Source organism: Ancylobacter sp. VNQ12 (assembly GCF_049445835.1).
Classification (GTDB): domain Bacteria; phylum Pseudomonadota; class Alphaproteobacteria; order Rhizobiales; family Xanthobacteraceae; genus Ancylobacter.
Window position 1 is genome coordinate 1 of the sequence record NZ_JBMSDU010000015.1, and the last position, 57671, is coordinate 57671.

At 66.8% G+C, this 57671-nt stretch carries 42 protein-coding genes (1 of these 42 running past the window's edge); 22 read left to right on the forward strand and 20 right to left on the reverse strand.

Features of this window, described 5'->3' with window-relative positions; genetic code table 11:
- Nucleotides 1-44: 44 nt before the first annotated feature.
- On the reverse strand, nt 45-944 hold the full coding sequence (locus tag ACO2RV_RS17875) for a LysR family transcriptional regulator (RefSeq protein WP_423295447.1): 900 nt from the start codon (nt 942-944) through the stop codon (nt 45-47).
- 164 nt (nt 945-1108) lie between these two features.
- Between ACO2RV_RS17875 and mmsB the strand changes: the two genes are divergently transcribed.
- The 12 genes from mmsB to ACO2RV_RS17935 all read left to right on the forward strand — a co-directional run bounded on the left by mmsB (nt 1109) and on the right by ACO2RV_RS17935 (nt 14093).
- A complete protein-coding gene (gene mmsB, locus ACO2RV_RS17880; RefSeq protein WP_423295449.1) occupies nt 1109-2014 on the forward strand; it encodes a 3-hydroxyisobutyrate dehydrogenase in 906 nt (301 codons plus the stop codon).
- Nucleotides 2015-2106: 92 nt separating this feature from the next.
- Nucleotides 2107-3315 carry an ABC transporter substrate-binding protein gene (locus ACO2RV_RS17885; protein WP_423295452.1) on the forward strand — a complete coding sequence of 403 codons (1209 nt, stop codon included), beginning with the start codon at nt 2107-2109 and terminating at the stop codon, nt 3313-3315.
- Nucleotides 3316-3426: 111 nt separating this feature from the next.
- Nucleotides 3427-3978, forward strand: a complete 552-nt coding sequence (locus ACO2RV_RS17890; protein WP_423295454.1) for an amino acid synthesis family protein — start codon at nt 3427-3429, stop codon at nt 3976-3978.
- 129 nt (nt 3979-4107) lie between these two features.
- Entirely contained in the window at nt 4108-4863 is a 756-nt protein-coding gene (locus tag ACO2RV_RS17895) for an ABC transporter ATP-binding protein (RefSeq protein WP_423295456.1), read from the forward strand.
- Nucleotides 4856-5575, forward strand: a complete 720-nt coding sequence (locus ACO2RV_RS17900; RefSeq protein ID WP_423295458.1) for an ABC transporter ATP-binding protein — start codon at nt 4856-4858, stop codon at nt 5573-5575. The genes ACO2RV_RS17895 and ACO2RV_RS17900 overlap by 8 nt, the downstream gene beginning before the upstream one ends.
- 3 nt (nt 5576-5578) lie before the next feature.
- Nucleotides 5579-6466, forward strand: a complete 888-nt coding sequence (locus ACO2RV_RS17905; RefSeq protein WP_423295460.1) for a branched-chain amino acid ABC transporter permease — start codon at nt 5579-5581, stop codon at nt 6464-6466.
- On the forward strand, nt 6463-7458 hold the full coding sequence (locus tag ACO2RV_RS17910) for a branched-chain amino acid ABC transporter permease (RefSeq protein ID WP_423295462.1): 996 nt from the start codon (nt 6463-6465) through the stop codon (nt 7456-7458). Before ACO2RV_RS17905 ends, ACO2RV_RS17910 begins: the two co-directional genes overlap by 4 nt.
- Before the next feature lie 564 nt (nt 7459-8022).
- Nucleotides 8023-8958 carry a glycosyltransferase family 2 protein gene (locus ACO2RV_RS17915; protein WP_423295464.1) on the forward strand — a complete coding sequence of 312 codons (936 nt, stop codon included), beginning with the start codon at nt 8023-8025 and terminating at the stop codon, nt 8956-8958.
- A 258-nt stretch (nt 8959-9216) separates the two neighbouring features.
- A complete protein-coding gene (locus ACO2RV_RS17920) occupies nt 9217-10617 on the forward strand; it encodes a hypothetical protein (protein ID WP_423295466.1) in 1401 nt (466 codons plus the stop codon).
- Between the two features lie 11 nt (nt 10618-10628).
- On the forward strand, nt 10629-11756 hold the full coding sequence (locus tag ACO2RV_RS17925) for a glycosyltransferase family 4 protein (protein ID WP_423295468.1): 1128 nt from the start codon (nt 10629-10631) through the stop codon (nt 11754-11756).
- Nucleotides 11753-12880, forward strand: a complete 1128-nt coding sequence (locus ACO2RV_RS17930; protein ID WP_423295470.1) for a glycosyltransferase family 4 protein — start codon at nt 11753-11755, stop codon at nt 12878-12880. The genes ACO2RV_RS17925 and ACO2RV_RS17930 overlap by 4 nt, the downstream gene beginning before the upstream one ends.
- 49 nt (nt 12881-12929) lie before the next feature.
- Nucleotides 12930-14093 (forward strand): glycosyltransferase, encoded by a 1164-nt coding sequence (locus ACO2RV_RS17935; RefSeq protein WP_423295472.1) that lies wholly within the window; start codon nt 12930-12932, stop codon nt 14091-14093.
- A gap of 14 nt (nt 14094-14107) precedes the next feature.
- Here ACO2RV_RS17935 and ACO2RV_RS17940 read toward each other — a convergent pair whose 3' ends face one another.
- From ACO2RV_RS17940 to ACO2RV_RS17955, 4 genes are all read right to left on the reverse strand, one after another.
- Nucleotides 14108-15424, reverse strand: a complete 1317-nt coding sequence (locus ACO2RV_RS17940) for a flippase (protein WP_423295474.1) — start codon at nt 15422-15424, stop codon at nt 14108-14110.
- Nucleotides 15424-16578 carry a glycosyltransferase gene (locus tag ACO2RV_RS17945; RefSeq protein WP_423295476.1) on the reverse strand — a complete coding sequence of 385 codons (1155 nt, stop codon included), beginning with the start codon at nt 16576-16578 and terminating at the stop codon, nt 15424-15426. The genes ACO2RV_RS17940 and ACO2RV_RS17945 overlap by 1 nt, the downstream gene beginning before the upstream one ends.
- A gap of 168 nt (nt 16579-16746) precedes the next feature.
- The gene (locus tag ACO2RV_RS17950; RefSeq protein ID WP_423295478.1) at nt 16747-18099 is read right to left on the reverse strand and encodes an MFS transporter; all 1353 of its coding nucleotides are present in this window, start codon (nt 18097-18099) and stop codon (nt 16747-16749) included.
- Between the two features lie 145 nt (nt 18100-18244).
- Nucleotides 18245-18388: a hypothetical protein gene (locus tag ACO2RV_RS17955; protein ID WP_423295480.1), complete on the reverse strand. Its 144-nt coding sequence runs from the start codon at nt 18386-18388 to the stop codon at nt 18245-18247.
- Between the two features lie 620 nt (nt 18389-19008).
- Between ACO2RV_RS17955 and oxlT the strand changes: the two genes are divergently transcribed.
- The gene (oxlT, locus tag ACO2RV_RS17960; protein ID WP_423295483.1) at nt 19009-20331 is read left to right on the forward strand and encodes an oxalate/formate MFS antiporter; all 1323 of its coding nucleotides are present in this window, start codon (nt 19009-19011) and stop codon (nt 20329-20331) included.
- 123 nt (nt 20332-20454) lie between these two features.
- Here the strand turns inward: oxlT and ACO2RV_RS17965 are convergent, their stop codons facing one another.
- The 3 genes from ACO2RV_RS17965 to ACO2RV_RS17975 all read right to left on the reverse strand — a co-directional run bounded on the left by ACO2RV_RS17965 (nt 20455) and on the right by ACO2RV_RS17975 (nt 23173).
- Complete coding sequence (locus tag ACO2RV_RS17965) at nt 20455-21246, reverse strand: carbon-nitrogen hydrolase family protein (protein WP_423295486.1); 792 nt, start codon at nt 21244-21246, stop codon at nt 20455-20457.
- On the reverse strand, nt 21246-22301 hold the full coding sequence (gene speB, locus ACO2RV_RS17970) for an agmatinase (protein ID WP_423295489.1): 1056 nt from the start codon (nt 22299-22301) through the stop codon (nt 21246-21248). Before speB ends, ACO2RV_RS17965 begins: the two co-directional genes overlap by 1 nt.
- A gap of 125 nt (nt 22302-22426) precedes the next feature.
- Nucleotides 22427-23173 (reverse strand): alpha/beta fold hydrolase, encoded by a 747-nt coding sequence (locus ACO2RV_RS17975; RefSeq protein ID WP_423295491.1) that lies wholly within the window; start codon nt 23171-23173, stop codon nt 22427-22429.
- 158 nt (nt 23174-23331) lie between these two features.
- On the opposite strand from ACO2RV_RS17975, the gene ACO2RV_RS17980 reads away from it, so the two are divergent.
- Nucleotides 23332-24720 (forward strand): ethanolamine ammonia-lyase subunit EutB, encoded by a 1389-nt coding sequence (locus ACO2RV_RS17980; RefSeq protein WP_423295493.1) that lies wholly within the window; start codon nt 23332-23334, stop codon nt 24718-24720.
- Complete coding sequence (gene eutC / locus ACO2RV_RS17985; protein WP_423295495.1) at nt 24717-25550, forward strand: ethanolamine ammonia-lyase subunit EutC; 834 nt, start codon at nt 24717-24719, stop codon at nt 25548-25550. The genes ACO2RV_RS17980 and eutC overlap by 4 nt, the downstream gene beginning before the upstream one ends.
- 252 nt (nt 25551-25802) lie before the next feature.
- On the opposite strand, the gene ACO2RV_RS17990 is transcribed toward eutC, so the two are convergent.
- A complete protein-coding gene (locus tag ACO2RV_RS17990) occupies nt 25803-26132 on the reverse strand; it encodes a hypothetical protein (RefSeq protein WP_423295497.1) in 330 nt (109 codons plus the stop codon).
- A 101-nt stretch (nt 26133-26233) separates the two neighbouring features.
- Entirely contained in the window at nt 26234-27127 is an 894-nt protein-coding gene (locus tag ACO2RV_RS17995; protein ID WP_423295499.1) for a LysR substrate-binding domain-containing protein, read from the reverse strand.
- A gap of 156 nt (nt 27128-27283) precedes the next feature.
- On the opposite strand from ACO2RV_RS17995, the gene ACO2RV_RS18000 reads away from it, so the two are divergent.
- Entirely contained in the window at nt 27284-27601 is a 318-nt protein-coding gene (locus ACO2RV_RS18000) for a DMT family transporter (RefSeq protein WP_423295501.1), read from the forward strand.
- 24 nt (nt 27602-27625) lie between these two features.
- On the opposite strand, the gene ACO2RV_RS18005 is transcribed toward ACO2RV_RS18000, so the two are convergent.
- The 3 genes from ACO2RV_RS18005 to ACO2RV_RS18015 all read right to left on the reverse strand — a co-directional run bounded on the left by ACO2RV_RS18005 (nt 27626) and on the right by ACO2RV_RS18015 (nt 31317).
- Complete coding sequence (locus ACO2RV_RS18005) at nt 27626-28012, reverse strand: hypothetical protein (RefSeq protein WP_423295504.1); 387 nt, start codon at nt 28010-28012, stop codon at nt 27626-27628.
- Nucleotides 28013-28190: 178 nt separating this feature from the next.
- Nucleotides 28191-30188 carry an acyltransferase family protein gene (locus ACO2RV_RS18010; protein WP_423295505.1) on the reverse strand — a complete coding sequence of 666 codons (1998 nt, stop codon included), beginning with the start codon at nt 30186-30188 and terminating at the stop codon, nt 28191-28193.
- Nucleotides 30189-30441: 253 nt separating this feature from the next.
- Nucleotides 30442-31317, reverse strand: a complete 876-nt coding sequence (locus ACO2RV_RS18015; RefSeq protein WP_423295506.1) for a LysR family transcriptional regulator — start codon at nt 31315-31317, stop codon at nt 30442-30444.
- 117 nt (nt 31318-31434) lie between these two features.
- On the opposite strand from ACO2RV_RS18015, the gene ACO2RV_RS18020 reads away from it, so the two are divergent.
- The 4 genes from ACO2RV_RS18020 to ACO2RV_RS18035 are packed head-to-tail and all read left to right on the forward strand — an operon-like array spanning nt 31435 to nt 36834.
- A complete protein-coding gene (locus ACO2RV_RS18020) occupies nt 31435-32394 on the forward strand; it encodes an extracellular solute-binding protein (protein WP_423295508.1) in 960 nt (319 codons plus the stop codon).
- The gene (locus tag ACO2RV_RS18025) at nt 32391-33491 is read left to right on the forward strand and encodes an ABC transporter ATP-binding protein (protein WP_423295510.1); all 1101 of its coding nucleotides are present in this window, start codon (nt 32391-32393) and stop codon (nt 33489-33491) included. The genes ACO2RV_RS18020 and ACO2RV_RS18025 overlap by 4 nt, the downstream gene beginning before the upstream one ends.
- On the forward strand, nt 33488-35599 hold the full coding sequence (locus ACO2RV_RS18030) for an ABC transporter permease (RefSeq protein ID WP_423295512.1): 2112 nt from the start codon (nt 33488-33490) through the stop codon (nt 35597-35599). The genes ACO2RV_RS18025 and ACO2RV_RS18030 overlap by 4 nt, the downstream gene beginning before the upstream one ends.
- Nucleotides 35596-36834, forward strand: coding sequence for an aminotransferase class III-fold pyridoxal phosphate-dependent enzyme (locus ACO2RV_RS18035; RefSeq protein WP_423295514.1), 1239 nt, complete (start codon nt 35596-35598; stop codon nt 36832-36834). The genes ACO2RV_RS18030 and ACO2RV_RS18035 overlap by 4 nt, the downstream gene beginning before the upstream one ends.
- Nucleotides 36835-36885: 51 nt before the next feature.
- Here the strand turns inward: ACO2RV_RS18035 and ACO2RV_RS18040 are convergent, their stop codons facing one another.
- The gene (locus tag ACO2RV_RS18040) at nt 36886-45954 is read right to left on the reverse strand and encodes an autotransporter-associated beta strand repeat-containing protein (RefSeq protein ID WP_423295516.1); all 9069 of its coding nucleotides are present in this window, start codon (nt 45952-45954) and stop codon (nt 36886-36888) included.
- A 589-nt stretch (nt 45955-46543) separates the two neighbouring features.
- On the opposite strand from ACO2RV_RS18040, the gene ACO2RV_RS18045 reads away from it, so the two are divergent.
- Both ACO2RV_RS18045 and ACO2RV_RS18050 read left to right on the forward strand, forming a co-directional pair.
- Nucleotides 46544-47488, forward strand: a complete 945-nt coding sequence (locus ACO2RV_RS18045) for an AraC family transcriptional regulator (protein WP_423295518.1) — start codon at nt 46544-46546, stop codon at nt 47486-47488.
- Between the two features lie 196 nt (nt 47489-47684).
- Nucleotides 47685-51608: an autotransporter domain-containing protein gene (locus ACO2RV_RS18050; RefSeq protein ID WP_423295520.1), complete on the forward strand. Its 3924-nt coding sequence runs from the start codon at nt 47685-47687 to the stop codon at nt 51606-51608.
- A gap of 55 nt (nt 51609-51663) precedes the next feature.
- Here the strand turns inward: ACO2RV_RS18050 and ACO2RV_RS18055 are convergent, their stop codons facing one another.
- The 6 genes from ACO2RV_RS18055 to ACO2RV_RS18080 all read right to left on the reverse strand — a co-directional run.
- Nucleotides 51664-52950: an NAD(P)/FAD-dependent oxidoreductase gene (locus tag ACO2RV_RS18055; RefSeq protein ID WP_423295522.1), complete on the reverse strand. Its 1287-nt coding sequence runs from the start codon at nt 52948-52950 to the stop codon at nt 51664-51666.
- A gap of 83 nt (nt 52951-53033) precedes the next feature.
- A complete protein-coding gene (locus ACO2RV_RS18060) occupies nt 53034-54464 on the reverse strand; it encodes an FAD-binding oxidoreductase (protein ID WP_423295524.1) in 1431 nt (476 codons plus the stop codon).
- Between the two features lie 90 nt (nt 54465-54554).
- Nucleotides 54555-55619 carry a polyamine ABC transporter substrate-binding protein gene (locus ACO2RV_RS18065; protein ID WP_423295526.1) on the reverse strand — a complete coding sequence of 355 codons (1065 nt, stop codon included), beginning with the start codon at nt 55617-55619 and terminating at the stop codon, nt 54555-54557.
- Nucleotides 55620-55658: 39 nt separating this feature from the next.
- On the reverse strand, nt 55659-56756 hold the full coding sequence (locus ACO2RV_RS18070; RefSeq protein WP_423295528.1) for an ABC transporter ATP-binding protein: 1098 nt from the start codon (nt 56754-56756) through the stop codon (nt 55659-55661).
- Complete coding sequence (locus ACO2RV_RS18075; RefSeq protein ID WP_423295531.1) at nt 56753-57559, reverse strand: ABC transporter permease; 807 nt, start codon at nt 57557-57559, stop codon at nt 56753-56755. Before ACO2RV_RS18075 ends, ACO2RV_RS18070 begins: the two co-directional genes overlap by 4 nt.
- Nucleotides 57556-57671 carry the 3' end of an ABC transporter permease gene (locus ACO2RV_RS18080; protein ID WP_423295533.1) on the reverse strand. Its footprint extends 742 nt past the window's final position, so the window shows 116 of its 858 coding nt (coding positions 743-858); its start codon lies beyond the right edge, outside the window; it ends in the stop codon at nt 57556-57558. The genes ACO2RV_RS18075 and ACO2RV_RS18080 overlap by 4 nt, the downstream gene beginning before the upstream one ends.

Consider the following 57671-nt stretch of genomic DNA (forward strand, 5'->3'; position numbering starts at 1 on the left):
TTACCGGCGAAGTTCCACCCCCGTGGCCCTGCCTGAGACAGGCGTCAAGCGTTGAAATGGCTACGGTGGGCCTGAAAGAGCCCGCTGATGAAATCCATCACGATGCGCACGCGCGCAATGTCGCGTTGCGATTCATGGACCACCAGCCACCAGCTACGTTGCAGCCGCACCGCAGCCGGCAACACGGAGACAAGATCTGGGAATTGCGAACCTAGGAAATGGGGCAGCACCGCCAGCCCCACACCCGCCCGCGCGGCATTCATCTGCGCGATGATACTGGAGCTCTGGAATGTCGCCCGTGCTCCGCGTACGGCTTCATCGAGATAGTCGAGCTCAGCAGTGAAAATCAGGTCGTCGATATAGTTGATGAACCGGTGGCGCTTCAGGTCGTTGGCCTCATGGATCGTTGGCGTCGAGGCGAGATAGGCGGGGCTCGCATAGAGACCCAGCGTGTAGTCGGTGAGCTTGCGGGTGGCGAGCCGCCCTTGAGTGGGCATCGTCAGCACGATCGCGAGATCGGCCTCATGCTTGGTCAGGTTGAACAAGCGCGGCATGGCGACGAGTTGCACCGTCAGGTTCGGGTAGGAGTCCAGCAGCGGCTTTAGCTGGCGAGCGAGGAAGAAGGCCCCCACGCCATCCGGCGCGCCGATGCGCACCGTGCCGCCGGCCGAAAGGTCTCGCCCGCCGATCTCTTCCTGCGCCAGCAGTATCTGGTTCTCGACAATCTCGGCGGCCTCCATCAGCCGCTCACCGGCAGCGGTCAGTGTGATACCGGACGGGCTGCGCTCAACGATCTTGGTGCGCGCAGCCTCCTCAAGTGCGGTGAGATGGCGGCCAACGGTCGAATGCTTGACGCCGAGCGCGACCGCCGCGCCAGACAGCGTGCCTGCCCGTGCCACGGCCAGCAAGGCACGCAGATGCTCCCAGTTCGGCGTCGTGCTCATCCTGCTGCACTCATCATGTTGCGCGTGGCGGGTGTCACGCGCTCGGCGTTAGGCTAGCGTGCTTATGCAATTATGCACAATAGGTGGCCGAAATTTGGGTATGTTTGTCCAGCAATCGAGAGGCTATCCCTAGGGCAACGAACATAAATCACAGGGGAAGCGTCGTGGCAGTCGTCGCCTTTATTGGCTTGGGCAATATGGGAGGGCCCATGGCCGCCAATGCCGTGAAAGCCGGACATATCGTTCGCGGATTTGACATTTCTGCCGAACGCCGCGCTCTTGCAGCCCGGCAGGGAATTGAGGCCTCGCAAGAGCTCGCTGAGGCGGCCCGAGATGCCGATATCGTGCTCTCCATGCTGAACGCCGGCCCGGCGGTCATCGACGTCTGGGCGCGAGCTCTCCCCGCCATGAAGCTAGGTGGCCTTATCATCGATTGCTCGACCATCGACGTTGAAAGCTCGCGCCGTGCCCATGCACAGGCCCGCGAGGCCGGCCGGCTATCACTCGATGCACCGGTCTCCGGCGGCGTCGAAGGCGCGACCGCAGGTACGCTGACTTTCATGGTCGGCGGCGACGAGGCCGCATTTGCGGCAGGACGCCCATTTCTCGAAGCACTTGGACGCCGCATCGTCCATTGCGGTGAGGCCGGCACCGGCGAGGCGGCGAAGATCTGCAACAACATGATCCTCGGCATCAGCATGATTGCGGTCAGCGAGGCCTTCCTGCTTGCGGACGGGCTCGGCTTGTCGCGGCAGGCGCTGTTCGATGTCGCCTCTAGCGCCTCGGGCCAGTGCTACGCGCTCACCACCCATTGTCCTGTCCCCGGTCCGGTGCCTACTTCGGCTGCCAGTCGCGGCTACAAGCCAGGTTTCGCCGCCGAACTGATGGCGAAAGACCTCAGGCTCTCTCAGGAATGCGCACGCTTCGCCGGGGCGACGACGCCCCTCGGCCATGCCGCCTCCGCACTTTATGAGCGCTTCATCGGCGAGGGCGGCCGCGGCGTCGACTATGCCGGCATCATTCGCTTCCTGTCCGATGCCGACGCGCCGCTGGCCCAGGCGGGGGAATAGCGCAAGAGCCTAGCCGAAACGGCGCACGCAACGACGCGCGCCGCACAAGACAAGAAAGCCTAACGAGGAAACGCCAAGCAGGAGGAATTAAGATGAGGCTCGTAACCGCGTGCGCGGTCGCCGCACTCGTGATCTGCGCCGCCGTTCCCGGCTCCGCGCAGGAGAAGACGCTGAAGATCGGCGTGTTGAACGACCAGTCCGGTCTCTACGCCGACATGGGGGGCCTGGGCTCGGTGGCCGCTGCCAAGCTGGCGGTGGAGGATTCCGGCCTTCTGGAGAAAGGCTGGAAGATCGAGGTAGTCGGCGCCGACCACCAGAACAAGCCGGATGTCGCCTCGAACGTTGCGCGCCGCTGGTTCGACGTCGACGGCGTCGACGTAATCACCGACGTGACCAATTCGGCTGTCGCGCTGGCGCTGAGCCAACTTGCCCGCGAGAAGAACAAGGTCGAGCTGGTCTCCGGAGCCGCCACCTCTGAACTGACCGGTAAGGCATGCTCGCCCAACACCATCCACTGGACCCACGATACTTGGGCACTGGCCAACGGCACCGGCAAGGCCATTGTCCAGACCGGCGGCGACACCTGGTTCTTCATGACCGCCGACTATGCCTTCGGTCATGCGCTGGAGCGCGACACCGAGGCGGTGGTGCTGAAGAGCGGCGGCAAGGTTCTGGGCAAGGTGCTGACCCCGCTGAACACGGCGGACTTCTCCTCCTTCCTGCTGCAGGCGCAGAGCTCCGGGGCCAAGATCGTCGGTCTCGCCAATTCCGGCGTCGACACCAGCAACTCGATCAAGCAGGCAGCCGAATTCGGCATCGTCGAGGGCGGGCAGAAGCTCGCCGGGCTGCTAGTCTACATTACCGACGTCCATGCTGCCGGCCTGCCGATCGCTCAGGGCCTGATCCTGGAATCGGCGTTTTACTGGGACCTCAATGACGGTTCGCGCGCCTTCTCCGAGCGCTTCGCCAAGGCGATGAACGGGCGCAAGCCGAGCATGGTGCAGGCCGGCGTCTACAGTTCCGTCGTGCACTACCTCAAGGCGGTGGAAGCGCTCGGCGACTCCAAGGACGGCGCGGCGGTGGTCGCCAAGATGAAGTCCATGTCCACCGAGGACATCGCCATGGGCAAGGGCCAGATCCGCGTTGACGGACGCAAGATCCACGACATGTATCTTTTCGAGGTCAAGAAGCCGGCCGACAGCAAGGGAGCGTGGGACTATTATACCCTGCGCACCACCATTCCGGCGGCGGAAGCCTTCCGCCCGCTCGACCAGGGCGGCTGTCCCCTCGTGGCTAACTGAACCGGCCTTACGCGTCGCCTGACCCTCGCAGTCCCCTGACCCTTCGCGGTCTCCTTGCGCCGGCACATTGTGTGTCGCCGGCGCCCTTTTCATCGCCATTACGGAGCTACCATGTCTGCCATGCAGGTGCGCAAAATCGTCGTGCAGGTCGAGGAAACCCATAGCGACGTCGGTCAGGCGGTCTCGCCGCCCTCGCGCAAGGTGACCATCGCCGCCGTCATCGCCAACCCGTTCGCGGGTCGGCATGTCGAGGAACTCGCGCCGCTCTACGACCTCGGCGCGGAAGTCTCGGCCCTGCTCGCGCAACGTGGCCTCGATGCTCTCGGCGTCGGCGCGGATGCCGTGCAGAACTACGGCAAGGCCGCGATCATCGGCACCGACGGAGAGATCGAGCACGCCGCGGCGCTGCTGCATCCGAGGTTCGGCGCCCCGGTACGCTCGGCCGTCGCTGGCAAGGACATCATTCCCTCCACCAAGAAGATTGGCGCGCCGGGTGCGGCGATCACCTTCCCGCTGACCGGCAAGACGTCGATCTGGGACTTCGACCAGATGGACGCCGCCGAAATCACCATCCCCGACGCGCCCCGCGCCGATGAAGCGGTGGTTATTCTCGCACTGGGGATTGGCGGTCGCCCGCTGCATCGGATCAAATTGCCGGGTTGAGAGAGCAGAGCCGGCAGCGGCGCCGCAAAACGCGGCCCGTGCCGGCAACTGCCCCGATTGACGGACGGGGCTGTTCGAAGGTTCGCAACAAGAACCGCGGGCAGCGCCGAACCTAGGAGGAAAACGCCAATGCACGAGGACTACATCCTCGCGACGGAAGGACTTTCGAAAAGCTTCGGCGGCTTCAACGCCGTGTCGGATGTGAATCTCAAGGTGCGGCGCGGCGCGATCCACGCGCTGATAGGGCCGAATGGAGCGGGCAAAACCACCTGCTTCAACCTGCTGACCAAGTTCCTGGTGCCGACCAGGGGTACCATTCACTACAATGGCCGCGACATCACCGGCGTGTCGTCGGCCGGCATCGCCCAGTTCGGTCTCGTCCGCTCGTTCCAGATCTCAGCCGTGTTCCCGCACCTGACCGTGCTGGAGAACGTGCGCGTCGCGCTGCAACGCCAGCGCGGCTTCTCTTTCGACTTCTGGCGCTCCGAGAAGGTGCTGCGCGGCTACGATGCGCGCGCGCTGGAACTGCTCGACGAGGTCGGGCTGGCCACGGACTCCGACCGCAATGCCAGCGACCTGTCCTATGGTCGCAAGCGCGCGCTGGAACTGGCGACCACGCTGGCGCTCGAACCCGACATGATGCTGCTCGACGAGCCGATGGCCGGGATGGGTCATGAGGACATCGACCGCATCAGCGCGCTGATCCGCAAGGCATCGGTGGGCCGTACCATCCTGATGGTGGAACACAACCTCTCCGTCGTCGCCAATCTGTGCGACCGCATCACCGTTCTGGCGCGCGGACGTATTCTCGCCGAAGGCGATTACGCGACCGTGTCCGACGATCCCCGCGTGATCGAAGCCTATATCGGAGCCGGCCATGCTTGAGCGCTCCCCCACCAAATCGCTGATGGCAGTCCGTCACCTCGAGGCGTGGTACGGCGAATCCCACATCCTGCACGGCATCAACCTCGATATTTCCGAGGGCGAGGTCATCACCCTGCTCGGACGCAATGGCGCGGGCAAGACAACGACGCTGCGCTCGATCATGGGCATGGTCGGACGCCGCACCGGATCGGTGCGCATCGCAGATACCGAGACCATCGGTTACGCTTCGAGGCAGGTCGCGAGGCTCGGCGTCGGCTATGTGCCGGAAGAGCGCGGCATCTATGCCAGCCTGACCGTGAAGGAAAACCTCAATCTGCCACCGCGCGTGCGCCCGGGTGGATTGAGCGATGAACAGATCTTCGAACTGTTCCCCAATATCCGAGAACGATTGACCAGCTACGGCTCCAAGCTCTCGGGCGGCGAACAGCAGATGCTGGCGCTGGCGCGCATCCTGCGCACCGGCGCGCGCTTCCTGCTGTGCGACGAACTTACCGAAGGCCTCGCCCCGGTAATCGTCCAGCAGATCGGCGCCACGCTCCGCACGCTGCGCGAGAGCGGCTTCACCATCCTGCTGGTGGAAAGCAATTTCCGCTTCGCACAGGGCATCGCCGACCGCCACTACATCGTGGAGCAGGGCCGCATCGTCGACCGAATCGAGAATGACGAGATGGACGCCAGCCTGCCAAAGCTCAACCGCTATCTGGGAGTGTGAGCCATGATCCCGTTCCTGGACATTCCCGTGCAGGCGCTGTTCGGCCAGTTGCTGCTTGGCCTGATCAACGGCTCGTTCTACGCGTTGCTGAGCCTCGGGCTCGCGGTCATCTTCGGCCTGCTCAACATCATCAACTTCACCCACGGCGCGCAGTACATGCTGGGTGCCTTCGTCGCCTGGATGCTGCTGAACTATCTCGGCATCGGCTACTGGTGGGCGCTGCTGCTCGCGCCCCTTATGGTCGGCGCCAGCGGCGTGGTGATCGAGCGCCTGCTCATCAGCCGGCTCTACAAGCTCGACCATATCTACGGGCTGCTGCTGACCTTCGGCATCGCCCTGATCATGCAGGGACTGCTGCGCAACCAGTACGGCGCCTCGGGCATGCCCTACGCCATACCGCCGGAACTGGCGGGCGGACAGCGGCTGAGCTTCATGTTCCTTCCCAACTACCGCGCCTGGGTGATCATCGCCTCCATCATCGTCTGCCTCGGCACTTGGCTACTGATCGAGCGCACCCGGCTTGGCGCCTATCTACGTGCGGCGACGGAGAATCCCAGCTTAACCCAGGCTTTCGGCATCAATGTGCCGCTGCTGGTTACGCTGACCTACGGCTTCGGCGTCGGCCTCGCAGCGCTCGCCGGAGTGCTGGCGGCGCCGATCTATTCGGTCAACCCCAACATGGGAGCCGACATCATCATCGTGGTGTTCGCGGTGGTGGTGATCGGCGGCATGGGCTCGATCCTCGGCGCCATCGCTTCGGGCTTCGCACTCGGCCTTATCGAGGGTTTGACCAAGGTATTCTATCCGGAGGCGTCGACCACCGTGATCTTCGTGATCATGGCCATCGTTCTCCTCGTTAAGCCCGCCGGACTGTTCGGGAGGACCGCATGACCATGGTACAGGACATCTCGCCGGCGCGGCTGGCCAAGTCTACCGCGCCACCCGTCCGCGCCGCAGACCAGACAGCGCTCTATGGCAGGCTCTTCATCGCTCTGACGGCGGTGCTGCTGGTGGCGCCGCTGGCGCTCTACCCGATGTTCCTCATGACGCTGCTGTGCTTCGCGCTGTTCGCCTGCGCGTTCAATCTTCTGCTCGGCTTTGGCGGTCTCCTCTCCTTCGGCCACGCCGCGTATTTCGGCATGGCGGCTTATGTCACAGGCCACGCCGCGAAGGTGTGGGGGCTGGGGCCTGAGTTGTCAGTACTGCTCGGCGCCCTGACCGGAGGCGGCCTCGGCCTCGTCTTCGGTGCGCTGGCGATCCGCCGGCAGGGCATCTACTTCTCAATGATCACGCTTGCGCTCGCACAGATGGTGTTCTTCTTCTGCCTGCAGGCGAAGTTCACACATGGCGAGGACGGCATCCAGGCGATTCCGCGCGGCCACCTGTTCGGGCTGATCGACCTCTCCAACGACCGTGTCCTTTACTACGTGGTGCTGGCGGTGTTCCTGGCCGGGCTGCTCGGCATCTTCCGCGTCATCCATTCGCCGTTTGGGCAGGTGCTGAAGGCGATCCGCGAGAACGAGCCACGAGCCATATCGCTGGGCTACAACACCCCGCGCTACAAACTCGCCGTGTTCGTGATTTCCAGCACCATCGCAGGTGTAGCAGGAGGCATGAAAGCGCTGGTGTTCCAGCTCGCCACGCTTACCGACGTCCACTGGACGATGTCAGGTGAAGTTGTGCTGATGACGCTGGTTGGCGGAATGGGCACGGTTTTCGGTCCCATCGTTGGTGCGGCGGTAATCGTCACCATGCAGAACTACCTAGCGCATTTGGGCGCCTGGGTGACGGTGGTGCAGGGTACGATCTTCGTCGCCTGCGTGCTGCTGTTCCGGGAAGGCATCGCGGGAGTTGTGGCGCGCCGCTTGCGCCGTCGGCTGTGAGCGGGCATCTGTTACGCGCTAAGCAAGGTCAACCGGGCATGCTTCAACGGCCTCGATCTGTCAGCCGATCCGAAAAGCTCATGCTGGACTTCTCCCGGTCCGGCAACGCCACTGACGATCCCTACATCGAGGCGTTCGATGGAGCCCTTCCGAAGAGAGTGCCTGAACTCCCGTTGATCTGATCCCAGAAAACTGGACCGTTTGAAGCCGGAGTTACTCCGCGCCAAAATCCCCCGGCGGGAGTGTGGCGGGCAATGAAGGCATCGAAGTTTTCGGACACGCAGAAGGCATTCATCCTGAAGCAGGGAGCGGACGGTGTATCGGTGGCGGAGGAGATGCCGTGCCTGCCGGATCATCGTGTTGTTCAAGGAAGACCGCGAGCGCATCACGATGGAGAGTGACCGGGCCGGCGCGGCGTCACTGTCGACGAATGCGGCATGACCCCGCCTGACGGTCGGCGGCGGGCAATGAGGTTGCGGCCATATGGAAACGCCGTTTCCATTAGGACCGGTCGCGTGTGTATGAGAGTGCTCGTCCGGTTTTCAGCTGTCGTGGTTGTCATTGATGTCGATGATTTCAGTCGTCGTTCCGACCTATCGGCGGGTGCCGGATCTCCTGCGATGCCTGGCTGCCCTTGATCGTCAACGCCGGCCGGCGGATCAGATCATCGTTGTCTGCAGGGACAATGACGTCGACAGCCATGCCGCGGTGTCGTCGCGCGGCGACGTCGGGATCGAACTCGCCACGGTTGCCAGGCCCGGTCAGGTCGCGGCCATGAACGCAGGCCTTGATGCCGCCAAGGGTGACATCATCGCGATCATTGACGATGACACGGCCCCTGCTGCGGACTGGCTGGAGCGGATCGAGCGGCACTATGCGGCCGACGCTGCCCTGGGAGGGCTCGGCGGGCGGGATGTCATACATGTCGGCGACACGACCATCCCGGCTTCGGAGAGGATAGTCGGCATCATCCAGTTCCAGGGGCGCATAATCGGCAATCATCATGTCGGTTATGGCGAGGCTCGGGAGGTGCACGTCCTGAAGGGCGCCAATATCAGCTTCCGGGCCGCCGCGCTGGCGGGCGCGCGCTTCGATGGCCGTCTGCTGGGTAGCGGCGCGCAGGTTTGCAATGAGGTGGGAATCTGCGCCGCCATCCGCCGCAAGGGCTGGCGGCTGCTCTATGACCCGGCAGTCCTTGTCGATCACTTTCCGGCCGTCCGGCACGATGAGGACGCACGCAACACCTTCTCCCCCGTCGCACAATACAATGCCGTGCATAATGAGACGCTGGCTTTGCTCGATGCTCTCCCGGCCTGGCGTCGGCCGGTCTTCCTCGCGTGGGCGTATGCGATGGGAACGCGCGCTTCGCCCGGCCTGCTGCAGGCCTTTCGACTGTCGGCGCTGGGCGAGCCGCACGCTATCGCGCGGTTGCGCGCCAGCCTCGAGGGGCGAGGGGCGGCTGTGAAGACGTGGTGGCGGGCGGTTGCCGGGGCCGAATGAAGCGCAAGGTGCCGCCGGCTGTGGTTCTATCCGCCTTCGACACACGGCGATTCGCGGGGGCGAGGGGGCTTGGCTATGATGTCGCTTTGGTCGGGAGTGTGATCGCTTGAGGGACGTTGGCGTTTTGATCGTGGCAGCTTCCGCGTTTCGGCAATGGCCGATCGATGGAGAATGCGGCGCGGTCATGGTCCGGAGGGCGGCAGACGACCTTGATCCCGACCTCGCCGGGCGATCCCGCGCCGCGCGGCGGACATAGCGATGAAGGCGGTCCGTTCATGGTTCCGATGGGAGATCTGGCTGCAGCTGGCGCTGGCTGCCGCGACCCTCGCTCTGGCGGCGGCAGGGGCGGGCGGCGTCCTCAATCTCGCCTTCCTGCCATTGGCGGCAGCGGTCGCGCTGATCCTGTATCTGCGTTCACCGACCCGCGACTACGTCTCATTCTGTCTTTGGATATGGATGCTCGCACCGCTGGTCCGCCGCCTGGCGGACTGGAGCAGCGGATTTAATCCGCTCAGCCTCATCATTGTGGCGCCGCTTGCCGTTTCCCTGCTCGCCATCGGGCGCGCCAACCGCAAATCCTTCTGGTCGTATGCGCCGTTCACGGCGATCATAATCGTGTATGCCTACGGCGCGCTGTTGGGAATATTCCAGGGGCAGCCTATTCCGGCCTTGTATACGTTGGCGACACTCGTATCACCGGTTATATTCGGTTGCTATATACTGACCTATGCGGATCGTTCTCGGGAAATTGCCGGAACGATGCTGAGGACATTTATATACGGCACCTTCGTATTGTCGCTCTATGCCATAGATCAGTATTTTAATCTGCGACCCTGGGATGCCTACTGGCTGACTGCGTCCGAGTTCAGCTCCGCCGGTCTCCCGATTCCCCAGATGTTCAGGCTTTTCAGTACGTTGAACTCGCCTGGGCATTTTGCCGTGTTGCTGCTCGTCGGGCTTCTCGCGATGTTCTCGTCGTCCTCGCGCCTGCGCTGGATCACGCCTCCTCTGGCGCTCGTATCCCTGGCGCTCACGCTCGTGCGCTCGGCCTGGGGTGGTCTCGCCATCGGCCTTCTGGTGCTGCTCGTCGTGGGGCAGGGGTTCCAGCGCCTGAGATATGTCTTGATCGGCCTGGTAGCCACAATCCTGGCTCTTCCCCTGCTGAGCTATGAGCCGATCTCGGAGGTGTTTTTCGGGCGTCTCGCCAGCATCGTGAACCTCGCGGAAGACAACAGCTACAATGCCCGATTGAGCTTCAGCGACACGATTCTGAGCCAGGTCGATTCACTGGTGTTGGGTAACGGTCTCGGGATTTCCGGCCTCGGTACGAAACTGGGCGGCGAGAACTCGGATGCGATGAGGGTGTTCGATAACGGCGTCCTGGACCTTTTCTACAATTTCGGCCTGATGGCCTTGATCATCGTATTTTCTCTGGCGGCGATGATCTACACCGCCATCAAGAATGGATCGTTTGATGACTATTCGCGCGTATCCGCGGCCATAGCGGTCGGTGTCTTGTCGCAGATCGTCTTTTCCAACGCGTTGGTCGGGTTTGGCGGTATGTGCATCTTCCCGTTCGTGGCCATCGTGGTCAGCTGGAAAGTCTCCGCTCCGCGACGGCAGACCGCGTTTCCGGTCCAGCGTGCCTTCGCGCGATAAGCTGCATCGACATGCGGATCATCATCGTCACGCACAAGCTCACCCGTACCGACGGGCAGGGGCGCGTGAACTATGAACTGGCGCGGCATGCCGCGATGTCCGGCCATGCCGTTCATCTGATCGCAGAAGAAGTCGCACCTGAACTGCGCGAGATGGAGGGCATCGACTACACGCTGGCGTCGCATGGGCCGTTGCGCATCGCCCTGTTGCGGAATTTCTGGTTCGGCCTTCACGCCGGCATCATATTGCGCAAGCTGCGCTCGGCCGGAGATGTGGTTCTCCTCAACGGCGCGATAGCGCTGGGATCGAGCGATATCAACGCGGTGCATTTCGTGCATCGCGGTTGGGGAGCGTCGCCGTTCTACGAGGCCGGGCGCGGATTGCGCGGCCTCTATCAGCGCTTCTACACGGGGTTGAATGTCGTTCTGGAGCGGCTCGCCTTCCGGGCATCGCGATATCTCGTCGCCGTGTCGTCGCAGGTCGCTGGTGAGCTGGTTGCCGCCGGGCAGCCGCCGGAGAAGATCGAGGTGATCGCCAACGGTGTCGATACGCTCGAATTCTCGCCCGGCACCGTGGCGCGTGCCGCTTATGGCCTGCCGGAGCGTTCCGTCGTAGCGCTGTTCGTCGGCGGGCTCGGCACGCCGCGCAAGAATCTGGATACGGTGCTTCGGGCGTTGGTCGAGGTTCCGGATCTGCATCTCGCCGTCGTGGGGGCGCATGAAGGCACGTCCTACCCGCGGCTCGCGCAACAACTCGGCGTGGATCGCCGGGTGCATTTCCTCGGATTCCGCCGCGATGTCGCTGCCATAATGCGGGCCAGTGACTTTTTCGTCTTCCCCTCGCGCTATGAGCCCTTCGGCCTCGTCGTGCTGGAAGCCATGGCGTCGGGCTTGCCGGTGGTGACGTGCCGGACGGCCGGCGCGGCCGAACTCGTGGGGGAGGGGTGCGGCGTGGTGGTTGCGGAGCCGAACGATGTCGGGGCCGTCGCGGACGCCATGCGCGTCGTGATGGCTGATCTGCGCACGAGCCGGACGATGCCGGCGCAGGCGCGCGAGGTCGCCGAGCAGCATGATTGGTCGAGGATGGCCGGCGACTATCTGAAACTGTGCGCGCGCGTCGCCGGGGAGCGCGGGATATGAGGACCATCCAGCTGGGACTGGAGTGGTTTTCCGAGCGCGCCGGCGGCCTGCCGCGCTATTTCTTCGATCTGTTGAACACCACGCCGCATCTGACGGACGCGCGCGGCATGGTGATCGGCTCGGCGAATGTCGCCGTGGAGACCGGCGGGCGCATTCGCAGCTATGCCGCAAGTTCCGACAGCTATCTGCGGAAATTTCGCGGCGCCCGGCGCACCTATGCTGAGTTGCTGAGAGAGGGCACGCCCGAGCTAACGGTCTCGCATTTCGCGCTTTCCACCCTGCCGGTGCTGGATCTGATCAAGGGGCCGTTGGCCGTCCACTTTCACGGCCCCTGGGCCGGCGAGAGCGCCGTAGAGGGCGATGCGGGCCTGCGCGTCCGCCTGAAGCGGACGATGGAGGTCGCGGTCTACCGGCGCGGCCGGCTGTTCATCGTGCTCTCGCAGGCATTCGCCGACGTGCTGCACGGGGCATACGGCGTCCCCCGCGAGCGCATTCGCATCATCCCCGGCGGTGTGGACTTCAAACGGTTCGACATCGCCGAGACGCGCGCCGAGGCGCGTGAGCGTCTCGGCTGGCCGACGGATCGGCCGATCCTGCTGGCGGTGCGCCGCCTCGTGCGCCGCATGGGGCTCGAATACCTCGTCGAGGCCATGACCGAGGTCGTCCGCCATCATCCCGATGCGCTGCTCATGATCGCCGGGCGCGGCCCCTTGCGCGACGAATTGCTCGCTCAGATCCACGCGCTCGGGCTCGAACGCAACGTCCGGCTGCTCGGATTTGTCTCCGACGAGGATCTGCCGCGAGCCTATCGCGCGGCGGACCTGAGCGTCGTTTCGACCCAGGCCCTTGAGGGATTTGGGCTCATTGCGCTGGAGTCGCTTGCGGCGGGAACGCCGGCGATCGTCACGCCCGTCGGTGGTCTGCCCGAGGTGACGGCGCCGCTGGCGCCCGGTCTCGTATTCGAGGGCAAGGGGCCGGAGGCGATGGCCGCCGGATTGCTGGACGCTCTCGGTGGCCGCGGCATTCCCGACGCCGCGGCCTGCCGGAGCTATGCCGCCACATTTGACTGGCCGATCATCGCCGCTCGTGTCACAGCAGCTTACCGGGAGGCCTTGTCATCCTGACGAGGTCGTGTCGCGCCGATGGTCGACCTACTCAAGATGACGAGATGAGATGTCCCCGTCACCATCGGTACTCTTCGTCGATCAGGCCGCGGAGATCGGCGGCGCCGAGCTCTCGCTGATCGATATCGTGCGCTGGCGGAAGGGTCCGCAGACGGTATGCCTGATGCAGCCCGGTCCCTTCGCCGAGCGACTGCGCGAGTTCTCGGTGCCGACGGTCCTCGTCGATGCTTCCGGCATTCTCAACGTCCGGCGCGACGACGGATTGGCGGCGGCCGCAGGGGCGATTCCCGCCCTGCTGAGGATCTTGCGCGGTTTTGCCAGCCATGCCCGCAGGCACGACGTCGTCTACGCCAACACGATGAAGGCAATCGTGCTGGCGGCGCTATCCTATCCGCTGCATCGGCGGCCGGTGATCTGGCATCTTCGCGATCTGCTGACCGCCGAGCATTTCAGCGCCGGCCTGCGGATGTGCTGTTCGCTGCTGCCGGCCTTCGCGATCCGCCGCGTCATCGCCAATTCGCAGGCGACGGCGGAAGCCTATCGCCGGATCGGCGGCCGCTCTCCCGTAGAGGTCGTCTATAATGGCATCGATCCCGCTGCCTTCGACGCGATCGACGCCGCCGAGGCGCGAGCGCGACTCTTGTCCGAGACCCGTCTGGCGGGAGATCGCCCCATCGTCGGCGTCTTCAGCCGGCTGGCCCGCTGGAAGGGCCAGCACGTGCTGGTCGAAGCGTTGAAGAGTGTTCCGGACCTGCAGGCCGTCATCGTAGGAGGCGCGCTGTTCGGCGAGGATGCCTATGAGGCGCAGCTGCGCTCGGACATCGCGGCCGCGGGGCTGGAGGACCGGGTTCGCCTGCTCGGGTTCCGCCGCGACGTTCCGGTCCTGATGAAGGGCGTGGACATCGTCGCGCACACCTCGACCGCCGCCGAGCCCTTCGGTCGCGTGATCATCGAAGGCATGCTGGCGGGAAAGCCCGTGGTCGCGATGCGCGCCGGCGGGGCGGTGGAGCTGATCCGCGACGGTGAAACCGGCGTGCTGGTGGCGCCCGGCGATGCCGGTGCGCTGGCCGAGGCGCTTCGGCAGTTCCTGGCCGATCCCGTCGAAGCCAGCCGCATGGCCGAGCAGGGGGCAAGCCATGCGCGCGAGACGTTCGGCGTTCGCGACTACGTTCTCAACATCGACAAGGCGATCAACGCGGCGTTGTCGCGGTAATCGTCGAGGTCGTCTCAGATCGTCCCTGTCGGGTCGGTTGGCTTTTTCCGCAGCCGCATCCAGCTGAAGCGGCGCCGCACCACCAGCAGCATGCTGGTGGTCACGACGAATTCGCTCGCCAGCGCCGCGAAGGCCGCGCCGAGTGCGCCGTGGAAATGGGTCAGCGGGAAGACGATGGTCGTTCCGACGACCGCCCCCAGCACGAGGCACCAGGTGAACTGACGCTTCATGTCGAACGGGATCATCAGCATGATGCCCGTCACATTGCTGATGCCGGTCAGCAGGATCAGCCACGCCAGCACGCGCAGCACCGGCACGGCGTCTTCAAATCCCGGCCCCAGCAATAGGGTGACCAGCAGCGGGGCCGCGAAGGTGAGCGCAAGCGTGAGCAGCAGCGCGAACCCGCCCTGCGCCAGCAGAAGCCGGCGCGCGAGATGCGAGGCCCGCTCCGGATCGGAGACGCCCAGCGCGCTCATGCGCGGGAAAAACACCATCGAGATCGGCGACAGAAGTCCGCGAACCGGGGTCTGGATTCGCGTCGCGGCGGCGTAGAGTCCGACCTGCGCCGGACCTGACATGACGCCGAGCACCACCATGATGGAACTGGTGTAGAGGGAGATGGCGACCGTCGACAGGAACAGGTGAAAACTCTCCCTGAAGGACAGCCACGACTGGGTGACGTCGAAGGACGGCCGTCCAAGGAGCCCGAGTTTCTGCAGTTCGATCCCATAGATGATCGCCACGAAAACGCCGCCCATGCCGCTGGCGATGACGGCGATGGCGACATCGTCGGGTTCTCTCACCAGCAGGTAGACGAGCGGCACCGCCGCGAGCCGGCCGATGATCGAGCCCTTGGCGAACTTGCCGAGCCGTTCGACACCCCGCAGCACCCATTCGAGATTGAACGGCAGGGTCACGAGATAGATCGTCGAGGCGAGGAGCACCGGGCGCAGCGACGCCGACACGAAGGTTGCGCCGACGACAATGGCGAGCATGCAGATCGCCGCGAGCGTCGCCTTGGCGAGAACGATGCTCCACAGGATGCGCCGCACCTCTGCGGGATCGTCCTTGTGGCGGGCAATGTCCCGCGTTCCCGAAAACCCGAAGCCCCAGTCGACGACCAGGCCGGCATAGCCGAGGATCGCTCCCGCCAGTCCGATCAGCCCGAAGCCCTCCACGCCCAGCACGCGCGCGAGATAGGGAAAGGTGAGCAGCGGAATGGCGTAGTTGGCGAGCTGCCAGATCGCGGCGGCAATCAGCCCCTTGCCTGACTGGGAGTGTAGGCGATGACGCAGCTGCGCCCAGGCGGAGGCCAATATCCGGGGCGCCATCACGTCGCCCCGCGCGCGCCGATTGCCTCACTGGTCAGGCGCTCAAGGTCCGCCAGCACGCGCTCGCGCGAAAAGTGCTGCTCGACATGACGCAAGGCATTGGCGCGGAGCCGCGCGCGCAACGCGGTGTCGGATAGCGCACGGCCGAGCTGTGCCGCCAGATGATCGGCATCGCCGGGCCGCGCGAGCAGCGCTGTCTCTTCGTCGACCGAGACGTCGGTCACGCCGGTCGGCAGATCGCTCGCCACCACGACGGCGCCGAGCAGCATCGCTTCGAGCTGCGAAAGACCGAACGCCTCGGTCTGACCCGTCGAGGGAAAGGCGAACACATCGATGGCCGCCAGCAGCCGGCACTTGTCGCCATGGCTGATCCCGCCGGGAAAATCGATGCGGTCGGCGACGCCGAGTTCGCGCGCGAGCGCCATGGTCGGCGCCCGGAAGGGACCGTCGCCGGCGATCACCGCCCGGACATCCGGCAGCTTCGCCAATGCGCGGACGAGCACGTCGAGGCCCTTGTAATAGGCATGCCGCCCGATGAAACCGATGAGCGGCGCTTCTCCGTAATTCTGCCGCCGCCAGTCCGCCGCCGCCGTCCGGAATGCGGCACCATCCGGGTAGTCCGTGCAATCGACGAAGAGGGGCAGGGTCACCACATTGGCATCCCGCGGAAGGTCCTGCGAAATCGCGTAGTTTCGCGGCGAGGTGACGGAGACCCACGCAGCCTTGCGTGCGAGATGCCGATAGGCGGGCGTGAGCAGCCGCCGCAGCGCCTGTCGTCCCACAATCTCCATATGGTGGAAGATCATGACCGGCGTGCGGAAGCCCTGTAGCGTCATCTTCGCCCACAGGATCGACGAAACGAACGGGTTGGGCGCGTGGAACTGCACCGCCGCGTAGTCGCCCGGCCGGATCCGCGTAAGCATGCCGAACGACAGGGGTTGGGAGAACAGCGTCAGCTGCGTGGCGACGCGGATGACGCGCACGCCGTCGATCTCGACGATACCGCTGTCCCTGTCATGCGCGCTGACGAGAACGTCGACATCGAAGCGCTGGGCCAGACGCTCCGCATATTGCCGCGTGACAAGCTCGATCCCGCCATTGAACGGCGCGTAGTATTTCCCGATCACGAGGATCTTTTCGCGCTTGGTGGCCATGGCTCGCGGCAGAGGCCTCCATGCCCCCTGGAAATCTGCAACGACGGGACGGATCGCACGCTGGCGAATCCGCGCCGGCGTGGAAGCTAAGGCCTAAAGGAACGCGGCGGAATCCGCGAGGATTTGTGTTGTCCGCCGGTGCGGTACCGAAGCGTGCCGGCGCGCCGTTCACGCCTCGATGTCGACGTCGCGCGTTTCCGCACCGAGGATGAGCGCGATCAGCGTCAGGCCGGCCATGGCGGAGAGATAGACGCCGACCCAGAACGGGCTGCCGCCGCCCCAGCTCCACAGCGCCACGGCGATGAACGGGGCCACCGCCGCGCCGAGGATCGAGGACACGTTGTAGGCGATGCCCGAGCCGGTGTAGCGCACATTGGCCGGGAAGAGCTCCGGCAGCAGCGCGCCCATCGGACCGAAGGTCATGCCCATCAGGCTGAAGCCGACGACCAGCCAGGCAACGACGCCGACCGTGCCGGCGGAGAGGAACGGCACCCAGACGAGACCGAACACGATGATCGCGCTGGTGACGCCGATCAGGGTGCGGCGGCGTCCCCAGCGGTCGGCCCAGGGGCCCGAGAGCATGGTGAAGATGCCGAAGAAGATGACGCCGAAGATCATCAGCAGCACGAAGGTGCGGTAGTCGTAGCCGAGGCCGGGCAGGGCGGCCGTGCTGGCGGCGCGGCCATAGCTCAGCGAGAAGGTGGTCATCAGGTAGAACAGCACATAGGTGGCCAGCATGTAGAAGGTGCCGAGCACCAGCTGGCGCGTATGGGTGCGGAACACCGAGACCAGCGGCACATTGTGCACCTTGCCGGCCTTGACGGTCTTCTCGAACGCCCTGCTCTCGACGAGGTTGAGCCGCACCCACAGGCCGACGATGACCATCACGATCGAAAACAGGAACGGAATGCGCCAACCCCAGCTGAGGAACGCTTCCGACGGGCGCGAGGGATCCTCGGAGGGCAACCAGGCGGCAATGATCAGGAACAGGCCGTTGGCGATGATGAAGCCGAGCGGCGCGCCGAGCTGCGGGAAGGTGCCGTAAAGCGCGCGCTTGCCGGGCGGGGCGTTCTCGGTGGCGACCAGCGCTGCACCGCTCCACTCGCCGCCGAGCGCAAAGCCCTGCGCCAGCCGCATCACCACCAGCAGCGCGGGGGCGAGCCAGCCCACCTGATGGAAGGTCGGCAGTGCGCCGATGAGAAAGGTGGCGATGCCCATGGTGAGCAGCGCGCCAACCAGGGTCGCCTTGCGCCCGCGCTTGTCGCCGAGATGGCCGAAGAAGACGGCGCCGAGCGGACGGGCCACCATGGCGGCGCCGAAGACGGCGAAGGAGGCGAGCAGGGCGGTGGTGTCGTTGCCGACCGGGAAGAACAGATGCGGGAACACCAGCACGGCGGCGGTGGCATAGACGTAGAAATCATAGAACTCGATGGTGGTGCCGATCAGGCTCGCGAGGATGACACGGGAGCGCGGATTGGCGACGGCAACGCCGACGGGCGCGGCGGCAAGCGTAGACGACATCGAATGAATGCTCCGAAGGCGGCGGGACGCGCCGAAGGGCGTCAGGCGACCGAATATTACTCTGGTCGCCCTTTTAGAGCATGATCCGCGTCGTTGCAGCCTGCCGGCCTAATACTTTAGGCCCGCCGCCCCGGAGTGCCAGGCGTCAGCCCGGCGGATCGACCTTGACGCCCTGCGGCCCGACTTCGATCTGCAGCGAGTTCTTGTCTCGCTCATAGGCCTGGTAGGCGAAGATGCCGGCGACGACGGCCAGCACCACGACCAGCGCGCCGAGAATGGTTCTGTTCATGATCAATCCCCTTTTCCGGCAACCCCGTTGCCGTCGCAGGCCGGCTATATCCGCCGGCTAGTGGTAATTGAACGCGGTCGACGGTGACTGGTTCCCGGCAAGAATGGATTGCCGGCTTACGAAACGGGAACTCAGCACCGTGCGGCGGTGGGGCGCCCGGGAGGCGGTGCGGCAAGAAGGTCCGTGACAAGGTTCGGGCACGCCGCTGCGGAAGTGGGACGGCGTGACTTCGGGCATGACTTTCGGCACCCCAACGTCCGCGTGAAATCAACTGTGACGTATTCCGTGTGTTGGAGGTTCCCGTACGTCGACTATACCTAGGTATGTTCGGCGGAGAATAGATGTCTCTAGGTAAACATACCGTGGTATAATGGATGTTGAATCTCGATGAATAGATGATATCTATCAATACACAGTTGATGGCGTATGTTGTCGTGGTTTGGTGCTTGACCGAACGTCATTGAATGACCCTCGGTAAAGTAATGTAGTCGAGCATGAGGGGTGCCTTGGCTCGACCGCACCATGCATCATCGACTTACTTTCAGTAGATGGGCGCGTGAGCGCCCCCGCCGAAGCGGTCGGAAAGAGCCGCGTGGTGGCAACAGGTCGAGGAAACCTCAATGCAAGCGAGCACTGCAACTCCGCAGACCGGTGCGCGCGCCTGGGAGCCCTGGTTCCAGCTGGCGTGCGGTATCGTCTGCATGGCGATGATCGCCAATCTTCAATATGGCTGGACGCTGTTCGTCGACCCGATCGACGCCAAGCACCAGTGGGGCCGTGCGGCCATCCAGCTGGCCTTCACCCTGTTCGTGCTCACCGAGACGTGGCTGGTGCCGATCGAGGCATGGTTCGTCGACCGCTACGGCCCGCGTGTCGTCATCCTGTTCGGCGGCGTGACCATCGCGCTGGCCTGGACGGTGAACTCCTACGCCACCTCGCTGCCGTTGCTCTATCTCGGCTCCGTGCTCGGCGGCATCGGCTCGGGTGCGGTCTATGGCACCTGCGTCGGCAACGCGCTGAAGTGGTTCCCCTATCGTCGCGGCCTTGCCGCTGGCGCGACCGCGGCGGGCTTCGGTGCCGGCGCGGCGCTGACCGTGGTCCCGATCGCGGCGATGATCGCCACGCGCGGCTATGAGGCGGCGTTCTTCTGGTTCGGCCTCGGGCAGGGCGCCATCGTCTGCCTGATGTCGATGTTCCTCTATGCGCCGAAGTTCAAGATCGCGGCGCCGAAGAAGGCCAGCAAGCTGCCGCAGAGCAAGGTCGACTTCAAGCCGGCGCAGACCATCTCGAAGCCGGTGTTCTGGCTGCTCTACCTGATGTTCGTCATGGTCGCCTCGGGCGGCCTGATGGCGGCGGCGCAGATCGGCCCCATCGCGCATGATCTCGGCGTGGCGGACGTGCCGGTGAACCTCATCGGCCTGCAGGCGGCGGCGCTGACGCTGGCCATCTCGCTCGACCGCATCTTCGACGGCTTCGGTCGCCCGCTGTTTGGCTATGTCTCCGACCGCATCGGCCGCGAGAACACCATGTTCATCGCCTTCGGCACGGCGGCGGCGGCGCTGCTGATGCTGGTCTATCACGGCTCGAACCCGCTGGTGTTCGTGCTGGCGACGGCCTGCTTCTTCGGCGTGTTCGGCGAAATCTACTCGCTGTTCCCGGCCACCGCCGGCGACACGTTCGGCTCGAAATTCGCCGCGACCAATGCCGGCATGCTCTACACCGCCAAGGGCACGGCGGCGCTGCTGGTGCCGCTCGCCAGCATCGTGGCGGCGAAATATGGCTGGTACGCCGTGTTCGCCATCGCGGTCGGCCTCAACGCGACGGCGGCGTTCCTCGCCATATTCGTGCTGAAACCGTTGCGCGGCCGCTTCATCGCCCGCACGGCCATCGAGGCGGAGAGCATGACGGCGGCGCCTGCGGGCCGCGAGTCGCACGCGCACTGAACTTCCGCATAGACGAACTGTTGTCATCCCGGACGGCCGAAAGGCCGATCCGGGATCGTCTTGTGAGTGGAGAGCGATCCCGGCTCTGCGTCTTCGCTTTCGGCGGGGATGACGCCTAACGGCTCACCGCCCATACACCTCCGGCCGGCGGTCGCGCATGTGGGTGTTGAGCACGCGGGCCTGCTTCAGCTTTTCGGGATCGAGGTCGGCGAAGACGAGCTCCTCGCCGTCGCCGGCGAGCACGAGATTGCCGCCATTGGGGTCGCCGACGCAGCTGAGGCCCATATAGTCGAGCTCACCCTCGCTGCCGCAGCGATTGGCATAGGCGACATAGAGCTCGCTCTCGAAGGCGCGGGCCGGCACCACGAACAACGAGACCGCGTCATAGGGCTTCATGTTGGCGGTCGGCACGATCACGAGATCGGCGCCGCCGAGCGCGAGAGCGCGCACGGCTTCGGGGAATTCGACATCGTAGCAGATGAGGATTCCCACTTTGTAGCCGTCGATCTCGGCAAGCTCCGCCGCGCCAGGACCGGGTGCGAACATCGCCCGGTCGAGGTCGCCGAAAAGGTGGGTCTTGCGGAAGTTCAGCAGCGTGGTCCCGTCACGGTCGATGAGCACAGCGGAATTGTAGACCGCCCCGTCTTCGCCACGCTCCGGATAGCCGTAGCAGATCGCGATGCCGTGCCGGCGGGCCATGTCGGCCACGCGGGCGACACTGGGGCCATTTGCCGATTCGGCAACTGCTACAGCGGCTTGCGCGCCGATGTTGTAGCCGGAAAGGAACATTTCCGGAGCCACCAGCAGGCGCGCGCCATCGACGGCCGCGCGGGCGGCCGCCTCCTCCAGCCGGTCGAGATTGGCGGCGGGGCGATTCTGAGGATCGCCCGCCGTCTGCAAGAGCGCGATCCGCATCAGCCGCCTCGCCGCGCCTTCAGCGCCGTCACCGACATGCAGAAGATCTCGAACAGTACCTGAGCCGCCGCGTGGGCGGTGTTGGAGGTCGGATCATATTGCGGGGCCACCTCGACCACGTCGCCGCCGATCACGTCGAGGCCGTTGAGACCGCGCAATATCTCCAGCACTTCGCGCGAGGTGAGGCCGCCGATTTCCGGCGTGCCGGTGCCGGGCGCGAAGGCGGGATCGAGGCTGTCGACGTCGAAGGAGACATAGACCGGGCCGGTGCCGAGAATCGTCTTCGCCTTCTCGACGATGGCGGGCACGCCCATGCCGGTGACCTCCTCGGCATGGATCACCGTCATGCCGCTCTCATAGGAGAACTCCCACAGGAACTCGGCGCCGCCGCGAATGCCGATCTGGATGGTGCGCGCCGGGTCGAGCGTGCCGTCCAGCACTGCCTTGCGGAACGGGCCGCCATGATGGAACTTCGAGCCTTCATAAACGCCCGAGGTGTCGCAATGGGCGTCGATGTGCAGCATGCCCACCGGCCGCTTTTCGCCCACGGCCTTGAGGATCGAGCCGGTGATCGAATGGTCGCCGCCGACCGACAGCGGGATGACGCCGGCCGCCACGACCTTCTTGTAGAAGGCTTCGATGTCGGCGTGGCAGCTCTCCAGGCTGAAGCGGCTGGTAAAGGGCACGTCGCCGATATCGGCCACCTTGGCGTCGGAGGCGGGCACCATGCCGAGCACGTGCTCATACGGCCCGACCCGCTCGATGGCGCGCACCGCGCGCGGCCCGAGGCGGGCGCCGGCGCGGTTGGTCACGCCGAGGTCCATCGGCACGCCGATGAGCGCCACGTCGAGGCCGCCGAAATCCGGCAGTTCCTGCACGTCGGGGCGGTAGGGCGCGTCGAGCAGCGTCGCCGCATTGGCCCACGGCCATACGCGCCGGTCGCCGCCCTTGAACTGAAGCTCGGCCACCCGCTTGAAGGTCGGATCGAAGATCACCCCACCCTGAATGGAGCCGTACTTCGCGCGGAGCTGCTCGAGCTTTTCCTGATCGGACATTTTCGCCTCATAGGTCTGGAAGTGCAGCTAACCTATCCGGCCCGCATGATGAGCGGGAGAGGGCTTGTACCCGCTCTCCCGCCGTCCTTCGTCGGATGACGCAAGGTGTGGCGCACGAGGCGCAGCTAGCCGGCGATGTCGAGCAGGATATCCGCCACATCCTCCGGCGCGCTGAGGAAGGGCGAGTGGCCGGTGTTCAACTGGTGCAGATGTGCGCCGGGAACGGCTGCCTGCATTTCCCGCTGCACGGCGAGCGGCAGGCCGCGGTCCTCGAGGCACTCGATATAGTGCCGACGCAGCTTGCCATAGCGATGCGGCGTAATCGCCGAGACCGCAGTGAACGGCGCATGCGGGGTGACGCGCACGAGATTGGGGAAGGCGCGCTCGACGTCATGTGCCGTGCAGTCGGAATAGAGCGAGCGCGCGATGAGGTCGCGCTTTGCCAGGTCGAGGCCAAGCCCTTCCTTGCCGAGACGCAGCATGCCCTGCGTCTCGACGATGGCCGGGTCCTTCAGATAGGCCGGCGTCATGACGAAGTCGCGGGCGGTCTTGCCGTTCGGCGCCATGAAGCCGGTGAGGTAGACCAGCGCCTCGATCCGCTCGGGCATTTCCTCGCCGAGCCAGGTGCAGGTCGCCCCGCCGACCGAATGGCCGACCAGAATGGCCTTGCCCTCGATCTGCTCCAGCGCGGCGCGCGCCGGAGCGGCATAGATGGTGAGGTCGGTGACGGCGGCGGTCGGGGTGGGGTCGAAGCCGTGGCTGGCGAGGTCCGGCGCGATCACCGCATGGCCCGCCGCGCCAAGGAGGTTCGCCACCTTCTGGAAGCACCCGCCCCAGTGCCAGGAACCGTGGATGAGAATGAACGTGGCCATGGCGCATTTCCTCCGTGCTTCGGCGGGCGTTTAGCTCCTGACGGGGCGATCGTCCAGCCTGGCATACCAGAAGTCGCCCTTTCCCCCTGTGGCGGGCCGGGGTACATTTTCGACATGGCGCCGAATTGAGCAGTGGCGTCGTCAGGGGTTCAGCGGACATGCCGTATCGTCACATTGTCGGGCCGCAGACTTATGTGTTCGCCGACCTCAGGGAACTGATGGCGAAGGCGACGCCGCTGCGCTCCGGCGACATGCTGGCGGGGGTGGCTGCCACCTCGGCGGAGGAGAATGTCGCCGCGCGCATGTGCCTCGCCGATGTGCCGCTCGCGACGTTCCTGCAAGAGGCGCTGGTGCCCTATGAGCAAGACGAGGTCACGCGGCTGATCATCGACACGCATGACGCGGTTGCCTTCCGGCCGATCGCGCACATGAATGTCGGCGATTTCCGCGACTTCCTGCTGTCCGGCCTCGCCACCAGCGAGGTTCTGGCCGCCATCGCGCCCGGCGTGACGCCGGAGATGGCGGCGGCGGTGTCCAAGCTGATGCGCAACCAGGATCTGATCGCGGTCGCCAAGAAGTGCCGCGTGGTGACGAAGTTCCGCAACACCATCGGCCTGCCCGGCACGATGGCGGTGCGCCTGCAACCCAACCACCCGACCGACGACCCCGCCGGCGTCACCGCCTCCATCCTCGACGGGCTGCTCTATGGCTGCGGCGATGCGGTGATCGGCATCAATCCGGCCTCCGACAGCCTGCCAGTGCTGAGCGAGCTGTTGAAGCTGATCGACGGCATCATCCAGCGCTTCGAGATTCCGACGCAGGCCTGCGTGCTCACCCATGTGACCACCTCGACCGAAGTGATCAATCGCGGCGTGCCGGTGGATCTGGTGTTCCAGTCGGTGGCGGGAACGCAGGCGGCCAACGCCTCCTTCGGCATCGACCTCGCCGTGCTGAAGGAAGGGCGCGAGGCTGCGCTGTCGCTGAAGCGCGGCACGCTTGGCGACAATGTCATGTATTTCGAGACCGGGCAGGGCTCGGCGCTTTCCGCCAATGCGCATCACGGCGTCGACCAGCAGACGCTGGAAGCGCGGGCCTATGCGGTGTGCCGGCCGTTCAAGCCGCTGCTGGTGAATACGGTGGTCGGCTTCATCGGGCCGGAATATCTCTATGACGGAAAGCAGATCATCCGCGCCGGGCTGGAAGACCATTTCTGCGGCAAGCTGATGGGCGTGCCGCTGGGCTGCGACGTCTGCTATACCAACCATGCCGAGGCCGACCAGGACGACATGGACACGCTGATGACGCTGCTGGGCGCGGCCGGCGTGACCTACATCATGGGCATTCCCGGCTCGGACGACGTGATGCTGAACTACCAGTCCACCTCCTTCCATGATCAGCTCTATCTGCGGGAGGTGCTGGGGCTGAAGCGTGCGCCGGAATTCGAGGCGTGGTTGCAGACCATGGGCATCACCGGGCCGGACGGACGGCTGAAGACCCATCGCGGCAGTCATCCGCTGCTCGCCGCCGCCCCGGAACTGGCGGCATGAGCGCGGGTGCTGGCGACGGTGACAAGGGGATGCCCGCCGACCCCGTGGTCGAGGATGCGGTGATCGAGGATAGCTGGCGCAGGCTTGCCGGCATCACGCCCGCCCGCATCGCGCTCGGGCGGGTAGGGGCGGGGCTGCCCACGCGCGAGGTGCTGCGCTTCGCGCTGGCGCATGCGCAGGCACGCGACGCGGTGCAGACACCCTTCGAAGCCGCCCGCATGGCCGGGGAGATCGCCGCGCTGGGCTTCGAAATCATCGAGGTGGCCTCGGCGGCCCCCGCCCGCGATGCCTATCTCCGTCGGCCGGACCTTGGCCGTCGCCTGTCCGAGGAAAGCCGCACCTTGCTGCGCGAGACCGCCGGCGAGCCGGTCGACCTCGCCATCGTGGTCGCGGACGGGCTGTCCTCCACCGCCATTCACACGCAGGCCATACCCTTCCTCATCGAGCTGCGGGCGCGCATTCGCGAGGCCGGATGGAGCGTTGCCCCGGTGGCGGTGGCCAGCCAGGCGCGGGTGGCGTTGGGCGACGAGGTGGGCGAACTCCTGAAGGCGCGCGCGGTGGTGGTGCTGATTGGCGAGCGGCCTGGGCTCTCATCGCCCGACAGTCTCGGCCTTTATCTCACCTTCGCGCCCAAGCGCGGGCGTTTGGACGCCGAGCGCAACTGCATTTCCAATGTGCGCGGCGAGGGGCTCTCGCATGGCCACGCGGCGTTCAAGCTGGCTTGGCTGATCCGGCAGGCGCTGGCGCGGCAGCTGACCGGGGTGAGCCTCAAGGACGAGAGCGACCTTTTGCTGGTGAATGGCCGCCCGCCTGCACTGCAACTGGGCTGAGGCGGCCTCGCGGCAGCTTCGCATCGCTGACGCAATAGCGCCCGTGCTGGAAGGCCGCGTCGGTGAGGCGATCGTCGATGCCCCTGAAGGCATCGACGATCCGTTTTATCAAAGCCGAGATGAACATCATGGTCTCCATGGTTCCGGGCCCTTCTGGCCCTCGCATGGAGACTTGGTGAGGTCGGCGTAAGATCGCGATCGGGAAAATGGTGCGGGCCGCTAAGGCGCGCATAAAGAAGTGCCGTGGCGTGCTCAGGGCTTGAAGGTGAAGGTGCCGATCTCGCAGACATTCACCTTGCGCTTCACCAGCACAGTGCCGTCCGAGAACACGGCCTTGAAGTCGTAGACGCAGGCGTCCGAGCCGTCGTCGATATCGGCTTCGAGCGTCTCGCCGTTCTTCAGCGTGTCGTTGTCCAGCATGTCTTCCTCCCAGCTGTCCTCATCGACGGCGGAAGCGAAGAAGCTGGTGATGGTGTAGCCGGAGGCGTTCACGATATCGACACGGCGGTCCTTGGCGAGCGACGGCGTCGCGGCAAGCACGCAGGCAGCTGCGAAGGCGAGGAGAAGGCGCGCGGTGAGCATGGAGCAGGTTCCCGTTGGCACGCCGATTCCGAATGGCGCAGGGGAAGTCTTTGCCCGACGGACCCGTGAAGGCAATGCGATAGGCGCACTACAAACAGAAACTAGTTCGAAATTCCGAATTCCTCCGTCACCCATTGCCGCAATACGGCGGCGGCCGGGCTCGCCGCGCGGCCGGCGGGCGCGAGAAAGCGGTAGCTCAACCCCTCCAGCGTCGGGCCGAAGGGCTGTAGCAGCATGCCGCCGGCCAGTTCCGGCGCGACCAGCGCGAGGCTGACCAGGGCGATTCCCTGCCCGGCGATCGCCGCCTGTATGGCGCTGCTTTCATCGTTGAGCGAGATGCCGGCCGAAGTGTCGAGCCAGCCCAATCCCGCCTCGGCGGCGAAGCGGCTCCAACTCGGCACGCTCGCCTGCGGGGCGAAGGGCAGCGTCTCGGTATGGATCAGCGCGGCATGGGCGAGATCCTCCGGCACATGGATGCCGAGGCGTGGCGCGCAGACCGGGGCGAAGCGGTCCGACATCAGCATCACCGCGTCGAAGCCGGGATAGGGGCCGGCGCCGTAGCGGATTGCCGCGTCCGCCTCGCCGGCCGCGAGGTCGACGGGATCGTCGGCGGCATGAAGGCGCAGATCCCAGCCGGGAAAGCGGGCGCGGAAACGCGCGGCACGCGGCACCAGGATACGCGCGGTGAAGGCGACGGTGGCCGACAGCGTCGCGACCTGACGGGAGGCGCGGCGCCGAAGCGACAGCACCGCCGCCTCCATGCCGTCGAATCCCTGGCGCACGGCGATGAACAGGGTGCGTCCCTCATCGGTCAGCACGACACGGCGGGTCTGCCGCAGGAACAGCGCCAGCCCGAGCTCGGCCTCCAGCTGCCGGACCTGATGGCTGATCGCCGTGGGGGTGACGGCCAGCTCGGCCGCCGCGCGCTTGAAGCTTTCAAGCCGGGCGGCAGCCTCGAAGGCACGCAGGGAACCGAGGGAGGGGAGGGAGCGCATGAGCGTTTATGGCTGAACCAAATTCATCCGTCGCATGAGAAATGCGCGTTTGCCGCGAGCGCAGTCGCCTGAATATAAACGCCCTCGGCTGGCCATCGCCAGTGAGTGAGTCAATCGACTTCATATGTCCGATGCGCGCATCGGCGGAGACATGAGATGCCTTGGGTGCTGCTCGCGGTCGCCTCGTTGTTCGAGGTGCTTTTCACCTTCTCGCTGAAATATGCGGAGGGCTTCACGCGGCTGGTACCCAGCCTGCTCACCGTGGCGACGGGCCTGGTCAGCCTGATCTTCCTGTCGCTGGCGATGCGGACGCTGCCGATGAGCATCGCCTATCCCGCCTGGGCGGCGGTCGGCATGCTCGGCACGGTGGTGCTCGGCGCGGCGCTGTTCAACGAGCCGCTCACCATCTTCAAGCTGCTTTCGGTCGGCGCCATCCTCGTCGGCATCGTCGGGCTCAAGCTGCAGGCGGCGTGAGGCGCCAAGCGACGGCCGCCCCGCTCAGCGCTTGCGGCCGTATTCACTGTCGAGCCAGTTGTCGGCGGCCTGCATGCGCTGGAACACATAGGCGGCGCCGCGGATATTGTTCACCGACGGGCCTTCCTCCCAGAACTCGCCGTGCTCGAAGCCCATCCACACGGTAAAGCGTGGCTTGGCGGCGCCGAAAATCGTTTTATGTCGCAGCGTCTTGGAGAGCACGAAGTCCATGTGCAGGCTGTCGGCCACGAGATAGAGCAACCCGTCGGCCGGCTCGAAGCGGGGGACGAGCTTCTGGGCAATGGCCGGCGTAGCGAGCCGGATTGCCGAGAGCTCGGCCTCGCTGAAGGGCAGGCGCGGCCGGTCGCGCAGTGTGTTGTGCAATTCGTGGGTCGACAGCCTGACCGCCATCCTGCCTCGCTCAGTGTTTCCAGTCCCAAGGACACCTTCTCTGCCGGAAGGTTGTCCGCCGCGCGCCGGATATGAGAAAACGTCGCGCCTTCAAGGGTTTGTTTAATCCGAACGCGCGGCGTCGCGCAACGGCGTTTGCGGATGATTTTCGCGGTTCGTCGCGCGGGGCAGGTACATCTCAGTCGGCGGCGGAATGCGCCTGCGACCGCGCCAGGTTCTCCAGCACCGGATCGAACAGCGGGGCGAGCATCTTCGCGCCGAAGCGGCTCACATGATCGTCGTCGAAATAGATCAGGTCGCGGCCTCTCGTCAGGCGGCACTGCCCGTCCGGGCACAGGAGCGGTTCGGGGTCGAGCACCGTCACCCCCTCGGCGGACAGGGCCGAGAGGAACTCCGTTGCGTGCGCCTCTTGCCGTTCATACTCGGCGGCGCTGATGCCGGCGGGGATGGGGCGTCCGAAATAGATCGCCCGCGCCACCGCCGCCGGTGGGGCGTACTCGAAATGCGGCACGGTCTTGAGGGCGACGAAATTCGCCCCCGGCAGCGCGCGGCGCGTCCGTTCGAAGCCTTCGCGGAGCGCCGCCACGGCGGTGAGAAGCCGCCCGTCCGGTCCGTGCGCCTGCGTGGCGTCGACGTCGGCATAGAGGCTCCAGCGCGAGACCAGCAGGACGGTCCTGATGCCGTCATCGGCAATGCGGCCGACGGCGAAATCCATGAACGCCTCGCAATGGGCGTTGACCTGGATCGAATAGAACACGCCGGCCAGCCCGGCGCAGCCCTCACGCAGCAGTACCAGCCCCTTGAGGCCGAAATGCCGGGCGCGCTCGCCAATGGCCGCCGCCATCGCCGCGGCATGTGAATCGCCAAGGATGGCAAAGTCATATCGATCCCGCCCGAGGTCGCCCACCGCGCAGGCAACCACGTCCCGCGTCAGGCTGGCGGGGCGTGGGCACTGCTCCCATAGCTGCGCGCGCGAGAGACGGTATTCCTCGGCGATCCGCGCCTCGACCGGCAGGCGCTGCGGCAACCCGTTCAGCAGCGAGAGCGCGCAGCCGGCAATGACCAGCGCCGCCGAGCCCGAGATCGCAACCTTCATCAGCTGCGGGCGGGTCGGCCACCAGCGCCGCCGCTGCACCGGCTGCTCGACAAATTTCCAGGTGAGAGCCGCCAGCAGCACGGTCGCCAGCGCCAGTGCCGCCTGGTCCGTTCCATCGAGCGGCCGGTCGATCACCATCAGGGTGAAGACGATCAGCGGCCAGTGCCAGAGATAGATCGGATAGGAGATGCGCCCGAGCGCCACCAGCGGCGGCGCCCCGACGCAGCGCTGCACCCATCCGTCGCCGGCCAGCCCGGCGAAGATCAGCAGGCCCGTCCCAAGCGAGGGAACGAGCGCCGCCGCTCCGGGAAACGGCGTGGCCGGCGTGAAGCGGAACACCGCCCAGCCGATGAGCCCGAGCCCAGCGATCGACAGCGCGGCGCGAAGGGCGCCGTTATTGGCGCGGGGCAGGGGAACGACCACGATCAGCGCCCCGATGAGGAGTTCGAAGGCGCGCGTGTGCAGCAGGAAATAGGTCCCGCGCCGGCCGCTCTCGGTCGCCTCGATGCTCACCCCCAGCGACAGCAGCGCCAATGCGGCCACGCCGACGGCGATGAAACGCGGCGCGTAGCGGTGGAGCGTCAGCAGGACCAGCGGGTAGAAGATGTAGAACTGTTCCTCGACCGCGAGCGACCAGGTGTGCAGTAGCGGCTTTGTCTGTGCGGCACTGTCGAAATAGCCGGTCTGCAGCGCGAAGACGATGTTGGAGAAGAACAGCACGCTGGCGGCGAGGGATTCGGCGAACTTCTTCAGCTCGTAGGGCATCATCAGGGCGATGCCGGCGATGGTGCTGAAGGTGAAGACGACGAACAGCGCCGGGAAAAGCCGCCGGCAGCGCCGTTCATAAAAGGCGAGGATGGAGAAGCGGTCGGCGTTGATGTCGGGCAGGATGATCGAGGTGATCAGGAAGCCGGAAATGACGAAGAACACGTCGACGCCGACGAACCCGCCGGAGAAGGCCGGCACGCCGAGATGGAACAGCAGCACGGGAAGAACCGCGAGAGCGCGAAGCCCATCAATATCCGCCCGATATCGCACGCACTGCCCCCGGCTTCTGGCGTCTGCGCCATTGCCCGACATTGCCGAACTTTGCAACCACGGACAGTCGCCATATCTTCGTACACAATCTTCCGGTCCTGGCTTTCGATCGCGCTCGATCGTGTCGTATCGCTTTGACAGAAAACGATTTTTCGTCTTTCCATAGAGCTGGTCATTGTGGCGTGCCGGGTGGGCTTTCGAGGGGCAGGCCCTTCTGGCGCCCGGTCGCCGATCCCAACGTCAAATCGCGCGACGGCGTTCTTCCCCGTCTGTGCAGAGAGGCACTTGCCTCGCACTAGGGAGCGGTGCCGAACATCGTCGTCGCCACGGCCGCGAAGGCTGCGACGGTGCCGAGGTGGCGGGTTTCGCGGCGGGTGACGAGATATTCGTCGGCCCGTGCGGGCGCGCCCGCGATCGCGACCGCATGCAGGCGCGGGTCGCAGCCGAGTTCGCGGTTGAGCACGATGCCGAGGCCGATCTTGGCTGCCACGGCCTCTTTCACCGCCTCGCGGCTGCCGAGCACCAGATGCGCGGAGACGGCGATGCCGTGCTTGGCCAGTGCCGCCTCGAAAAGATGCCGCGTCATCGAGCCGGCTTCACGCAGCACGAAGCGCTGATCCCTCAATTCCTCGAGTGCGACCTCTCTGCGTCCCCACCAGGGGTGGGTGTCATGGACCAGCACCATCACTTCCTGTGAGAGCAGGCGGTCACAGGCCAAATCCGGGTGCGGCGCTTCGAGTGTGGCGATGGCGGCATCCACGCGGTGCTGCGCCACCAGATCGAGCAGCACGCTGGAGTTCTCCAGCCGCACATCGAGCCGGACGCCGGGATGGAGCGCGGCGAAGCGCTCCAGGATCGGCATGGCCACATAGGGAGCGCATAGGCCAAGCGCGAGATAGCCGGTGCTCAGTGCACGACCCTCATCCATGCGGGCGCCGATGTCATCGAGCATCAGCATCACCTGCCGCACGCGGGGCAGCAGGTCGCGCGCATCGGCGGTGAGCTCGATGCCCGCCCCGGTGCGCAGGAACAGCCGCGCGCCGACCGACTCCTCCAGCGCCTTCACATGCTGGGTGATGGCCGGCTGGCTCACCCCCAGCGCCTGCGCCGCTTCCGAAAAGGTGCGGTGGGTGGCGATGGCCTGGAAGGCGCGGAGCTGGGCGAAGTTCATGGCGGCAGGTCTCGGCGAAAGGTTCTGCATCATAAGTGTGGCTTCATTCGTATGTCACACACTTTAACGACACTTATATCACGACATCGCTCCTCCACGCCGCCGGAGACCCCCCAAATGCTCATCGATTCACTGAAAGCCCTCGGGCTTGCCGCCGCCCTTGCGACGCTCGGGGTGACGCCCTCTCTCGCGAGGGAAGTCGTGCTCTACAACGCTTCCGACAGCGTCAACACCGCGCTGGTCGCCGCCTTCAAGAAGGCGCATCCGGAAATCGAGGTGAAGTTCGTGTCCGGCTCCACCGGTCCGATCACCGAGCGGGCGATTGCCGAGAAGGGCAAGCCGCAGGCGGATGTGGTCTATCTCGTCAACAATGTCGCGCTTGAGCAGCTCAAGCAGGCCGGCGTGTTCGAGCCCTACGCGCCCAAGGACTCGAAGATCGCCCCGGCCTTCCGCGACCCGGATGATTTCTACAACAAGTATTTCGCCACCACGATGTGCATGGTGGTGAACAAGGATCGGCTGGCGCAGAAGAAACTGCCCATGCCGACGACCTGGGAAGACCTGATCAAGCCCGTCTATGTCAAGGAAATTGCGCTACCCTCGCCGCTGAAGTCCGGCACGGGCGGGGCCATCCTGACCACCTTCGTCGACGCCTTCGGCTGGCCCTTCGTCGAGAACCTCAACGAGAACGTCTACCAATATTCCGACGGCGGCTCCGGCGGTGCGGCGCTGGCCGGCGCGGGGGAGGTCGCCATCGGCCTCACCTTCGACACCACCTGCTTCGAGACCAAATCCTCCGGCAAGCCGGTGGACATCGTCTATGGCCGCATCACCCCCAACGTGTCGGAAGGCGGCGGCCTCGTGGCTGGCGGGCCGAACCCGGCGGAAGGCAAGATCTTCCTCGATTTCATGGCCAGCGAGGAGGCGGCGCAGGTGCTCGGGAAGGTCGTCGGCGCCACCGCCGTTCCCGGCCACGGGCTGGTCGATCTGACCCAGATCACCCTGTGGCAGATGCGCCGCCCGGTCGATATCGCGGCCTTCCGCCGCGACTTCGCCAGCCGCATCCTGAAGCAGTGAACGACGCCTCCTTCACGCGCGCCCCGGCGCGGCCGGCTCCGCAGGTGGGCCGGCCGCATCTGGCCGTGCGCGCCGTGAGCAAGGCCTATAAGGGTCATCGCGCAGTGGACGCGGTCTCCTTCGATCTCGCCAGAGGCGAGTTCGTTACGCTGCTCGGGGATTCCGGCTGCGGCAAGACCACGCTGCTGCGCATGATCGCCGGCTTCGCCCGTCCCGATGCCGGGCAGGTGCTGCGCGAGGGCGAGGATGTGACCGACATGGCGCCGGCCCGCCGCCGCATGGGCTTCGTGTTCCAGTCCTATGCGTTGTTCCCCACCAAGACCGTGGCGCAGAATATCGGCTTCGCACTCGTCGGCCCGCGTACCGCCCGTGCGCGCCGCATCGAGGAGCTGGCGCAGCTTGTCGAGATCGATGCGCTGCTGGCGCGCTACCCGCACGAGCTTTCCGGCGGCCAGCAACAGCGGGTGGCGCTGGCACGGGCGCTGGCCTCGGATCCCGAGGTGCTGCTGCTCGACGAGCCTATGTCGGCGCTCGACGCCCGCATCCGGGTGAAGCTGCGTGGGGAACTGCGCGCGCTGGTCGACCGGCTGGGCATCACCACGCTCTACGTGACGCATGACCAAGAGGAGGCACTGGCGCTCTCCGACCGGGTGGCGGTGATGCGCCACGGGCGCATCGAGCAGATCGGCAGCCCGGCCGATGTCTATCATCGCCCGGCCACCCGCTTCGTCGCCGGGTTCATCGGCATCTCGAACCTGATCGAAGGCCGGGCGGTGGCCGGCGGCGTTGAGGCGGAGGGCGTGGTCTGGCCGCTGGCGCTGCCCGGCGGCATGATGCCCGGAGCGACCGTGACGGCGGTCTACCGGCCCGAACATGTCGGGCTCGCCAGCGAAGGCGGCGGCATTCCCGCGACGGTGGAAAGCGCCGCCTTCCTCGGTTCGCATGTGCGGCTGAACCTTCGGCTCGGCTCCGGTCGCCTTGTCATCGTCGACCGTCCCTCCTTCGAGGCCGGCGGGCAATGGCGGCGAGGCACGGTGGTGAAGCTCAAGCCCGACCCGCTGCGCGCCGCCCTCGTCGGCAATGAGCGCGTGGTATGACACTGTCGCTGCGCCATCTGCCGGGCCTGCTGCTCAGCGCCGCAGTGGCGCTGGTGCTGGCGCTGTTCATCGCCTACCCGATCGGTGCGGTGCTGGTGGAGAGCTTCGTGATTTCCGGCCCGATGCCGCCGGCCAAGCTGAAGGCGGCGACGAGCGCGGCGCTCGACGCGGTGCCGGCCGCCGAGCGGGAAACGCTGGTGCAGCGCTGGATGTCCGGCGCCACCGAGGCCGAGAAGGTGGAGGCCACCGCTGCCGCCTTCACGCTCGCCGGCGTTTCCGTGGGCTGGGACCGCAAGGCCGCCTATTCCGACCAGAGCGTGGCGATGGCGGCGGCGCTGCGCGAGCTGCCGGAAGCGAGCCGGGATGCCGTCGAGAATAATCTCGCCGTCGCCCACATCATGCTGCACAAGCGCACGGCGCTCGCCTTCAAGGTGAAGGATACGCTTGGCCCGCAGCGCTTCGACGCGCTGCGCAACGGCACTGATGTCCGCTGGGGCTTCGACCATTATTTCAGAGTGTTCGAGGAGCCCTATCTACGCGCGGCAGCACTCAACAGCCTTTCACTGGCGGCGCTCTCGGTGGCGTTCACCGTCACCCTCGCTTTCGCGCTCGCCTATGGCATCAATGCCGGCGCCATTCCGTGGCCCTCGCTCACCCGCGTTGTACTGCTGATGCCGCTGGTGGCGCCGCCGGTGCTGATCGCCACCGCCACCATCATGCTGTTCGGCCGGCGCGGACTGGTGACGCACACCCTGCTCGACAACGGGTTGGGCCTGATCGATGCCGACGAGACCAATCTCTACGGCCTGCTCGGCGTCGTGCTGGCGCAGACGCTCTCCTTCGTGCCGGCCGCGCTGATCGTGTTCGACAACAGCCTGCGCAAGCAGGATGGCCGCATCGACGAGGCCGCCGCCGGGCTCGGCGCCCAGCCGCTGCGCAGCTTCTTCCAGGTGACGCTGCCCATGGCGTGGCCGGGCATCAAGCGCGCCATTGTGCTGGTGTTCATCCTGAGCCTGACCGATTTCGGCAACCCGATGGTTCTCGGGCGCGACACACCGGTGCTGGCCGGCGTGGTCTATGACGAGATCACCGCCTATCGCAACACGCCGCTGGCGGCGGCGCTGTGCGTGTGGCTGATCCTGCCCTCGCTGCTGCTCTATCTCGCGCTGGAGGCGTTCGGCCGGCGCAAATCCTACACGGTGGCGGCGGGCCCGCGTTCCGAGCTGCCGGTGCCGGCCATGGCGCGCGCCGGGTTGACGCTGACGGCGGGCGTTGTCGCGGCGCTGGTCTTCGCGGTCTACGGCACCATGGCGCTCGGCGCGGTGACGCGGGTCTGGGGCATCGACTGGAGCCTGACACTTGGTTATTTCACCGGGGCCGGCGTCGATGTCGGCCTCGCCGGTTCCGGCTATGGCTCCTCCGAGCGCGGGCTGGACCTCGTCTGGGACAGCGTGCGCCTCTCCGGCATCGCCGGGCCGATCGGCGGGCTGTTCGCGGTCGTCATCGCCTATGTGGTGGAGCGCCTGCGCCCGCCCGGCGCCCATCTCATCATGTTCCTGGCGCTGGTGCCGGCGATCCTGCCCGGCATCATCTTCGGCATCGGCTACATCGTCGCCTTCAACGTGCCGTTCGGCTTCCCCGAGCTTTCCCTGACCGGAACCTCGGCGATCCTGGTCATCAACATCCTGTTCTCCAACCTGTTCGTCGGCGCGCTCGCCGCCCGCGCGGCGCTGCAGCGGCTCGACCGCTCGGTGGACGAGGCGGCGGAGAGCCTGGGCGCCGGCCTCGTCGCCCGCTTCTTCCGGGTGACGCTGCCCATGCTGCGGCCGGCGCTGCTGCTCGGCATGCTCTATGTCTTCATCGACGGGCTGACCACGCTGTCCTCGGTCATCTTCCTCGTCTCCGGCAATCACAAGCTTGCCTCGGTGGCGATCTTCAACCACGCCACCTCGGGCGATTATGGCTACGCCGCCGCCAAGAGCCTCGCCTTGCTTGGCTTCGCGCTCGTGGCCATGGGGCTGGTCTGGCTGGTGGAGAACCGCAAGCTCGACGTTCGCCGCGCCTCGTCCCGTGCCCGGCTGATCGACCCCGCATTGGTGAAGCCATGACCGATTCCCACGACCTGACCGCCCGCGACGCGGCGGCCTTCTTCCACCAGCACGGCTCCAGCCCCTGCATCGGCGCCCTGCGCGCGGCGCGGGGGATCTGGCTGGAGGATATGGCCGGCCGCCGATTGATCGATCTGCACGGCAACACCGTGCATCATCTCGGCCATGGCCACCCGGAGATCGTGGCGGCGCTGAAGCGGCAACTCGACGAACTGGCCTTCTCGCCGCGCCGCTTCACCAATGAGCCGGCCGTGGCGCTGGCGGAAGCGCTGCTGGCGCGCTGGCCGGGGCCACCGGCGCGGGTGCTGTTCGCCACCGGCGGCTCCGACGCCATCGAGATCGCCCTCAAGCTGGCGCGGGTCGCCACCTGCCGGCAGGAGACGGTTTCGCTAGAGGGCTCGTATCACGGCCATGGCTTCGGTGCTTTCGGCCTGTCGCAGGCCGCGCCCGATCCGCGCCTCGGTGGCTTCCTCCCCGGGCGCCATCACGTCACGCCCTATTGGGCGGGCGAGGGCGGGCCGGCACGGATGCTGGAAGAGATCGCCGGGCTTCTCGCCACCGGCCGTATCGCGGCAGTGATCGCCGAACCGATGCGCTCCAACTGCCATGTGCCCCCCATGGATCTGTGGCCGCAGGTGCGAGCGCTGTGCGACGCCCATGGGACGAAACTGATCTTCGACGAAATCCCCTCCGGCCTCGGCAAGACCGGGCGCTTCTTCGCCTTCGAGCATTTTGGCGCGACGCCGGACATGGTGGTGCTCGGCAAGGCGCTGGGCGGCGGCATGGTGCCGATCGCGGCGGTGATCGGCGATGCCGGGCTCAATGTCGCGCCGGAGCTGGAGCTCGGGCATTACACCCATGAGAAAAACCCGCTCACCACCCGGGCGGCGCTGACGATGCTGGAGATCCTCGCGCGCGACGATCTCGTCTCTCGGGCCCGTGAGGCCGGCGGCCGGCTCGCTTCCGGCGTGGCCGACATCGCGACGCGCGTGCCGAGCGTGACCGGGGTGCGCGGAATGGGCCTGCTGCTGGCCGTCGAATTCGACGCGGCCCGCTGTGGGCAGGCGCCGGGCGCGACCTTCGCCGAGCATCTGGTCGCGACCTGCTTGGCGCAGGGCCTCTCCACCACCGCCAAGGGCGGCTCCGCCATCGGCCTGTCCCTGCCCTTGACCGTAACCGACGTGGAGATTTCCGACGTGCTGGATCGGATCGAGACGGTCGGCAGACGGGTGTAGAGGTGGCATCCCTGGACGGTCGGGAGATGCCCGCGCCGGTCGAACGGAATTTCAGAATCGGATCTGTAGCTGCCCGGTCACCGCGTTCTGCTGAGCGCCGGAGGCGAGCTGCCCGTCATACCGGACACTCAGGCGGGCAATCGCGTTCAGGTCGTAGGAAAGCCCCGCGCCGACGATGAAGGTGTCGGTGGCGATCGGGGTGCCCTCGATGGCGAAGGGCGCGGAGCCGGTGGCGAAGGTCATGACGGCTTCCGGCATGGTGTCGCCAAAGGCGTGCTGCCAGCCCAGGGTGAAGCTGGTGGTGAGTGCCAGGCCGTTTACCGTGATCGCCTTGCCGCCGCGCAGGCCGAGCGTCGAGTAGAGCGTATCCATGGTCCCGCCATCCGCGGCGAGGGCCGAGCTGGAGCCGGTTTCCACCGCCAGCCCGCCGTCGAAATGCAGATAGGCGAGGCCGACGAAGGGTTCGAGGTCGATATCGCCGACGGGCATGTCGTAGCCGAGTTCGCCGAAGAGTTGCGTCGAACCGGCCATGGAGTCGCTGCTGTTGCTGCCGGCATAGCCGGCAAAGGCGACCGTGCGCGAGATCGACACGTCGTGCCAGGCGTAACCGGCTCCGAGCCGCAGGGCGATGGCACCGTATTGCGCCGCGCCGTAGAGGCCGAGGTCGTAATTGTCCATGGAGCCGGACGATCCGCGATCCGCGACGTCGAGCCAGGAGCGGCTGTAGCCGCCATAGGCGCCGAAGCGCCAATCCTCGCCGAAGGCCGCGTCGAAGCCGCCAATGACGCCGCCGATGGAATCCGATACGGCGGCGGCATTGCCGTTCGAGCCGATATCGCCCCAGGCGCCGAAACCCTGCATCCACATGACGGCGGCGATGTCGGAGCCGAAGCCGGCGACCTGCGGCCCGTCGGCGGCATAGGCGAGCGGTGTGCCGCCGGCCTCCCCGAACACCTGCCGCAGCCGCGAGCTGACGGCGTCGCGGGTGAGCACGGATTGCTGCTGGATGACCGCCGCCGTCGTGGCGTAGATCTCGCCCGAAAGAGCGTCGAACGCCGCGAAGGCTTCGGATGTCAGCTGCGAGGCCACCGCGTCATAGACCTCGTTGCCGGCCCCGAGCGTCTCGGTGCCGATCGCGGTGGAAATCTGGTTCGGCGTATGGGCCTCGCGCCAGAAAGGAGTGTCGTTGCGAACGAGATTCAGGACGACGTTATTGCCGTCATAGCTCGGCAGCGCGTCGAGGAAGGCGAAGTTGGTGGTCACGGAGTCGAAGACGCCATGCACACCATCCATGCCGGTGATGACGGTGAAGCTGCTATAGCTGGCATAGGAACCGCGCTCGGCCTTCACCTCGATCGCGCTGCCATAGCTTATGCTGACGGAGCCGTCGGCGAGGATGAGATCGCTGCCGCGGCCGGGGGAGAGGTCCACCCGGTAGACCGAGCCGGCGCCGAAATACGCATTGCCGCTGACCTGAAGCGTTCCCGGCGAATAGCCGGGCGCGACGATGCCGCCGCTCAGCACGTCGAGCGAGCCGATGGATCCTGCGCCGCTGAGCACGCTGCCCTGACCGACGCTGAAGCTCGCATCGGTGACGACCCCGCGCGCCAGAACGACATGGGTGTCGGTCATGTGGATGATGCCGGTGTAGCTGGTGCCGGTGAAGTCGACCGTGCCGCCGCCCTGCAGCATCACCTCGCCCATGCCGGTGAGGGCGGCCGGGAAGATGTAGCGCCCGGACAGGTCGTAGATGAGCGTGCCTTCATTGACGATGGAGCCATAAACCCAGCCGGACGTGCCGCCATTGCCGATCTGAAGCGTGCCGCCGTCGATGGTCGTTCCGCCCATATGCGCCGCCGTGCCGGTCAGGATCAGGGAGCCCGCGCCCTCGACGGTCAGGCTGCCGGAGCCGGCGATCGTGCCGGCGAAGGTGCCGGTGGAGGACTGCGCGAAGACGAGGGCGCCGTTGTTCAGCACGTCGCCCTGAACGCTGGCGCTGGTGCCGACGACCGTGCCGGCATTGATGGCAAGGCCGGCATAGCCGTTCGTGCCGGTGAGGGTGAGGAGACCCGCACCGCTTTTCGTGAGCATGCCGGGCCCGTCGACGGTGCCGGACAGGGTGAGGAACAGGCCGGTGGGCACCTCGAACACGCCGCCCGCCGCGCCGAGCGTGACCTCGCGCGCGGCGGCGAAGCTGTGGAGCACGTTCAGCGTGGCCCCGTTCAGCGACAGCACGCCGCTGGACTGGCCAAGGCTGGCATCCGAAGCCGCCGCCAGCGTTGAACCCGTCACGAAGGTGCCGCCGCTATAGGAACTCACCCCGGTCAGCGCCAGCGTGCCGCCGCCGCCGAGCACAAGCGCACCATCGCCGCTGATCGGACCGGAAAGCGTCAGCGCGATGCCGCTCGCGAGATCGAAAGAGCCGCTGCCCTGAAGCGAAACGGCACGCGCGCTGGCGAAAGAGGCGGTCGGAGTGAAAGTACCGCCGGCGAGCGTGACGCTGCCGGTCGCGGCGCCGAGATTGCCGTCGGAAGCGACCTGCAGGGTGGAGCCGGCGCCGATCACCGTGCCGCCGGCATAGGTGTTGGCACCGGCAAGGGTGAGCGTGCCGGTGCCCATCTGCACCACGCCGCCGCTGCCGGAGATGATACCATTGAAGCTCACCGCGTCGGAGCGGTTGAAGGCGAGGGTGCCATTGTCGGTCACATTGCCGAGGATGGAACCGGAACTGCCGCCGTCGCCCAGCATCAGCGTGCCGGCGGTGACGCGGGTGCCGCCGGTGAAGCTGCTCGCCCCGGTCAGCACCAGCGTCCCGCTGCCGGCCTGTATCAGCGAGCCGGAACCGGAGATGGCGCCGGCAAACCGGATGTCGTCGGAGCGGTCGAAGCGGAGCGTGCCGGCCGTCGACACGTCTCCCGTTATGGAGCCAGACGTGCCGCCGGCGCCGACCTGCAGCGTGCCGCCCTCGATGACGGTGCCGCCGCCATAGCTATTGTCCCCGCCGAGCACCAGCGTGCCGTTGCCGGATTTCCTGAGGCCGCCATCCCCGCTGACACCGCCGGACAGGGTGAAGATTGCCGCGTCGGCCACACCGATCGTGCCGCCGCCGGAGAGCGCCACCGTGCGCGTGCTGGCGAAGCTCTGGTCGACGAAGAGCGTGCCGTCGAGCAGCGTCACCGCGCCCGCCGCCGCGCCGAGGGCGGCGTCCGCCGCGACGCGTATGGCGCTGCCCGAGCCAATGACGGTGCCGCCGGCATAGCTGTTGGTGCCGGTCAGCGTCAGTTCTCCGCCGCCGAGCTGCACGACGCGCCCGCTGCCCGAGATGGCGTGAGCGAAGGTGACGGAATCGGCGCGGGCGAACACCAGCGTGCCATTGTCGACCACGGGACCGGAGACCATGCCCGATGTGCCGCCATTGCCGATCTGCACCGTACCCTGGTCGATCCGCAGACCGCCGAGCGTATGAATGTCTCCCAGCACCACCAGCGTGCCGGTTCCCGCCTGGACCACGGTCCCGCTGCCGGAAACGTTGTTGCTGACGGCGAAGCTGTCGTGCCGGTTGAAGGCGAGCGTGGCGTCGTTGACGATCGGGCCGCCGACCGAGCCCGTCGTGCCGCCATTTCCCAGCTGGAGCACGCCGGAACGGATCGTCGTCACGCCGCCATAGCTGTTGTCGGCTGCGAGGATCAGCGTGCCGTCGCCGGATTTCGTCAGGCCGCCATCACCGCTCACCGGCGTGGTGAGCTCCAGCGTCGTGCCGGTGGCAACGCCGATGGTGCCGCCGCCCGCGAGCATGATCGCGCGCGGGGTGCTGAAGCTCGCCATGGTGGACAGGGTGCCCGCCTCGATCAGCACCGCGCCCGACACCTGCCCGAGATTGGCCTCGGCGCCGACCTGAATCGTGCCGTGCGAGATCAGGGTGCCGCCGGAATAGCTGTTGGCGCCGGACAGGATCAAGGTGCCGGTGCCGATCTGCGCGACCGCCCCCGAGCCGCTGATGCGCCCGGCGAAGGCGAGCGTGTCGGAGCGATAGAACGACAGGGTGCCCTGGTTCACGACATCGCCGACGATGCTGCCGGATGTGCCGCCATTGCCGATGACGAGCCCGCCTTCGGCGATGAGGGTACCGCCGGAATAGTTGTTCGTCCCGGCAAGGACGAGGGCTCCCGCCCCCAGCTTCACCAGCCCGCCCGTGCCGGAGATGGTGCCCGAGAACACCGAACTGCTGGCGTCGTAACCCACCCGCAATGTGTGACCTTGCAGATTTACCGCGCCGCTGCCGGACAGCGAGCCGATGCCTTCATTCGCATCGAGCCGCAGGTTGCCGGCGGCCTCGATCCGCACGGCGGACGCATCGGGAATGGCCGCGCCGCTCTGGGTCTCCAGCGTGCCCTCGGCGATCACCGTCATGCCGCTATAGGTGTTGGCGCCGCTCAGGACGAGCGTGCCGAGGCCCTCCTTGCGGAGCGTTCCGGTGCCGGAGACGATGCCGGAAAGGCCGAGCGTTTCGCCCGATGCCGGCTTGAGGCTGCCGAAGCCATCGAGCACCACGGCGCTGCCGAGGGTAAAGGAGCCGGTGGTTTCAAGGCCGCCGCCGGAAAGCGTCAACACGTTGCCGGCATCGCCCAGGGCGGCGGCGTTCGCGACGCTGAGAAAGCCGCCCGAGACTTTCGTTCCCCCGACATAGCTGTTGATGCCGCTGAGGACGAGCGTGCCGGTGCCGATCTTCTCGAGCCCGCCCGTGCCGCCGATCGGCGCGCTGATCGTCGCGGTGACGTCGTGCCCTTCCACCCACAGCACGCCGCCGCCGCTGACGTGCAGGCGCGAATCCGGGTCGCCGGCGTCGGCTTCCAGATGGAAGCCGTCGGTGACGAACTCCAATTTCTGGAATGTCTGTTCGCCGCTGACGGTGATCGTGCCGGCGGTTCCCGTGAAGATGCCGACCTGCCCGCCCCAGGGGATCGTGCTGCCGGTGGAGGCGAGATACCAGTTATCTCCGGTCGACGACCAGGTTCCCGATCCGCCGAAGCTCGTCCCGTTATCTGTGGTCCAGAGCTGGATCGGGCTGGAATCGCGCAGCAGCAGGTTCACCTGTCCCGGATTGCCGCTGTCGATGGAGCCGATATAGGAGGCCGAATCGACGAGGCCGGAGAGATCCACCGTCGCGAAGCTGCCGCTGCTGGTGCCGGTATAGGTGAAGACGCGGTAGAGGCCGGCGCCGTGTATCGCCTCTCCCGACACACTGAGTGTGCCGCCGAGAGCGAGATTGCCCTGCGCTTCGGCCACACCGGTGTTGCCGGCGTCGCCCAGCGTCAGTGCCACATCGGCGGCGCCGGCGATGGAGAGGGCGCCGGTGGCCAGGGCGCTGTGCGTGGGGTTCGGCTGATCGGTGACGCCGCCCGCCAGCGTTCCGCCGGCGAGAACGGACACCGTGCCGGAAATGGCGCCGAAGCCCTCCAGCGTGCCGCCATTCTCGATGCTGACGGAGCCGGTCGCCAGCGAGGCGCCATAAAGCGCGAGCGTGCCGCCGCTCACCGCCGTGGCGCCTGTATAGGTGCTCGCCCCCGACAGCGCGAGTGTGCCGGCTCCGGCCTTTGCCAGGCTGCCGCTGCCGCCGATCGCCCCGGCCAGCGTCAGAGTGTTGCCAACCCCGACGTCGAAAGTGCCGCCCGCCGCGCCCAGCGTGATGCTGCGCTCGGAGGAGAAACTCGCGGTTGCGGCGAGCGTTCCGCCATTCAGCGTCACTCCGCCTATTGCCGCACCGAGATTGGCATCGGAGCCGACGGCCAGCGTGCCGGCCGAGACGAGCGTGCCGCCGGAATAGCGGTTGGTTCCGGTCAGGGCGAGCACACCGCTGCCCGACTTGGTCAACTGGGCCGGTGCGGTCTCGGAGATGGTGCCGCTCAGCGTCAGCGTGGCGCCCGCCGCAACGTCCACGCCGCCCGGTCCCCGGAGCAGCACGGCGCGTGCGCTGGTGAAGGAGGCGGTGGCGGCGAGGGTGCCGTTGGCGAGGGTGACCGCTCCTGCCGGTGTGCCGAGATTGCCGTCGCTGCCGACCGCGAGGGTCGAGCCATTGGCGACCAACGTGCCGCCGGCATAGGTGTTGGCGCCGGATAGCGTGACCATACCGCCGCCCGTGAGCGCAACCCCTCCCGTGCCCGAGACGAGACCGGCAAAGCTCTGCGTCTGGCTGGAGTTGAAGGCGAGCGTGCCATTGTTAACCACGGGCCCCACAAGCGAGCCGGCGGTCGTGCCGCTGCCCAGATTGAGCGTGCCGGAGGCGATGGTGGTGCCGCCGGTGTAGGAATTGGCCGCCGTCAGGGTGACCGGAGCGTTGAAGGCGTTGACCGTGACGCTGCCGGTGCCGGAGATGGCGCCGGCGAGCACCAGTTCCTGTGCGGGAGTCAGCACGAGGGCGCCATTGTCGATGATCGCGCCCTGGAAACTCGTCGCCGTGGTGCCGTCGCCGATCTGCGCCACGCCGCCAGAGATCGTCAGGCTGGCGAGATCGTAGCTTCCGGTGAAGATCGCCGTGCCGCCGCCTTGCTTGACCAGGCTGCCGCCGCTGGCCGAGCCGGAGAAGTTCGTGCTCGCGCCGTTGCCGCCCAGCGTTAGCGTGTTGCCGCCGAGGGTGAGCGTTCCGGTGCCGGCGAGGGAGCCGACGACCTCGCTTGCCATCAGCACCAGTTGCGCGCCGCCGCTCATGGTGACGGCACTGGAATCGGCGATGGCGGCGCCGCCGGCGAGCGCCAGCGTTCCGCCGATGATGCTGGTCTGCCCGGTATAGGTATTGGTGCCGGCGAGCGTCAGGGCGCCCGAGCCGGCCTTCACCAGGCTGCCGCCGGCGCCGTTAATCCCGCCCGAGAAGGTAGAGGGGCCGCCGTCCATGTCGACGGTGAGCTGCGCGCTGCCGAGTTGGAGGCTGCCGTCGCCGGTAAGGCCGGCAATGGCCTGGCTTGAATTCAGCTGGAGTTCCGACGAGGCGCCGCCGGAAAAGCCGACGACCGTGCTCGAACCAAGCACCGTCCCGGCATTGAGGACGACGGTTCCACCTGTGATGGTCAGTGCGCCGAAGTCGGCATCGACATCCGACAAGGTGAAGACGCCGAGCCCGGTTTTGGTGAGGCCGCCCGTCCCGGAGAAACTGCCGGCGAAGGTGGTGGAGGTGTTGTCGGCGCCGACCGTCAGCGCGTTGGCGCCGAGCGCGACGGCGCCGGTGCCGGCGAGGCTTCCGGCGGCAACGGAGGCTTGCAGAGTGAGCGTTCCGCCGGCCTGTAGGGTGATGGCCGCGTTGCCTCCCAGAGCCGTGGCGGAGCCGGCGATCAGCGTACCCGCCGCGATGGTGACGGGGCCGGTGAAGCTGTTGTTGCCCTCAAGCACGAGCGAGCCCGGACCGGCCAGGGTGAAGCCGCCGCTGCTGCCGAGATCGCCAACATTTCCGGCGAGAGTTCCGGAGGAGCCGGACGCGACCGTGACCGTCACCGCTCCCGTGAGCCCAACCGGACTGCCGATGCTGATGCCCGTACTGGCAAAATCGAGCGTCGTGCCGTTGCTCAAGGCCAGCAGGCCCGATCCGAGCGGGCTGGGGGAGGCGAGGGAGAGCGTTCCCTGCGCGACGGTCGTCGTCCCGCCGAAGCTGTTGTTTCCGGCAAGGACGAGCGTCCCTCCGCCGGTCACGATCAGGTTTCCGGGGTTCACGATGCTGCCCGAGAGGGTGAGCACGGTCCCGCTGGCGACGTTGAACGTGGCGCCTGGGCCGGTTCCCCCGTTCAGTCCGATTGTCTGATCGAGCATCAGGCTCGCCGTGGTCTGCAGTTCGCCCGAGTTGAGAACGGTGAGTTGGCTGCCTGCACCTCCGAGCGATCCAGCCTGCGCGATGGACAGGGTGCCGGGCCCTATGCCCCAGCTCAGCGCGTCGTAGGATTCATTGACCAGCGTCCAGGAGCCGTTGTCGGTGACGACGTAATAGGCGAAGCCGCTGAACTCGGAACCGATCTGGCTGACGTCGAAGGTGGCGCCTGTGTAGCCGCCGAGCGCGAGCGCGTTTCCCCAGCCCGAGGCGACGACGCCGCCATTCGTGGTCGAGGTCGGTGCGAGGACGAGGCTGTTGCCGTTACCGGTGATGGAGATGGCGGCCGACTGGTTGGAGGGGTTGGCACCCTGCAGTCCGCCCGTCGCTCCGCCGGCGAGGGTGAGGACGTTGTTGTCGCCGGAGATCAGGATGCCGTAGCCGCCGACCCCGCCCGTTCCCGGTCCCGACAGGGAGGTGCCGCCATCGCCGCCGGTCATCACAGCCCCCGCAGCGATGAGTACACTGGCCTCGCTTCCCGCGAGTTCGAGGCCGTTGCCGCCAAGGCCACCGACCGTCGGCAGGAGGCCGTTGCCGCCCATGCCGCCGTCGCCGCCGCTGACGTTCGCCTGAATGTTCACCTGCCCGGCCACGCCCAACAGATAGACGCCGGTTCCGCCGGTTCCGCCATTGCCGGCGCCGCCCCGAAGAATTTCCGGAAAATCGCCGCCATTCCAGGTGAACGACGCGCCGCTGCCGCCATTGCCGCCATCGCCGCCCCTTATGACGAATTGAACGACGATCGGCGTTGGATTCGACTGTGCCTCGATGACGGCGCCATAGCCGCCGGCGCCGGCACCGCCGCCGCCACCGGCGACCGCTTCAAGATCGGTGTTGAACTCGCCGCCCTCGCCGCCGTCACCGCCGAAGCCGCCGACGGCGGCAAAGCCTGGCGCCCCCGTACCGAAATAGGCGTGCGCGCCGCCGCCGCCACCGCCACCAGCGCCGCCGAGATGGCCATCTCCGCCGTCCTGACCGGGAAGACCGACGAAGAAGCCGCCGGCACCACCGTCACCATTATAGGTGAACCACTGCGGCGAGTTACCGGCGGTGCCGGAGCCCCCTGTCGTTCCCGCGCCGCCGCCGCCACCGCCGCCGCCGGGGGGCACGACGACATAGGGCGTTCCATTGCCGCCGGGGCCGATCGGGTTCGTGACGCCGTCAAAGGATTGGCCGAAGCCCGGCGAGGCGGCGAAAATCGCCGCGGAGGCGAGCAGGGCAGCCCGGAACGAGGCGAGCGAACGCGAAGAACGCAAGAGCCGGCTAGGCATGGAGGCTCATGCCCCGCCTCAGGCCTCGTGCGTTCCTGCGCAGTGCCGCGCGTGCAGAAATCAGGGGAGTTTCTGCGACCTCCGCCGCTCCGGCAACGCTGATGGCCCCGTCGTCAAGCATCCGCGCCCCCGCAGGTGTTTCCGCGATCATACATGCTCGGAAACGCCGCGAAATAGCATTAATTTACCGCTGGATGGGCGGATCTCCGGCGCCGCGCTGGCGCGGATCCGGCCGGTCCAATGCTTCCGGGATAGGGCTTCTCGATCTTCGCGGAGGAGGGCGCCAGGTGTTTAGTCCCGGCATGCTGATCGGGGAACGCTCGGCTATGAGGGGCGCAGAATCGTGTCGTTGCCTCTGCTCGGGACTGCAAGGCCGCCCGGCTGCGCGAGCAGCATTGCCAGTCGTGAAGGACACGCTGGATTACAGGCTGCCGACTCAACTACATGCCCACGCTATTCCGTTTGGCGTCCAAAGAATGTTTCAATTCAATAACATATGCTGCTAGTAAATGTTGGTGTGCGAACATCAGCTGTGCTCCCGGCAGGCGCGCTCCCGCGGATTCCAGATGAGGCTTGATGACGCGTGGCCATGGACGCTGACAGCGGCATTCGTGCCGTCTTCGAGGATGAACGGCCGCTCGCCAGCCAGCGACTGGACCTCCCCGGAGCAGGGGCCGATTCGCTGACGCCGCCGCCGCCGCTGGTGGAAAACGGCTTCCTGTTGTCCACGCTTGACTGGATCGAGAGCGATACCTCCGCTCCCCGCACCGTGGAGGCGGCCGCCGCGCGGGTGGGCATGAGCCCGTTCCATTTTCATCGCCGGTTCGCCGAACTCATGGGCGAGACCTTCGGCGCCTATGTCCGGCGCACCCGGCTCGCCCATGCCGCGGCGCTGATCTGCCGGTCGTCCACCTCCATCATCGAAGCCTCCCTGAGGAGCGGCTACGGTAGCCAGGCCGCCTTCACGCGCGCTTTCACGCGACAGTTCGCCATGGCGCCAAACCGTCTGCGGGCCATGGCGCAGGCGCGGGCGCCGCAACCGCGACGGCTGCATGTCGACCTTGTCGAGCCGGCAACACCGGTACGACAGGTCGCCATGCCGCTGATCGGCATGCGCTTCCATGGCCCATTGGCACAGGTGCCTGCCCATTGGCACAGCTTCGCCAGCGCCTTGCAGGCAGCCGGCCTGCCGCTGGAGCAGATGACCGCCGTGGGCATCCTCTATGACGATCCCGGCTTCACCGCTCCCGACCGGATCCGCTACGACTGCACGGTGGTGGACACATATTCCACCTTTCCCAATCTCCGGGCCCCGCTGCGGCGCCTGTCCCTGCGCGAGTCCGCTTTCATCCGGCTCGATGTGGACGGGCCTTACCAGCTTATTCCGGAAGCGGTCTTCGGGCTGTGTGCGGTGTGGCTGCCCCGCAACCGCAGGGCGCTCGGCGAGGCCCCGGCTTATGAGATGTACCGTGCCCCGCCCTGGCTCGCGCGGGGCTGCTTCAGCGTCAGCCTGCTGGTGCCGTGCACGCCTTGAATGCACTGTTGTCACTGTGCATCAACCGCTGATCATCGCAGGCCAATAGCAAGGACGGTCAAACGCGCGACCCTTCAAGCTGTTACGGCGGAAACCCGGCGCCGGATGGCGTAGCGACGCTTAGGGACAGGTCTCGATGCGCAGAATTGAAATGGCATGCCGTGGACAGGCCGCCTCATGTCGCGGGCGAGTGGCCTTGGCTACGTCCGCCTCCCTCGCGGCGTTGAGCCTGGGTCACGGCGCCGTGCCCGCCGGCGCGCAGGACCTGACGGTCACCGGCACGGTGAGCTTCTCGCACGGCACCAGCGTGTCCTACGACAACACCTATGTCGGAGCGGGCGGCCCCGGCGGGACGCTCATCGTGACCGACCCGGCAACGACGCTGTCGAACGGCGGCGCCGTGGTGGTCGGCGCCAGCGACACGGGTGAACTGGAGGTGCTGGCCGGCGCCTCCGTATCCGGCGCCAGCGGCACGGTGGGGCAGTCTGCGGCGGGTGGGGCGACCATCTCCGGCGCCGGGTCCGCCTGGCGCAGTTCCGGCAACCTCTCCATCGGCTTCGATGCGAATGGCACGATTCTCGTCGAGCGGGGTGGGCTCCTGACCTCGGGCGGCGCCGATTTCGGCGTGGCGGGCTCCAGCATCATCGGTTCGGTCGAGGTGACGGGAGCCGGCTCGGCATGGATCAATGCCGGCGGCATGACCGTGGGCGGCTTCGGCAGCGGGCGATTGACCATCACGGACGCAGGCGTGGTCACGTCAGGCGACACGGTGGTGGCGGGACTGCTGTCGCCCGGTGGCGAGGTCGTGGTCAGCGGTTCCGGTTCGGCGTTCCGGGTGGAGGGCTCGCTCGCCGTCGGCACCAACGGCACGATTTCCGTGCTCGACGGAGCGGTGATGACGTCCGGGCATGGCAATATCGGCGACGGCGTCAGCGCGGCCACCGGCAATGTCACCGTCGACGGTGCAGGTTCGCGATGGGATGCTGCCGGCGCGATCACCGTCGGCGCCCTGGGGAGTGGATCGCTGGTGGTCGCCGATGGCGCGGTGGTGACGTCCACGTCCGGGCTGATCGGCAATGCGAACAGCACCGGGCAGGCGGCCGTGCTGGGCGCGGGTGCGCAATGGACGATCGCCGGAGACCTCACCGTTGCGACGGGCGGTGGCAGTGGCATTCTCGTCGTCGCGGACGGTGCCCATATCTCCAACGCCAATGCGGTGGTGGGCGATGAATTCTCGCCCGGCCTGGTGGCGGTGGGCGGAGCTGGCGCGCGTTGGGACAGTCGTGGCGACGTCCGCGTCCAGAGCGACGGCGTCGTGTTCATCTATGATGGCGGGGCTGCGACGAGTGCGAACCTCCTGATCGGCGTCGGCCTCGACAATCCCGCGCAGGTCGCCGTGGCGGGCGCCGGATCGAGCTGGGTCGCCTCACAGTCGGTTGTGGTGGGCTATGGCGGCAACGGCACGCTGGCTGTCGCCGATGGCGGCACGCTGCGCTCAGGGGATGGCGTCATCGGCTACCTCTTCGGCACCATCGGCGTGGTCGATGTGGCCGGCTCGGGCTCGAGCTGGAGCAATGAGGGAGTGCTCTATGTCGGGGCAGGGGGCGTTGGCGGGCTGAGCGTCCGCGATGGTGCGACGGTCAGCACCAATTTTGCCGTGACCGGCTACGAGCCCGGAGGCCATGGCGAGATCCTCATCGGCTCCGGAGCCTCGCTGGTGGTGGCGAACGAGTTTTTCGTCGGCTTCGGCGGCAGCGGCGAGGTGCGGGTGGGTGCGGCGGGCACGCTCGCCACAGGTGCGGCGGCGCTCGGCGCCGGGCCGGGCTCGCGGGGGTTCGTCAGCGTCGACGGCGCCGGCGCGAGCTGGACCGTGAATGGCGAGCTGTCGGTCGCCAGCGAGGGTGGGCAGGGCACCCTGCACGTGGAGAATGGCGGGCAGGTCGCCGCCTCCCTGGTCAACGCACTGGGCGGCGAGTCCGAGATCGCCGTGAGCGGCAGCGGGTCGCGCCTCGATGCCGGCAGCGCGCTTCTGCTGGGTGGGGTCACTCCCAGCCGGTTGATGCTGTCCGATGGCGGCACTCTCGCCGCCGATCAGGTCTCGGTCGGTGTCGTCGATGACGAGGGCAATGCCGGCCTTTCCGCCGATATCATCATCGGCGGCGCGGCGGGCAGTGCGGCGGCAGGGCCGGGCATGCTGGAGACCAGGGCGCTGACCGTACAGTCGGGCGCGAGTGCGCATCTGGTGCTGAACCACACGGCGAGCGACTACCTGTTCGCCGCCGACCTCTCCGGCGCGCTGACGGTGGATGCCTATGCCGGCACCACCCGGCTCGCCGGCTTCAACAGCTATTCCGGCGGGACTTACATCCATGGCGGCACGCTGATCGGTTCCGCCACCAGCTTCGGCAGCGGATCGATCCTCAATCAGGGCGTGCTGGTGATCGACCAGACGGAATCCGGCACGCTGGCCAACGACCTCAGCGGGAGCGGGGCGCTGGTCAAGACCGGCACCGGCACGCTGGTTTACGTGGGCGACGGCACGGCCTTCACCGGCACTACGAATGTCGCCGCGGGCACGCTCTCGCTGGCGGGAACGCTGGGCGGGGCCGTGCGCGTCGCGGATGGCGCCACGCTCGCCGGCAATGGTGGTGTGGGGGCGCTGGCGCTGGCGTCCGGCGCCACGGTCGCGCCGGGTAATTCCGTGGGCACGGTGACGGTCGCGGGCGATTTCACTCAGGCGGCGGACGCCCTCTACGCGGTCGAAGTAGCCGGCGCCGCCGCCGACCTCATCGCCGTCGGCGGTACTGCCACCCTGGCCGAGGGCGCGCAGATCAGCATCACCGGCCTCGGCGGTGTCACGCCTCTGGGCACCCGTTTCAGCGTGCTCACCGCCGCTGGCGGGATAACCGGGAGCTATACGCTGGTGGGCGACAACTCCATCTCCGCTTTCTACGCTGTGGAAGCGGTCATGGACGGAACGGGTGTCTATCTCGACGTGATGCAGGATCGGGCCTTCGCTGCCGCCGCCGTCACGCCGAACCAGCTGGCGACCGCGGTGGCGCTCGACGACTTGCCGGCCGGCAGCTTCCTGCATGACGCCGTTGGCTCGCAGATGTCCGATGCGGCCGCGCGTCTCGCCTTCACGCAATTGTCGGGCGACCTCTACCCGAGCCTGCAAAGCGCCGCGCTGGAGGACAGTCGCTTCGTGCGCGATGCCGCTATAGGTCGCCTGCGGCAGGCGTCTGGAGACGCTGTCGCGCCGACGGGTGCGGTCATGACGCTCCCGTCCGTCGAGCAGGACATGGCTGTCTGGGGGCAGGCTTACGGGTCATGGGGAACGTTCGACGGCACGGCGAACGCCGCCGGCTTCGACCGTACGATCGGCGGCTTCCTGGTCGGCGCCGACCGCGCGGTGGGCGAGGCGTTCCGCGTCGGTGGTTTCGCCGGCTTCGGGCAGAGCAGCTATGATCTTGCCTCGGGCGGCGCCTCGGCCGACAGCGACGACGTGCATGCGGGTATCTATGGCGGTGGCCAGTTCGGCGCGCTTGGGGTGCGCCTCGGCGCGGCCTATACCCACCAGGATTTCGACACGACCCGTACGGTGGCCTTCCCCGGATTCTCCGACCGCCTGAGCGGCGACTATGACGGCGACACGGCACAGCTGTTCGCCGATGTGGGATGGCGCATAGCGTTCGGCCCCGCGATGCTGGAGCCATTTGCCGGGCTGGCCTATGTCAACGCTTCCAGCGGCGGCTTTACGGAAGCCGGGGGAGAGGCCGCATTGTCGGCCAAGGGGAGCGATGCCGGGGTGACCTTCACCACCCTCGGCCTGCGCACCTCGATCGACCTCGCCCTCGGCTCGCTGCGCGGCCAGATCACCGGCATGGCCGGCTGGCGCCATGCGTTCGGCGACACTGATCCGACCTCGACCCTCAGCTTTGCCGGAGGCACGCCGTTCTCGATCGCCGGTGTGCCACTGGCCGAGGACACGCTGGTGCTCGAGGGTGGCCTGTCGCTGCCGCTCTCCTCGGCCGCGCATCTGGCCGTGTCCTATTCCGGGGCCTTTGGGGGAGGCATGTCCGACAATGGCCTCAATGTCGGGCTGAGCTGGCGCTTCTGATGCCGAAGCGGCTCCGGCCGCAACGGCCGGCTACCGATGTTCCGGAACGGCGTCGTCAGAGGCCCAGCCGGTCGAGGATGCGCCCGCGCAGAACCTCCGCCCGCACCCCCAGCGGCCAGAAGGCGTGGAAGGCGATGGACTTCGGCGCGACGACCGGCAGGTCCAGCTCGAATGCGGCTCCATGCAGCAGTCGCCCGGCGAGTTGTTCGGCAATGGCGGTGCCCAGAGCCACGCCGCGCCCGTTGCAGCCGAGATAGATCAGCGCATCCGGCGAGGGTTCGTGGATATGCGGCCAATGATCTTTGGTGATGGCAAGCTGGCTGTTCCAGCCATGGGTCCAGCGCACGCCCTTGAGCTGCGGCCAGAGCTGGACCGCATAGTCGGTGAGATAGGAAATGGCATCCGGCGATGAAATGGCCCGCATCGGCCCGCGCCCGCCCATCAGCAGCCGCCCGCGCGCGTCGATGCGGTAATAGACCGTGATGCGCCCGCTCTCATAGACCGAGGGTCTTCCCGTCATGAAGCTGGCGCGGATGTCCTCGCGCAGCGGCTCGGTCGCTGCGATGGCGCTGTAAACGGGCACAAGGGTCTGACGCAGGCCACTCCACAGGTCATCGGTGAAGCCGTTGGTGGCAATCAGGATTTTTTCCGCCTTGAGCGTGCCGGCGGGCGTCGTGATCGACCAGCCTCCGGCCATGGGCGACAGTTCCAGGGCACGGGTGCCGCCATGGATGCGCGCGCCGGCGGCGATCGCGGCACGGGCGAGGCCGCGCGAATAGGCGAGAGGATTGAGATTGCCGCCGCTGGCATCGAGCATCGCGCCGTAATAGGCGTCAGTGCCGGTGGCGGCTCGGGTCGCTTCCTTGTCGAGCCAGGTGACCGGCAGGCCGCGGGCGATGCACTGGCGGGCGGTGGTCTCGACGGCACCGCGTGCCTTGGCGCTGCGGGCGGCGCGCAGCGTGCCGCCGCGATGGGCATCGCAGGCGATGCCCAGCCGTTCGATCAGCGCGAAAGTGCGGTTGGGGGTATCCCAGGCGAAGGCGACCATGCGCCGGCCGAGATCTGGACCCCAGGTCTCCTCGACCGTGTCGGGATCGAATTTGAGGCCGGGATTGAGTTGGCCGCCATTATTGCCGGAGGCGCCCCAGCCCGGTTCGTTCGCCTCCAGCACCACGACGTCGGTTCCAGCCTGGGCCAGGTGCAGCGCGGTGGTGAGGCCGACAATGCCGCCGCCGATGATGGCCACCGAGGTGCGCTGAGAGCCGTCGAGCTGGGACGTCGCGGGAGCGGGCGGAGCGTCGAGCCGGTAGACGTTCGGGGGCAGGGGACTGACGAGGGTCATGGAGGGGAGCCGTTCCGCGAGGCGTTGGTCGCTCACGTCTTTCGTGGTGGGTGAGGCTTCTGGCCAGGCGGCACGACCGGCAGTCAGGTGGCGGGCAGGAACAGCTTGCCCGGATTCATCATGTCCGTCGGATCCAGCATCGTCTTGATCTGCCGCATCAAGGCGAGTTCCGCCGGGTTCTTGGTGCGAGCCAGGCGCTTGCGGTAGGTGGTGCCCACGCCGTGCTCGGCGGTGATGGAGCCGCCGAGGTCCATCGCCACGTCGTCGATGATGATGTCGATGATGTCGGAAGCCGCCTCGAATTCGTCAGGCGTGGCGAAGCGTTCGTGCGGGAACAGCACCACGACGTGGATGTTGCCATCACCGATATGGCCAACCATCATCACATTGGCATCGGGATAAGCCGCCAGCACGCCGTCCTCGACCCGCTTGACGAAAGCGGGCTGCTCGCCGACCGGGACCGAGGTGTCGTGCGACATGGTCTTGCCGGCGAGCTTGAATTCGCCGGTCACGCCATGGCGCAGCTTCCAGATGGCTTCTTCCTGCGCGAGGCTGGAGGCGATGATGGCATCCGAGATCAGCCCGGCCTCGAAGGCCTCCGCCAGCAAGGCTTCCATCGTGTCGGCGAGCGGTGCGTCGGGCTGGGAATCCCCGGCCTCCAGCAGCAGGTACCACGGCGCCTTCTGTGCGAAGGGCATCGCCGTGCCGGGCACGTAGCGCAGCACGAAGTCCATATAGGACGCGCCGATGATCTCGAAGCTGGAGATGTTCTCGCCGAACACCTTGCGGGCGCGGGCGAACATGGCCAGCGCATCCTCGACGCTGGCAAGCTGCATCATGGCGACGCAGCGCGAGCGGATGCCGGGGAACAGCTTCAGCGCCGCGCCGGTGACGATGCCGAGTGTGCCCTCGGCGCCGATGAAGAGCTGCTTGAGGTCGTAGCCGGCATTGTCCTTGCGCAGGCGCCGCAGGCTGTCGAGCACCGTGCCGTCGGCCAGCACGGTCTCCAGGCCGAGCACCAGCTGGCGGGTATTGCCATAGCGCAGCACCGAGATGCCGCCGGCATTGGTGGAGATGTTGCCGCCGATCTGGCAGCTGCCCTCGGCGCCGAGGCTGAGCGGGAAGAGCAGCCCCTCCTTCGCCGCCGCGGCCTGGATGTCGGCGAGGATGCAGCCGGCATCCACCACCATCGTCTCCTCGGCGGGGGAGACCGCGCGGATCCGGTTCATGCGGTCGAGGCGGATGACGATCGCCGGGCGGGGCTCCAGCGGGGTGGCGCCGCCGCAGAGACCCGTATTGCCGCCCTGCGGCACCACCACGACCCCTGCCTGCGCGCAGGCCCTCACCACTCGCGACACCTCCTCGGTCGAGGCCGGACGCACCACGGCCAGCGCCTTGCCGTGATAGCGGCCACGATGATCGGTGAGGAACAGCGCGGTATCGACGGCGTCGGTGAGCACATAGCGCTCGCCGAGGATCGCTGTCAGTTCGGTGAGGAAGGCGGCATGGGACATGGCGGAGAACCGGAGGATCGGGCAGGCGGGGGGAGGGGCACTGGAAACGCCCCGCCCCGATGACCGGGGCGGGGCGCGTTCAACGGCGGATCAGGTGAGCATCCACTCGGCGTAGCGCTTCTGCACCGTCGTGTAGTTCTCGCCCCACCACTTGGAATTGACGATGACGTTCTTGCCGTTGTTGAGGTCGGGCAGGAACTCCCTGGCCGGCGAGTTCTTCACCTCGTCCATCGCCGCGATGCTGTTCGGCAGGTAATAGCCGCGCACCGCCCAGGCGACCTGCCGGTCGGGCTTCAGGCAGAAATTGATGAAGCGCATCGCCGCTTCCTTGTTCTTCGTGCCCTTGGGGACGGCGAAATAGTCGAGCGAGTTCACCGTCTGCTCGAAGGAGAAAGCCAGCGGCGCACCGGCCTTCTGGGCCGATTTCACGCGGTTGAAGTAGCTGTAGGAGAAGTCGCCCTCATTCTGCACCACGGCGTTCACCTGGTCGGGCGTGGTGGCCGCCCATTTGGAGACGTGCGGCTTCATGCGGTCGAGCGCGCGGAAGGCCCGGTCGACGTCGAGCGGATAAAGGTCCTTCGGGGCGACGCCGTCGGCCACCAGCGCGACTTCCAGCGTCTCGGAGGCGAGCGAGCGCATGACGCGGCGGCCGGGGAACTTCTCGAAATCATAGAAGCCGGCGAAGTCGGTCGGGTGCTTGCCGTCGGGGGTGCGCTTGTCGTCCCAGAGGATGCCGCCGCTGTAGAGATACATCGGCATGTAGTCGGGCTCGGGCGGGGAGACCAGCGGGCCGGGCTTGATGATCGACATGTCCAGCTCTTCCCAGAGCTTGTCGCGCGCGCCGGACGTGGCGAAGGCGGCGGGGGCGTCGATCACGTCCCACTGGACGTTGTTGCCCTGGACCTGCGCCTTCACCTTCGCCATGTCGCCATTGTCGACCAGCACGACCTTGATGCCGGTCTCGGCGGTGAAGGGGTCGGCGAAAACCTCGCGTACGGACTTGTTGTAGTCGCCGCCCCAGGAGGTGACGGTCAGCGTGGTGTCGGCAGCCGCCGCGCGGCCGGTGAACACGGCGGGCGCCGCCATGAGGCCGAGCAGGCCGGCGCCGCCGCGCAGCAGGCCGCGCCGGGAGGTGGTGAGCAGGGTCTTGGACATAGGCACTTCCCCTCTTTTTATCGTGATGACGGGCGTCGGTCAGCCGGCCGGCGCCGGTGGAAGCAGGCGGGCATGGGCGGGCAGCCACGCGGCGTGGATTTCGTCGCCGCGGTGCGCGCCGGTGCGTCCGGGCTGGTTCAGCTCCTGGACGATGAGGGTGGTGCCGTCGGTGCAGCGCAGGAAATGGCGCACGACGCCGCCGAGCAGGATGGAATCCTCCAGCCGGCCCGCAATGCTTGTCGCGTTGCCGGACGCGGTGAGCGCCATGTTCTCCGGACGCACCAGCAGCACGGCGCGATCGCCCGCCTTCATCGCGGTGGCGGGTGCCGGGGCCGGAAAGCGGCCGAGCGCAGTGTTCAGCGCATAGGCGCCGTCGGCGTCGATCTCGATGGTACCGGGAATGAGGTTCGACGAGCCGATGAACTCGGCCGAGAACACCGTCTCGGGCTTGAAATAGAGCGCATCCGGGGCGCCCTGCTGCTCGATGCGCCCGCCATTCATCAGCACGATGCGGTCGGACATGGTCAGCGCCTCGTCCTGATCGTGCGTCACATAGAGCATGGTGATGCCGAGCTCGGCATGCAGGCGCTTGATTTCCAGCTGCATCTGTTCGCGCAGCTTCTTGTCGAGGGCGCCCAGCGGTTCGTCCATGAGGATGAGCGCGGGGTTGTAGACGATGCAGCGGGCGAGCGAGATGCGCTGCTGCTGGCCGCCGGAAAGCTCGCGCGGCCGGCGGTCGGCGACATGGCCGAGCTGGATGAGGTCCAGCGCCTGCTGGACCTTGAGCCTGATCTCCGCCTTGGGCAGCCGGCGCACCTGCAGCGGGAAGGCGATGTTCTCGAACACGGTCATGTGCGGCATGAGCGCGTAGTTCTGGAACACCATGCCGAGGCCGCGCTGGTTGGTCGGCAGCGTGGTGGCGTCGCGACCGTCGATGACGATGCGGCCCGAGCTGGGCTTGGTCATACCGGCGATGAGGTTGAGCAGGGTCGACTTTCCAGAGCCCGAAGGGCCCAGCAGGGTGACGAACTCGCCCTTGGCGACGGACAGGTCGGTGCGTTGCAGGGCGTGGACATCGCCATAGCTCTTGGCGACGCCCTGAAGCTCGATCATGGCGGGGACGGGCGTGGCGGTCATGCGGAGGCCTCGGTCTTGCTCTGCATCGCGATGATCCCGAGGGCGATCAGCAGCGAGAGCACGGTAAGCAGCGTGGAAACCGCCGCGAGCACCGGCGTCAGTTCCCATCGGATGGAGGAGTACATCTTGACCGGCAGCGTCATGCTGTCCGTGCCGGTGAGGAAATAGGCCACGACCACTTCGTCGAGCGACATCAGGAAGGCGAACAGCGCGCCCACGGCGATCGACGCCTTGAGCTGCGGCAGCACCACCTTGAAGAAGATCGTGGGACGCGAGGCACCCATGATGGAGGCGACCGTTTCCAGCGCCACATCGGAATGGTGCAGGCCGGACATCACCGACACCATGATGTAGGGCGTCGTCAGCATGATGTGCGCGAGGACGATGCCCGCAGTGGTGTCCAGCAGGCCCCAGTTCGAGAACTGGAGATAAAGGCCGAGGCCGAGCACGATGACCGGCACCAGCATGGGCATCATGAAAAGCCCTTGCAACCCCCCGCGCCCCGGCAGCCGCGAGCGCGCCAGCGCATAGGCGGCCGGCACGGCGAGGACGAGCGCGGCGACCGTCGTGATGCTGGCGACCAGCAGGCTCTGCACGGTGGAGCCCCACCATGCCGGATCGGTGAAGAACTGGCGGTAGAGTTCCAGCGTGAACTGGCGCGGCGGGAACTCGATCTGTCCGGGATTGCCGAAGGAGATCGGGATCACGATCAGGCTCGGCAGCAGCAGGAACAGATAGCAGGTCCAGGCCGCGGACGAGACGAGGCCGCGCGCGAGGCGGCTTGAACCGAACAGCTCGTTCATGCGCCCGCTCCCGCAAGGCCGCGCGCGCCGCGCACCTGCCCGAGCAGGGCGACGAGCACGCCCGACAGCAGCAGCAGCACCACGGCGGTCGCCGAGGCGGCGGTCCAGTCCA

What these genes read in the sequence shown, in the direction of transcription:
- ACO2RV_RS17910 (WP_423295462.1), top strand. Translation starts at nt 6,463, where the DNA reads ATGACCATGGTACAGGACATCTCGCCGGCGCGGCTGGCCAAGTCTACC.
- ACO2RV_RS17975 (WP_423295491.1), bottom strand. Translation starts at nt 23,173, where the DNA reads ATGGCCACGTTCATTCTCATCCACGGTTCCTGGCACTGGGGCGGGTGC.
- ACO2RV_RS18060 (WP_423295524.1), bottom strand. Translation starts at nt 54,464, where the DNA reads ATGTCCCATGCCGCCTTCCTCACCGAACTGACAGCGATCCTCGGCGAG.
- ACO2RV_RS18005 (WP_423295504.1), bottom strand. Translation starts at nt 28,012, where the DNA reads ATGGCGGTCAGGCTGTCGACCCACGAATTGCACAACACACTGCGCGAC.
- ACO2RV_RS17920 (WP_423295466.1), top strand. Translation starts at nt 9,217, where the DNA reads ATGAAGGCGGTCCGTTCATGGTTCCGATGGGAGATCTGGCTGCAGCTG.
- ACO2RV_RS17885 (WP_423295452.1), top strand. Translation starts at nt 2,107, where the DNA reads ATGAGGCTCGTAACCGCGTGCGCGGTCGCCGCACTCGTGATCTGCGCC.
- ACO2RV_RS17905 (WP_423295460.1), top strand. Translation starts at nt 5,579, where the DNA reads ATGATCCCGTTCCTGGACATTCCCGTGCAGGCGCTGTTCGGCCAGTTG.
- ACO2RV_RS18030 (WP_423295512.1), top strand. Translation starts at nt 33,488, where the DNA reads ATGACACTGTCGCTGCGCCATCTGCCGGGCCTGCTGCTCAGCGCCGCA.
- ACO2RV_RS17955 (WP_423295480.1), bottom strand. Translation starts at nt 18,388, where the DNA reads ATGAACAGAACCATTCTCGGCGCGCTGGTCGTGGTGCTGGCCGTCGTC.
- ACO2RV_RS17995 (WP_423295499.1), bottom strand. Translation starts at nt 27,127, where the DNA reads ATGCGCTCCCTCCCCTCCCTCGGTTCCCTGCGTGCCTTCGAGGCTGCC.
- ACO2RV_RS17990 (WP_423295497.1), bottom strand. Translation starts at nt 26,132, where the DNA reads ATGCTCACCGCGCGCCTTCTCCTCGCCTTCGCAGCTGCCTGCGTGCTT.
- ACO2RV_RS18040 (WP_423295516.1), bottom strand. Translation starts at nt 45,954, where the DNA reads ATGCCTAGCCGGCTCTTGCGTTCTTCGCGTTCGCTCGCCTCGTTCCGG.
- ACO2RV_RS18035 (WP_423295514.1), top strand. Translation starts at nt 35,596, where the DNA reads ATGACCGATTCCCACGACCTGACCGCCCGCGACGCGGCGGCCTTCTTC.
- ACO2RV_RS18055 (WP_423295522.1), bottom strand. Translation starts at nt 52,950, where the DNA reads ATGACCCTCGTCAGTCCCCTGCCCCCGAACGTCTACCGGCTCGACGCT.
- ACO2RV_RS17875 (WP_423295447.1), bottom strand. Translation starts at nt 944, where the DNA reads ATGAGCACGACGCCGAACTGGGAGCATCTGCGTGCCTTGCTGGCCGTG.
- ACO2RV_RS17950 (WP_423295478.1), bottom strand. Translation starts at nt 18,099, where the DNA reads ATGTCGTCTACGCTTGCCGCCGCGCCCGTCGGCGTTGCCGTCGCCAAT.
- ACO2RV_RS17935 (WP_423295472.1), top strand. Translation starts at nt 12,930, where the DNA reads ATGTCCCCGTCACCATCGGTACTCTTCGTCGATCAGGCCGCGGAGATC.
- oxlT (WP_423295483.1), top strand. Translation starts at nt 19,009, where the DNA reads ATGCAAGCGAGCACTGCAACTCCGCAGACCGGTGCGCGCGCCTGGGAG.
- ACO2RV_RS18015 (WP_423295506.1), bottom strand. Translation starts at nt 31,317, where the DNA reads ATGAACTTCGCCCAGCTCCGCGCCTTCCAGGCCATCGCCACCCACCGC.
- ACO2RV_RS18070 (WP_423295528.1), bottom strand. Translation starts at nt 56,756, where the DNA reads ATGACCGCCACGCCCGTCCCCGCCATGATCGAGCTTCAGGGCGTCGCC.
- ACO2RV_RS18045 (WP_423295518.1), top strand. Translation starts at nt 46,544, where the DNA reads ATGGACGCTGACAGCGGCATTCGTGCCGTCTTCGAGGATGAACGGCCG.
- ACO2RV_RS17900 (WP_423295458.1), top strand. Translation starts at nt 4,856, where the DNA reads ATGCTTGAGCGCTCCCCCACCAAATCGCTGATGGCAGTCCGTCACCTC.
- ACO2RV_RS18065 (WP_423295526.1), bottom strand. Translation starts at nt 55,619, where the DNA reads ATGTCCAAGACCCTGCTCACCACCTCCCGGCGCGGCCTGCTGCGCGGC.
- ACO2RV_RS17925 (WP_423295468.1), top strand. Translation starts at nt 10,629, where the DNA reads ATGCGGATCATCATCGTCACGCACAAGCTCACCCGTACCGACGGGCAG.
- ACO2RV_RS17915 (WP_423295464.1), top strand. Translation starts at nt 8,023, where the DNA reads ATGTCGATGATTTCAGTCGTCGTTCCGACCTATCGGCGGGTGCCGGAT.
- eutC (WP_423295495.1), top strand. Translation starts at nt 24,717, where the DNA reads ATGAGCGCGGGTGCTGGCGACGGTGACAAGGGGATGCCCGCCGACCCC.
- ACO2RV_RS18000 (WP_423295501.1), top strand. Translation starts at nt 27,284, where the DNA reads ATGCCTTGGGTGCTGCTCGCGGTCGCCTCGTTGTTCGAGGTGCTTTTC.
- speB (WP_423295489.1), bottom strand. Translation starts at nt 22,301, where the DNA reads ATGTCCGATCAGGAAAAGCTCGAGCAGCTCCGCGCGAAGTACGGCTCC.
- ACO2RV_RS18075 (WP_423295531.1), bottom strand. Translation starts at nt 57,559, where the DNA reads ATGAACGAGCTGTTCGGTTCAAGCCGCCTCGCGCGCGGCCTCGTCTCG.
- ACO2RV_RS18010 (WP_423295505.1), bottom strand. Translation starts at nt 30,188, where the DNA reads ATGTCGGGCAATGGCGCAGACGCCAGAAGCCGGGGGCAGTGCGTGCGA.
- ACO2RV_RS17980 (WP_423295493.1), top strand. Translation starts at nt 23,332, where the DNA reads ATGCCGTATCGTCACATTGTCGGGCCGCAGACTTATGTGTTCGCCGAC.
- ACO2RV_RS17930 (WP_423295470.1), top strand. Translation starts at nt 11,753, where the DNA reads ATGAGGACCATCCAGCTGGGACTGGAGTGGTTTTCCGAGCGCGCCGGC.
- ACO2RV_RS18020 (WP_423295508.1), top strand. Translation starts at nt 31,435, where the DNA reads ATGCTCATCGATTCACTGAAAGCCCTCGGGCTTGCCGCCGCCCTTGCG.
- ACO2RV_RS17945 (WP_423295476.1), bottom strand. Translation starts at nt 16,578, where the DNA reads ATGGCCACCAAGCGCGAAAAGATCCTCGTGATCGGGAAATACTACGCG.
- ACO2RV_RS17940 (WP_423295474.1), bottom strand. Translation starts at nt 15,424, where the DNA reads ATGGCGCCCCGGATATTGGCCTCCGCCTGGGCGCAGCTGCGTCATCGC.
- ACO2RV_RS17895 (WP_423295456.1), top strand. Translation starts at nt 4,108, where the DNA reads ATGCACGAGGACTACATCCTCGCGACGGAAGGACTTTCGAAAAGCTTC.
- ACO2RV_RS17890 (WP_423295454.1), top strand. Translation starts at nt 3,427, where the DNA reads ATGTCTGCCATGCAGGTGCGCAAAATCGTCGTGCAGGTCGAGGAAACC.
- ACO2RV_RS17965 (WP_423295486.1), bottom strand. Translation starts at nt 21,246, where the DNA reads ATGCGGATCGCGCTCTTGCAGACGGCGGGCGATCCTCAGAATCGCCCC.